This is a genomic window from Streptomyces sp. NPDC091272 (assembly GCF_044757485.1).
Classification (GTDB): domain Bacteria; phylum Actinomycetota; class Actinomycetes; order Streptomycetales; family Streptomycetaceae; genus Streptomyces.
The window spans coordinates 800,740-856,718 of record NZ_JBIVVC010000002.1; the positions used below are offsets into that span (position 1 = coordinate 800,740).

General features: G+C 71.2%; 54 protein-coding genes and 4 tRNA genes (2 of these 58 only partly in view). 17 read left to right on the forward strand and 41 right to left on the reverse strand.

The genetic code is table 11. The features are described from left to right. The 9 genes from rpoB to ACIQM4_RS08445 all read right to left on the reverse strand — a co-directional run. Positions 1 to 666: the beginning of a DNA-directed RNA polymerase subunit beta gene (gene rpoB / locus ACIQM4_RS08405; RefSeq protein ID WP_401587694.1), read on the reverse strand. 2,820 nt of this gene lie to the left of the window's left edge; only the first 666 of its 3,486 coding nucleotides appear in the window; it begins with the start codon at positions 664 to 666; its stop codon lies off the left edge, out of view. Positions 667 to 1,393: 727 nt separating this feature from the next. Continuing rightward, positions 1,394 to 1,777 carry a 50S ribosomal protein L7/L12 gene (gene rplL / locus ACIQM4_RS08410; RefSeq protein ID WP_401587696.1) on the reverse strand — a complete coding sequence of 128 codons (384 nt, stop codon included), beginning with the start codon at positions 1,775 to 1,777 and terminating at the stop codon, positions 1,394 to 1,396. Positions 1,778 to 1,888: 111 nt separating this feature from the next. Then, entirely contained in the window at positions 1,889 to 2,419 is a 531-nt protein-coding gene (gene rplJ, locus ACIQM4_RS08415; RefSeq protein WP_401587698.1) for a 50S ribosomal protein L10, read from the reverse strand. Between the two features lie 294 nt (positions 2,420 to 2,713). Beyond that, positions 2,714 to 3,640 carry a hypothetical protein gene (locus tag ACIQM4_RS08420; RefSeq protein ID WP_401587700.1) on the reverse strand — a complete coding sequence of 309 codons (927 nt, stop codon included), beginning with the start codon at positions 3,638 to 3,640 and terminating at the stop codon, positions 2,714 to 2,716. A 200-nt stretch (positions 3,641 to 3,840) separates the two neighbouring features. Next, on the reverse strand, positions 3,841 to 4,563 hold the full coding sequence (gene rplA / locus ACIQM4_RS08425) for a 50S ribosomal protein L1 (protein WP_401587703.1): 723 nt from the start codon (positions 4,561 to 4,563) through the stop codon (positions 3,841 to 3,843). 108 nt (positions 4,564 to 4,671) lie between these two features. After that, positions 4,672 to 5,106, reverse strand: a complete 435-nt coding sequence (gene rplK, locus ACIQM4_RS08430) for a 50S ribosomal protein L11 (RefSeq protein ID WP_214974378.1) — start codon at positions 5,104 to 5,106, stop codon at positions 4,672 to 4,674. Between the two features lie 175 nt (positions 5,107 to 5,281). Beyond that, positions 5,282 to 6,220: a transcription termination/antitermination protein NusG gene (gene nusG / locus ACIQM4_RS08435; protein WP_401587706.1), complete on the reverse strand. Its 939-nt coding sequence runs from the start codon at positions 6,218 to 6,220 to the stop codon at positions 5,282 to 5,284. Between the two features lie 83 nt (positions 6,221 to 6,303). Further along, entirely contained in the window at positions 6,304 to 6,582 is a 279-nt protein-coding gene (gene secE / locus ACIQM4_RS08440) for a preprotein translocase subunit SecE (RefSeq protein ID WP_401587708.1), read from the reverse strand. Between the two features lie 106 nt (positions 6,583 to 6,688). Then, positions 6,689 to 6,761, reverse strand: a tRNA-Trp gene (locus tag ACIQM4_RS08445). 195 nt (positions 6,762 to 6,956) lie between these two features. Between ACIQM4_RS08445 and ACIQM4_RS08450 the strand changes: the two genes are divergently transcribed. Together ACIQM4_RS08450 and ACIQM4_RS08455 are read left to right on the forward strand one after the other, a co-directional pair. After that, complete coding sequence (locus tag ACIQM4_RS08450; RefSeq protein WP_401587710.1) at positions 6,957 to 8,183, forward strand: pyridoxal phosphate-dependent aminotransferase; 1,227 nt, start codon at positions 6,957 to 6,959, stop codon at positions 8,181 to 8,183. A gap of 121 nt (positions 8,184 to 8,304) precedes the next feature. Then, positions 8,305 to 9,357, forward strand: a complete 1,053-nt coding sequence (locus ACIQM4_RS08455) for an adenosine deaminase (protein WP_401587712.1) — start codon at positions 8,305 to 8,307, stop codon at positions 9,355 to 9,357. A gap of 34 nt (positions 9,358 to 9,391) precedes the next feature. Here ACIQM4_RS08455 and ACIQM4_RS08460 read toward each other — a convergent pair whose 3' ends face one another. Beyond that, a complete protein-coding gene (locus ACIQM4_RS08460) occupies positions 9,392 to 9,991 on the reverse strand; it encodes a TetR/AcrR family transcriptional regulator (protein ID WP_401587715.1) in 600 nt (199 codons plus the stop codon). A 146-nt stretch (positions 9,992 to 10,137) separates the two neighbouring features. Between ACIQM4_RS08460 and ACIQM4_RS08465 the strand changes: the two genes are divergently transcribed. Further along, positions 10,138 to 10,770 carry an NAD(P)-dependent oxidoreductase gene (locus tag ACIQM4_RS08465; RefSeq protein WP_401587717.1) on the forward strand — a complete coding sequence of 211 codons (633 nt, stop codon included), beginning with the start codon at positions 10,138 to 10,140 and terminating at the stop codon, positions 10,768 to 10,770. 36 nt (positions 10,771 to 10,806) lie between these two features. Here ACIQM4_RS08465 and ACIQM4_RS08470 read toward each other — a convergent pair whose 3' ends face one another. From ACIQM4_RS08470 to ACIQM4_RS08510, 9 genes are all read right to left on the reverse strand, one after another. Continuing rightward, the gene (locus ACIQM4_RS08470) at positions 10,807 to 11,862 is read right to left on the reverse strand and encodes a UDP-N-acetylmuramate dehydrogenase (protein WP_401587719.1); all 1,056 of its coding nucleotides are present in this window, start codon (positions 11,860 to 11,862) and stop codon (positions 10,807 to 10,809) included. A gap of 100 nt (positions 11,863 to 11,962) precedes the next feature. Then, on the reverse strand, positions 11,963 to 12,367 hold the full coding sequence (locus ACIQM4_RS08475) for a DUF3291 domain-containing protein (RefSeq protein WP_401587722.1): 405 nt from the start codon (positions 12,365 to 12,367) through the stop codon (positions 11,963 to 11,965). 92 nt (positions 12,368 to 12,459) lie between these two features. Continuing rightward, on the reverse strand, positions 12,460 to 13,899 hold the full coding sequence (locus ACIQM4_RS08480; RefSeq protein WP_401587725.1) for an MFS transporter: 1,440 nt from the start codon (positions 13,897 to 13,899) through the stop codon (positions 12,460 to 12,462). A gap of 75 nt (positions 13,900 to 13,974) precedes the next feature. After that, positions 13,975 to 14,532, reverse strand: a complete 558-nt coding sequence (locus ACIQM4_RS08485; protein ID WP_401587728.1) for a TetR/AcrR family transcriptional regulator — start codon at positions 14,530 to 14,532, stop codon at positions 13,975 to 13,977. A 183-nt stretch (positions 14,533 to 14,715) separates the two neighbouring features. Next, a complete protein-coding gene (locus tag ACIQM4_RS08490) occupies positions 14,716 to 15,144 on the reverse strand; it encodes a MaoC family dehydratase (protein WP_401587730.1) in 429 nt (142 codons plus the stop codon). 1 nt (position 15,145) lies between these two features. After that, positions 15,146 to 15,601 carry a MaoC family dehydratase N-terminal domain-containing protein gene (locus tag ACIQM4_RS08495; protein WP_401587733.1) on the reverse strand — a complete coding sequence of 152 codons (456 nt, stop codon included), beginning with the start codon at positions 15,599 to 15,601 and terminating at the stop codon, positions 15,146 to 15,148. A gap of 135 nt (positions 15,602 to 15,736) precedes the next feature. Further along, positions 15,737 to 15,901 (reverse strand): 50S ribosomal protein L33, encoded by a 165-nt coding sequence (gene rpmG / locus ACIQM4_RS08500; RefSeq protein WP_007265873.1) that lies wholly within the window; start codon positions 15,899 to 15,901, stop codon positions 15,737 to 15,739. Positions 15,902 to 15,990: 89 nt separating this feature from the next. Beyond that, positions 15,991 to 16,063 (reverse strand) — tRNA-Met (locus ACIQM4_RS08505). 48 nt (positions 16,064 to 16,111) lie between these two features. Beyond that, positions 16,112 to 16,184: transfer RNA gene (locus ACIQM4_RS08510), tRNA-Thr, on the reverse strand. Positions 16,185 to 16,444: 260 nt separating this feature from the next. On the opposite strand from ACIQM4_RS08510, the gene ACIQM4_RS08515 reads away from it, so the two are divergent. Then, on the forward strand, positions 16,445 to 17,713 hold the full coding sequence (locus ACIQM4_RS08515; protein ID WP_401587735.1) for an amidohydrolase family protein: 1,269 nt from the start codon (positions 16,445 to 16,447) through the stop codon (positions 17,711 to 17,713). 237 nt (positions 17,714 to 17,950) lie between these two features. Beyond that, positions 17,951 to 18,607: an SDR family oxidoreductase gene (locus ACIQM4_RS08520; RefSeq protein WP_401587736.1), complete on the forward strand. Its 657-nt coding sequence runs from the start codon at positions 17,951 to 17,953 to the stop codon at positions 18,605 to 18,607. Between the two features lie 91 nt (positions 18,608 to 18,698). On the opposite strand, the gene ACIQM4_RS08525 is transcribed toward ACIQM4_RS08520, so the two are convergent. After that, a tRNA-Tyr gene (locus ACIQM4_RS08525) sits at positions 18,699 to 18,780 on the reverse strand. Between the two features lie 203 nt (positions 18,781 to 18,983). On the opposite strand from ACIQM4_RS08525, the gene ACIQM4_RS08530 reads away from it, so the two are divergent. From ACIQM4_RS08530 to ACIQM4_RS08540, 3 genes are all read left to right on the forward strand, one after another. Continuing rightward, positions 18,984 to 19,472 carry a YajQ family cyclic di-GMP-binding protein gene (locus tag ACIQM4_RS08530; protein WP_401587739.1) on the forward strand — a complete coding sequence of 163 codons (489 nt, stop codon included), beginning with the start codon at positions 18,984 to 18,986 and terminating at the stop codon, positions 19,470 to 19,472. Between the two features lie 224 nt (positions 19,473 to 19,696). Next, a complete protein-coding gene (locus tag ACIQM4_RS08535; RefSeq protein ID WP_401587741.1) occupies positions 19,697 to 20,203 on the forward strand; it encodes a methylated-DNA--[protein]-cysteine S-methyltransferase in 507 nt (168 codons plus the stop codon). A 13-nt stretch (positions 20,204 to 20,216) separates the two neighbouring features. Then, complete coding sequence (locus tag ACIQM4_RS08540) at positions 20,217 to 20,876, forward strand: alpha-ketoglutarate-dependent dioxygenase AlkB family protein (protein ID WP_401587744.1); 660 nt, start codon at positions 20,217 to 20,219, stop codon at positions 20,874 to 20,876. Positions 20,877 to 21,015: 139 nt separating this feature from the next. Here ACIQM4_RS08540 and ACIQM4_RS08545 read toward each other — a convergent pair whose 3' ends face one another. From ACIQM4_RS08545 to ACIQM4_RS08605, 13 genes are all read right to left on the reverse strand, one after another. Continuing rightward, on the reverse strand, positions 21,016 to 21,288 hold the full coding sequence (locus tag ACIQM4_RS08545) for a GlsB/YeaQ/YmgE family stress response membrane protein (RefSeq protein ID WP_401587746.1): 273 nt from the start codon (positions 21,286 to 21,288) through the stop codon (positions 21,016 to 21,018). A gap of 93 nt (positions 21,289 to 21,381) precedes the next feature. Continuing rightward, positions 21,382 to 21,774: a YccF domain-containing protein gene (locus tag ACIQM4_RS08550; protein WP_401587749.1), complete on the reverse strand. Its 393-nt coding sequence runs from the start codon at positions 21,772 to 21,774 to the stop codon at positions 21,382 to 21,384. Then, complete coding sequence (gene htpX / locus ACIQM4_RS08555) at positions 21,771 to 22,634, reverse strand: zinc metalloprotease HtpX (RefSeq protein WP_401587752.1); 864 nt, start codon at positions 22,632 to 22,634, stop codon at positions 21,771 to 21,773. The genes ACIQM4_RS08550 and htpX overlap by 4 nt, the downstream gene beginning before the upstream one ends. 152 nt (positions 22,635 to 22,786) lie before the next feature. Further along, entirely contained in the window at positions 22,787 to 24,487 is a 1,701-nt protein-coding gene (locus tag ACIQM4_RS08560; RefSeq protein WP_401588241.1) for an NADH-quinone oxidoreductase subunit N, read from the reverse strand. Between the two features lie 23 nt (positions 24,488 to 24,510). Then, the gene (locus tag ACIQM4_RS08565) at positions 24,511 to 26,097 is read right to left on the reverse strand and encodes a NuoM family protein (protein ID WP_401587755.1); all 1,587 of its coding nucleotides are present in this window, start codon (positions 26,095 to 26,097) and stop codon (positions 24,511 to 24,513) included. 3 nt (positions 26,098 to 26,100) lie between these two features. Next, the gene (locus ACIQM4_RS08570) at positions 26,101 to 28,095 is read right to left on the reverse strand and encodes an NADH-quinone oxidoreductase subunit L (RefSeq protein ID WP_401587757.1); all 1,995 of its coding nucleotides are present in this window, start codon (positions 28,093 to 28,095) and stop codon (positions 26,101 to 26,103) included. After that, on the reverse strand, positions 28,092 to 28,505 hold the full coding sequence (gene nuoK / locus ACIQM4_RS08575; RefSeq protein ID WP_401587760.1) for an NADH-quinone oxidoreductase subunit NuoK: 414 nt from the start codon (positions 28,503 to 28,505) through the stop codon (positions 28,092 to 28,094). The genes ACIQM4_RS08570 and nuoK overlap by 4 nt, the downstream gene beginning before the upstream one ends. Further along, positions 28,505 to 29,122 carry an NADH-quinone oxidoreductase subunit J gene (locus tag ACIQM4_RS08580; protein ID WP_401588243.1) on the reverse strand — a complete coding sequence of 206 codons (618 nt, stop codon included), beginning with the start codon at positions 29,120 to 29,122 and terminating at the stop codon, positions 28,505 to 28,507. Before ACIQM4_RS08580 ends, nuoK begins: the two co-directional genes overlap by 1 nt. After that, complete coding sequence (locus ACIQM4_RS08585; protein ID WP_401587762.1) at positions 29,122 to 29,787, reverse strand: NuoI/complex I 23 kDa subunit family protein; 666 nt, start codon at positions 29,785 to 29,787, stop codon at positions 29,122 to 29,124. Before ACIQM4_RS08585 ends, ACIQM4_RS08580 begins: the two co-directional genes overlap by 1 nt. 2 nt (positions 29,788 to 29,789) lie before the next feature. Next, complete coding sequence (locus tag ACIQM4_RS08590; RefSeq protein WP_401587765.1) at positions 29,790 to 30,758, reverse strand: NADH-quinone oxidoreductase subunit H; 969 nt, start codon at positions 30,756 to 30,758, stop codon at positions 29,790 to 29,792. After that, on the reverse strand, positions 30,755 to 32,185 hold the full coding sequence (locus ACIQM4_RS08595; protein WP_401587768.1) for an NADH-quinone oxidoreductase subunit C: 1,431 nt from the start codon (positions 32,183 to 32,185) through the stop codon (positions 30,755 to 30,757). The genes ACIQM4_RS08590 and ACIQM4_RS08595 overlap by 4 nt, the downstream gene beginning before the upstream one ends. Next, entirely contained in the window at positions 32,182 to 32,793 is a 612-nt protein-coding gene (locus ACIQM4_RS08600) for an NADH-quinone oxidoreductase subunit B (protein ID WP_401587771.1), read from the reverse strand. Before ACIQM4_RS08600 ends, ACIQM4_RS08595 begins: the two co-directional genes overlap by 4 nt. Continuing rightward, positions 32,784 to 33,215, reverse strand: coding sequence for an NADH-quinone oxidoreductase subunit A (locus ACIQM4_RS08605; RefSeq protein ID WP_401588246.1), 432 nt, complete (start codon positions 33,213 to 33,215; stop codon positions 32,784 to 32,786). The genes ACIQM4_RS08600 and ACIQM4_RS08605 overlap by 10 nt, the downstream gene beginning before the upstream one ends. A 355-nt stretch (positions 33,216 to 33,570) precedes the next feature. On the opposite strand from ACIQM4_RS08605, the gene ACIQM4_RS08610 reads away from it, so the two are divergent. From ACIQM4_RS08610 to ACIQM4_RS08640, 7 genes are all read left to right on the forward strand, one after another. After that, the gene (locus ACIQM4_RS08610; RefSeq protein ID WP_401587774.1) at positions 33,571 to 34,836 is read left to right on the forward strand and encodes a sensor histidine kinase; all 1,266 of its coding nucleotides are present in this window, start codon (positions 33,571 to 33,573) and stop codon (positions 34,834 to 34,836) included. 86 nt (positions 34,837 to 34,922) lie between these two features. Continuing rightward, positions 34,923 to 36,248: a sensor histidine kinase gene (locus ACIQM4_RS08615; protein WP_401587777.1), complete on the forward strand. Its 1,326-nt coding sequence runs from the start codon at positions 34,923 to 34,925 to the stop codon at positions 36,246 to 36,248. A gap of 111 nt (positions 36,249 to 36,359) precedes the next feature. Next, positions 36,360 to 37,019: a LuxR C-terminal-related transcriptional regulator gene (locus tag ACIQM4_RS08620; protein ID WP_401588249.1), complete on the forward strand. Its 660-nt coding sequence runs from the start codon at positions 36,360 to 36,362 to the stop codon at positions 37,017 to 37,019. Between the two features lie 351 nt (positions 37,020 to 37,370). Continuing rightward, the gene (locus ACIQM4_RS08625; protein WP_401587779.1) at positions 37,371 to 39,302 is read left to right on the forward strand and encodes a 2-oxoacid:acceptor oxidoreductase subunit alpha; all 1,932 of its coding nucleotides are present in this window, start codon (positions 37,371 to 37,373) and stop codon (positions 39,300 to 39,302) included. Beyond that, positions 39,295 to 40,389, forward strand: coding sequence for a 2-oxoacid:ferredoxin oxidoreductase subunit beta (locus ACIQM4_RS08630; protein WP_401587781.1), 1,095 nt, complete (start codon positions 39,295 to 39,297; stop codon positions 40,387 to 40,389). The genes ACIQM4_RS08625 and ACIQM4_RS08630 overlap by 8 nt, the downstream gene beginning before the upstream one ends. A gap of 250 nt (positions 40,390 to 40,639) precedes the next feature. Continuing rightward, entirely contained in the window at positions 40,640 to 41,692 is a 1,053-nt protein-coding gene (rarD, locus tag ACIQM4_RS08635) for an EamA family transporter RarD (protein WP_401587783.1), read from the forward strand. Positions 41,693 to 41,938: 246 nt separating this feature from the next. Then, entirely contained in the window at positions 41,939 to 43,297 is a 1,359-nt protein-coding gene (locus ACIQM4_RS08640) for a M28 family metallopeptidase (protein WP_401587785.1), read from the forward strand. Between the two features lie 89 nt (positions 43,298 to 43,386). Here ACIQM4_RS08640 and ACIQM4_RS08645 read toward each other — a convergent pair whose 3' ends face one another. The 5 genes from ACIQM4_RS08645 to ACIQM4_RS08665 form a co-directional block, all read right to left on the reverse strand. Further along, positions 43,387 to 43,974, reverse strand: coding sequence for a TetR/AcrR family transcriptional regulator (locus ACIQM4_RS08645; protein ID WP_401587788.1), 588 nt, complete (start codon positions 43,972 to 43,974; stop codon positions 43,387 to 43,389). A gap of 301 nt (positions 43,975 to 44,275) precedes the next feature. After that, positions 44,276 to 45,292 carry an ABC transporter permease gene (locus ACIQM4_RS08650; protein WP_401587790.1) on the reverse strand — a complete coding sequence of 339 codons (1,017 nt, stop codon included), beginning with the start codon at positions 45,290 to 45,292 and terminating at the stop codon, positions 44,276 to 44,278. Then, on the reverse strand, positions 45,279 to 46,253 hold the full coding sequence (locus ACIQM4_RS08655) for an ABC transporter ATP-binding protein (RefSeq protein WP_401587792.1): 975 nt from the start codon (positions 46,251 to 46,253) through the stop codon (positions 45,279 to 45,281). The genes ACIQM4_RS08650 and ACIQM4_RS08655 overlap by 14 nt, the downstream gene beginning before the upstream one ends. Before the next feature lie 56 nt (positions 46,254 to 46,309). Further along, on the reverse strand, positions 46,310 to 47,602 hold the full coding sequence (locus ACIQM4_RS08660) for an outer membrane lipoprotein carrier protein LolA (RefSeq protein ID WP_401587794.1): 1,293 nt from the start codon (positions 47,600 to 47,602) through the stop codon (positions 46,310 to 46,312). 289 nt (positions 47,603 to 47,891) lie between these two features. After that, positions 47,892 to 48,902, reverse strand: a complete 1,011-nt coding sequence (locus tag ACIQM4_RS08665; RefSeq protein ID WP_401587797.1) for a polyprenyl synthetase family protein — start codon at positions 48,900 to 48,902, stop codon at positions 47,892 to 47,894. Positions 48,903 to 49,266: 364 nt separating this feature from the next. On the opposite strand from ACIQM4_RS08665, the gene ACIQM4_RS08670 reads away from it, so the two are divergent. Both ACIQM4_RS08670 and ACIQM4_RS08675 read left to right on the forward strand, forming a co-directional pair. Beyond that, complete coding sequence (locus ACIQM4_RS08670) at positions 49,267 to 50,811, forward strand: peptide MFS transporter (RefSeq protein WP_401587800.1); 1,545 nt, start codon at positions 49,267 to 49,269, stop codon at positions 50,809 to 50,811. 23 nt (positions 50,812 to 50,834) lie between these two features. Then, complete coding sequence (locus ACIQM4_RS08675; RefSeq protein WP_401587802.1) at positions 50,835 to 52,826, forward strand: CocE/NonD family hydrolase; 1,992 nt, start codon at positions 50,835 to 50,837, stop codon at positions 52,824 to 52,826. Between the two features lie 280 nt (positions 52,827 to 53,106). Here the strand turns inward: ACIQM4_RS08675 and ACIQM4_RS08680 are convergent, their stop codons facing one another. The 3 genes from ACIQM4_RS08680 to recQ all read right to left on the reverse strand — a co-directional run. Then, positions 53,107 to 53,784, reverse strand: coding sequence for a GPP34 family phosphoprotein (locus ACIQM4_RS08680; protein WP_401587804.1), 678 nt, complete (start codon positions 53,782 to 53,784; stop codon positions 53,107 to 53,109). 75 nt (positions 53,785 to 53,859) lie between these two features. Next, positions 53,860 to 55,086, reverse strand: coding sequence for a fumarylacetoacetase (gene fahA / locus ACIQM4_RS08685; RefSeq protein ID WP_401587806.1), 1,227 nt, complete (start codon positions 55,084 to 55,086; stop codon positions 53,860 to 53,862). Positions 55,087 to 55,454: 368 nt separating this feature from the next. Further along, positions 55,455 to 55,979, reverse strand: the final stretch of a protein-coding gene (recQ, locus tag ACIQM4_RS08690; protein WP_401588251.1) for a DNA helicase RecQ. 1,602 nt of this gene lie beyond the right edge of the window; only the last 525 of its 2,127 coding nucleotides appear in the window; its start codon lies beyond the right edge, outside the window; its stop codon occupies positions 55,455 to 55,457.

A 55,979-nucleotide genomic window follows, 5' to 3' on the forward strand; every position in this document is an offset into this window, starting at 1 on the left:
GACGGACTGCTTGCGCTTGCGGTCGATGCGGACACCGACCATGTCGCGCTTGTCGATCTCCATCTCCAGCCAGGCACCCCGGGAAGGGATGATCTTGGCGGAGAAGATGTCCTTGTCGGACGTCTTGTCGATGGAGGAGTCGAAGTAGACACCCGGCGAGCGGACCAGCTGCGACACGACGACACGCTCGGTGCCGTTGATGACGAAGGTGCCCTTGTTGGTCATGAGCGGGAAATCGCCCATGAAGACCGTCTGGGACTTGATCTCGCCGGTCTCGTTGTTGGTGAACTCCGCGGTGACGAAGAGCGGGGCGGCGAACGTGAAGTCGCGCTCCTTGCACTCGTCGATGGAGTTCTTCGGCGGCTCGAAACGGTGGTCGCGGAACGTCAGCGACATCGACCCGGAAAAGTCTTCGATCGGGGAGATCTCTTCGAAGATCTCTTCCAGACCGGACTTGGTGGGGACGTCCTGTCCGCTCTCGAGAGCGGCCTCGACGCGACCCTTCCAAGCGGCGTTACCGAGCAGCCAGTCAAAGCTCTCGGTCTGCAGCGCGAGGAGGTTCGGAACCTCGAGGGGCTCCTTGATCTTTGCAAAGGAGATGCGCAGCGGGGCGGTGCTTGCGCCGTTGTTCGTATTGGAGGTCGAGGCGTTGCGCGAGGCGGCCAAGAGGGGGTCCTTCCGAGGGCTCGGACTCACTACGCGCGTACCGGTCCCACATGGACACAGGGACAGAAAAGCCCAGTTCAGGGCGAATCATTCCGCAGTGGCCAGACAGTGGGTATGCCCCTGGTGACGGGCAGGAGGCAGCTAACAGGCAGCGCAAAGGGTCAGTGTAGCCACTTGGCTCACTGATGTCCAGAGCGGGTTTTTGGGGACCCTCATCGGCCTCTTTGTTCTTCTCAACGCCACTGTCAACGTCACCGTCAACGCCACTGTCAATGCCCTGCATCCGGACCACGGTCCGGTCCACTTCCGCGACTGCTGTCACGGCCGTCGTACGACTGCTCCTGCGTCCTGCTTGTGCAACCACGCCACGGGCGAGCCCTCGCGCTGTGAGCGCACCTCATTACTGCCCTCTTCGCCGTCGATCCATGCCTCGGAGTCGGATCGTTGTGACGACGCGTCCTGAGAATTGCGCGCTGCGTGCCGTTCGTCAAGGCCCCCCGCCCCCCGGAGCTCCGGACACCTGCCCGGACCGCCTCAGCGGCGTACAACGGGCGCACGGCGGGTCTACGGGGCGTACGACGAAGATCACCATACTCGGCGCGGACCGCTGCGCACAGCCGCCGGGAGAACGCCGAAGGGCGACCACCCAATTGGATGATCGCCCTTGGCAGTGCCGGCGTTACACCTCGCGGCGCATTCCGGCGAAAAGAGTCAGAGACTCAGGAGGTCACTTGACCTCGACGGCCGCACCGGCGCCCTTGAGGGACTCGGCAGCCTTCTCGGCGGCCTCCTTGGTGACCTTCTCGAGGACGGGCTTCGGAGCGCCGTCGACGAGGTCCTTGGCCTCCTTCAGACCCAGCGAGGTGAGCTCACGCACGACCTTGATGACCTGGATCTTCTTGTCGCCGGCACCGGTGAGGATGACGTCGAACTCGTCCTGCTCCTCGGCGGCCTCGGGGGCAGCGCCACCGGCGGCGGGGCCGGCAACGGCGACGGCCGCGGCGGCGGTGACGTCGAACTTCTCCTCGAAGGCCTTCACGAACTCGGAGAGCTCGATGAGGGTGAGCTCCTCGAACTGAGCGAGCAGGTCTTCCTGGCTGAGCTTCGCCATGATGGCGTCCTTCCACTAATTCGGCAGGTGCCGGAGTTAAATGTCGGCGGGCGTACTGTCGGCCCGCTGCGGCCGTCTCCCTACCGGGTTACGACCAATGCGCGAGCCGAGTTACTCGGCACCGCCCTGCTCTTCGAGCTTGACGCGAAGCGCCTCCGCGGTGCGGACGAACTTCGAGGGGAGCGCCTGGAAGAGCTGCGCAGCCTGAGTCTGCTTGCCCTTCATGGCACCCGCCAGCTTGGCGAGCAGAACCTCGCGGGACTCGAGGTCCGCGAGCTTCTTGATCTCATCGGCGGACAGCGCCTTACCGTCAAGGACACCGCCCTTGATGATGAGGTTCGGGTTCTCCTTGGCGAAGTCACGAAGACCCTTCGCCGACTCCACCGGGTCACCGGTGATGAAGGCAACCGCCGTCGGACCAGTGAACTGGTCGTCCAGCGAAGAGATCCCGGCCTCGTTGGCCGCAATCTTGGTCAGCGTGTTCTTCACCACGGCGTACTGGGCGTTCTCACCGAGCGAACGACGCAGCGTCTTGAGCTGCGCCACGGTGAGACCCCGGTACTCGGTCAGCACGGCGGCGTTCGAGCTGCGGAACTGGTCCGCGAGCTCGGCTACCGCGGCAGCCTTGTCGGGCCTTGCCATAGAGCGTCGGCCTCCTTCCGGGTGATGAGGACCGCTCAGAAGGGGCTGCAAAAACGAAAACGCCCCGGCGCGGGCGCACGGGGCTGAGCTCAACCAGAATGAACCGGGAACTTTCCACGAACACCTGCGCAGGTCGTCCGCGTGTTTCCAGCGGATCCTTCGGCCACCACGCCCTCTTACGAGCACGCGGCAACGACCAGCGGTCTTTGGCTTCCTCGGAAGAGTACGCGACGGCGTGGATGTCAGGCAAATCGTCCGGACGGCCCTGGTCGGGGGCCGTCCGGACGCCCCTCGTCAGCCCTGCTGCTGCTTCTGCTGCTGCTTTTGCTGCTGCTTCACCAGGTCCTTGAAATCGAGCGTCTGCGCCGTCGGCGGGGCCTCGGCGGTGACGTCCACGCCGTAGTCCGTGTAGAGGACGGTGGAGTTGATCGGCCCGTTCTTGGACTCGGAGCGCTCGGTCTTCTTCACCAGCAGGTCCTGCTTGTCGACCCAGATGTCCACGACGCTGGTGGTGACGCCCGCCGCCTCCAGCTGCTTCTTGAGGCCCGCGAGGGTCTTCGCGTCGAGCTTGGAGTTGGCCTCGGCCATCTTCTGGACGTCGAGGGTGCCGGTGAAGTGGGTGGCCCGCACGCCGCGGACGTCCTCCTCGCCGACCTTCTTGACCTGGCCGGAGGCGAGCAGCTGCTGCACGCCCTGCTCGGGGGTGGAGTTCTGCATCTGGTCCTTCAGCAGGGCGCCGCTGGGGCCCATCAGCTTGACCATGTCGTCGTACCCGTACCGGATCCAGGACTTGCCGCCCGTCTGTCCGGCGAAGGCGGGGCCCATGTCGACGTAGTAGGCGTCGGGCAGGTAGCGGGCCTTCATGCTGCCGTCGCTGCCCATCTTCTTCAGGCTCTCGGCCATCTGACCCTGGGTGTGCTTCAGGTCCAGGACGCCGGTGACGCCGTTGTCCCAGCGGATGGCGCCCTTGCTCTGCGTGCCCATCGTGGAGCCCACCGACATGGTGCTCTCGATCTTGGCGGAGTGCGCGGCGCCGGACTTCTTCTGGGCCGCCTGGAGCACGCTCACCGCGCTACGGGCGTTGTCCGGGACCTCGCCGGCCTGCTTGCCGCCGCCACCGGCCGCACTGCCCCCACTGCCCCCGCCACAGGCGGCGACGCCGGTCAGCGCGCCCGCCGTCAGCACGGCGAGACCTGCACGGCGTACCAGTGCCCTGTTCATGTGTCCTCGATTCTGAGTGTTGTCCCCTGCCCGGCACGTCCATCCGTACGGAGCGGACCGTGCCCCCTGTCCGCGTACCCGGGGGACGTCCACCTACCGGTGGGGACGATAAAAGCGAAAAGCCGGGTCGCACCCCTGCGAGGAGGGATGCGACCCGGCTTCAGCACGCGTGATCCGCGGCGGCCTTACGAGTCGGCGACTCAGACGGCGGCCGGGTCCTCCTCGACGAGGAGGTTGCGGGTGCGGTTGGCGTCCAGCGGGATGCCGGGGCCCATCGTGGTGGCCAGCGTGGCCTTCTTGATGTAGCGGCCCTTGGCGGCGGACGGCTTCAGACGGAGGACTTCCTCCAGCGCGGCCGCGTAGTTCTCCACCAGCTTGGTCTCGTCGAAGGAGACCTTGCCGATGATGAAGTGCAGGTTCGAGTGCTTGTCGACGCGGAACTCGATCTTGCCGCCCTTGATGTCCGTGACAGCCTTCGCCACGTCGGGGGTGACCGTGCCGGTCTTCGGGTTCGGCATCAGACCACGCGGACCGAGCACGCGGCCGAGGCGGCCGACCTTGCCCATGAGGTCCGGGGTGGCGACGACGGCGTCGAAGTCCAGGCGGCCCTTGGCCACCTCGTCGATCAGTTCGTCGGAGCCGACGATGTCGGCGCCGGCGGCTTCCGCGGCCGCAGCACGGTCACCGGTCGCGAAGACCAGGACCCGGGCGGTCTTGCCGGTGCCGTGCGGAAGGTTGACGGTGCCGCGGACCATCTGGTCGGCCTTGCGCGGGTCGACACCCAGACGCATGGCGACCTCGACGGTGCCGTCGAACTTGACCGAGCTGGTGTCCTTGGCGATACGGACGGCCTCGAGCGGGGCGTACAGACGCTCCGAGTCGATCTTGGCGTCCGCAGCGCGGAGAGACTTGCTGCGCTTCACTGCTGCTCCTGTGTCAGGTATTGCCATGCGGCTGCCGCCGCGTGGCAGGTGTGGAGTCGTGGTGCGGGCCGGCGCGTGGCCCTACCACTGGTGGTGCGAAGGGGCTGATCAGCCCTCGACCGTGATGCCCATGGAACGGGCGGTGCCGGCGATGATCTTGTCGGCGGCGTCCAGGTCGTTGGCGTTCAGGTCGGGGAGCTTGACCGTCGAGATCTCGCGCACCTGAGCGGCGGTGAGCTTCGCGACCTTGGTCTTGTGGGGCTCGCCCGATCCCTTGTCCACACCCGCGGCCTTGAGGATCAGCTTGGCGGCCGGCGGGGTCTTCGTCACGAAGGTGAAGGAGCGGTCCTCGTAGACCGTGATCTCCACCGGCACGACCATGCCACGCTGCGACTCGGTCGCGGCGTTGTAGGCCTTGCAGAACTCCATGATGTTGACGCCGTGCTGACCGAGCGCCGGGCCGACCGGCGGGGCCGGGTTGGCGGCGCCCGCGTTGATCTGGAGCTTGATAAGCCCCGTGACCTTCTTCTTCTTGGGAGGCATTGCTCTCTCCGGGTCCAGTTGAGAGTTTCGGCCTCCGTCCGATCATCCGGATGGAGGCATACCGCACAACGATAACGGGTATAGAGGTGCGGCTAAAAACCGAGCAGGTCAGACCGGCTTTCGAAGCCCGATCTGACCTGTTCGGAAGCTCTTGTCAGAAGTGCCTGAGTTGGCGTCAGTTCTTCTGGATCTGGTCGAAGCTGAGCTCGACCGGGGTCTCGCGGCCGAAGATCTCGACGAGGCCCTTGACCTTCTTCGAGTCGGGGTTGATCTCGTTGATCGTGGCCTGCAGCGTCGCGAACGGGCCGTCGGTGACGGTGACCGAGTCGCCGACCTCGAAGTCCAGGACCTCGACGGCGAGCTTGCGGGCCGGCGCCGGCTTGCCCTCGGCCTCGGCAGCCTCGCGGGCCGCCTTCTCCTCGGCCTCGGGGGCGAGCATCTTGACGATCTCGTCCAGGGTCAGCGGGTACGGGTCGTAGGCGTTGCCCACGAAACCGGTGACGCCGGGGGTGTTGCGGACGACGCCCCAGGACTCGTTGGTCAGGTCCATGCGCACGAGCACATAGCCCGGGAGCTTGTTCTGACGGACGTTCTTGCGCTCGCCGTTCTTGATCTGAACGATTTCTTCTTCCGGCACTTCGGCCTGGTAGATGAACTCTTCGACGTTCAGCGAAACGGCGCGCTGCTCCAGGTTGGCCTTCACGCGCTTCTCGTACCCGGCGTAGGTGTGGATGACGTACCACTCGCCGGGCAGGGTGCGCAGCTCCTCGCGGAGGGCGGCGATCGGGTCCACCGGCTCGTCGGACGAGGGCTCCTCGGCCTCCGCGTCCTCGGCGATGTCCTCGGCCTCGGCGTCCACCCCGTCGGCGTCGGCCACGGCCTCGGCGGCAGCGGCGTCCTCGTCGGTCTCGGCGACCGCCACGGCGTCGGCGGACTCGTCGGACTCGACGTGCAGCGCGGCTTCCTCGGCGGGCTCGCCCGCGGCGGCGTCGGCAGCTTCGGCCTGGTCGGGCTCCACAGCGTCCGCCGCCTCAACGATGGCGGTCTCGTCCTCAACGGACTCGAAGGAGCCCGCCGCCGGCTCGCCGGCATCGTTCAGGTTCGGGTCAGACACGGTGGCTGCTTCTTCCTGGATACACAAATGGGTGGAACGCGCGAAAGGGGCGCCCAAGGGAGGCGCCCTACGCGAGTAGTGCTTTAGCCGAAGACGTACTTCACCGCGGCGGAGAAGCCCTGGTCGATCACGGTCACGATGCCGATCATGATGACCACGAAGACGATGACGACCGTGGTGTACGTCGTCAGCTGGCTGCGAGTGGGCCAGACGACCTTGCGCAGCTCCGCGACAATCTGGCGGTAGAACTGCGCGAGGCGGCCGAACGGGCCCTTCTTGCCCCGCTTGCCGCCCTTGCGCGCCTTCTTCGGCGCTTCGTCCTGGGCATCAGGCATGTCGATGGAGCCTACGGCGTCCGTCACGCTACTCACCTGATTCCGGGTCGTGGCCGTGCCGCGCCCGGTGGAGCCGCACGACAATGCAGAGAAGTACGTACATGCGCACACATCCTGGCGAAGGAGTGTGTAGCAGGGCCGGAGGGACTTGAACCCCCAACCGCTGGTTTTGGAGACCAGTGCTCTACCAATTGAGCTACGACCCTTTGTGGTTCCCCCAACCTACCGCATCCGACCGGGTGCACGGAGTGCGCTCGGTGGAGCGGGTTGCTGCGGGCCAACGACAGGTGAGTGTACGTGCTCCCGGGCCCGGCGTCGAACAGAAAGGGGCCCGGCGTGGCCCCGCCCGGTCCGTGAAACGCCTGTACGCGGGCCCCCGGAGGTCTGGGACGATGGGCCGTATGAGCGCTGCTACCCCTCCGACCGAGCGCCGGGTCTCCGCCCGCGTCGGTGCAATTTCCGAGTCCGCCACCCTCGCCGTGGACGCGAAGGCGAAGGCCCTCAAGGCGGCCGGCCGCCCGGTGATCGGCTTCGGCGCGGGCGAGCCCGACTTCCCGACGCCCGACTACATCGTCCAGGCCGCGATCGAGGCCTGCTCGAACCCGAAGTACCACCGGTACACCCCCGCGGGCGGGCTCCCCGAGCTGAAGAACGCCATCGCCGCGAAGACGCTGCGCGACTCCGGCTACGAGGTCGACGCCTCCCAGGTGCTGGTCACCAACGGCGGCAAGCAGGCCATCTACGAGGCGTTCGCCGCGATCCTCGACCCGGGTGACGAGGTCATCGTCCCGGCTCCCTACTGGACGACCTACCCCGAGTCGATCCGGCTCGCGGGCGGTGTGCCGGTGGAGGTCGTGGCCGACGAGACCACCGGCTACCGGGTCTCCGTCGAGCAGTTGGAGGCCGCGCGCACCGAGCGCACGAAGGTCGTCCTTTTCGTCTCCCCGTCCAACCCGACCGGCGCGGTGTACAGCGAGGCCGACGCGGAGGCCGTCGGCCGCTGGGCGCACGAGCGAGGGCTGTGGGTGCTGACCGACGAGATCTACGAACACCTGGTCTACGGCGACGCGGCGTTCACCTCGCTGCCCGCGATCGTCCCCGAGCTGCGCGACAAGTGCATCGTGGTCAACGGCGTGGCGAAGACGTACGCGATGACCGGCTGGCGGGTCGGCTGGATCATCGGCCCCAAGGACGTGGTGAAGGCCGCGACCAACCTCCAGTCGCACGCCACATCGAACGTCTCCAACGTGGCGCAGGTCGCGGCCCTCGCGGCGGTCTCCGGTCCGCTGGACGCGGTCGACGAGATGCGGACCGCCTTCGACCGGCGCCGGAAGACGATCGTGCGGATGCTCGGCGAGATCGAGGGCGTGGTCTGCCCGACGCCCGAGGGCGCGTTCTACGTGTACCCGTCGGTCAAGGCGCTGCTGGGCAAGGAGATCCGCGGCAAGCGCCCGCAGACCTCGGTCGAGCTGGCCGCGCTGATCCTGGAGGAGGTCGAGGTCGCGGTCGTCCCGGGCGAGGCCTTCGGCACGCCGGGCTACCTGCGGCTTTCGTACGCGCTCGGTGACGAGGACCTCGTCGAGGGCGTGTCGCGGATCCAGAAGCTGCTCGCGGAGGCGCGCGACTAGCCGTCCGCCGCTGTCCGTCACGGTCCCCCGGTCCTGCCGGGGGGCCGTTTCTGCGTTCGGGGGCGCACCCGTTGGGGAAAAGCCGCTTCCGGGTGCGTCGTGCGTACGGCAGGATCTTGGGATGTTGGACATTTCCGAGGGACACCCCCCGAACGCCCCGCGTGTACGTGATCTGACCCTGCTCCCCAAGGCACATCTGCATCTGCACTTCACGGGGTCGATGCGGCCCTCGACCCTGCTGGAGCTGGCCGACCGGCACGGTGTGCACCTCCCCGACGCGCTGACCAGCGGCGCGCCGCCGAAGCTGCGGGCCACCGACGAGCGGGGCTGGTTCCGCTTCCAGCGGCTGTACGACGCGGCGCGCTCCTGTCTGCGCACGCCCGACGACATCCGCAGGCTGGTGCGCGAGGCCGCCGAGGAGGATGTGCGGGACGGCTCGGGGTGGCTGGAGATCCAGGTCGACCCGACGTCGTACGCGCCGCTGCTCGGGGGGCTGATTCCGGCGCTGGAGATCATTCTGGACGCGGTCGACGGCGCGTCCAGGGAGACCGGGCTCGGGATGCGGGTGCTGGTCGCGGCGAACCGGATGAAGCACCCTCTCGACGCGCGGACGCTGGCGCGCCTCGCGGTACGTTACGCGGACCGCGGGATCGTCGGCTTCGGACTCTCCAACGACGAGCGCCGCGGCATGGCCAGGGACTTCGACCGGGCCTTCGCGATCGCCCGCGAGGGCGGCCTGCTGGCGGCGCCGCACGGCGGTGAGCTGACCGGCCCCTCTTCCGTACGGGACTGCCTGGACGACCTGCACGCGGCGCGGATCGGGCACGGGGTGCGGGCCGCCGAGGACCCGCGGCTGCTGAAGCGGCTCGCGGACCGGGGCGTCACCTGTGAGGTGTGCCCCGCGTCGAACGTCGCGCTCGGGGTGTACGAGAAGCCGGAGGACGTGCCGCTGCGCACCCTGTTCGACGCCGGGGTGCCGATGGCCCTGGGGGCGGACGACCCGCTGCTGTTCGGCTCGCGGCTCGCCGCGCAGTACGAGCTGGCGCGGGAGCACCACGGATTCACCGACGCCGAACTGGCCGAACTGGCGCGGCAGTCGGTACGGGGTTCGGCCGCGCCCGTGGACGTACGGGAGAAGCTGCTGGGCGGCATCGACGCGTGGCTGGCGTCCTGAGGCGGCAGGCCACGGCCCTGGCTGTGCTCCCGTCCTAGGCGATGCCCCTCAGGAGGGTGCGGGCGAGGGCGGCGGCGAAGTCGTCGGCGTCCTGCGGGGGTTGCTTGCCGGTCCTGCCCTGCGCGTCGTACGCGAAGGCGCGCTGCGCGCAGGCGCCCAGCAGCAGTGAGGCGGCGGCGAAGGTGTCGGCGCCTGCCGCGATCCGCCCGGCGGCGAGTTCGGTGCGCAGATAGGCGTCCAGGCCCTCGATGGGCATGTGCGGGCCGGTGCCCAGGTCCCGCATGGCCTCGTCGTGGCGTGCCTTGAGCTTGGTCTCGGCGTAGAGCGAGGCGGCGATCGGGAAGCTCTCCGCGTAGAAGTCCACCGCCTGGCGGGCGATCTCGGTGAGGTTGGCCTCGACCGAGCGGTCGCCGGGGTCGAGGACCAGGCGGTGCAGCAGCGGGGCGAGCCTGGGCAGCCGCTCGCCCAGCACGGCGACGAAGAGGTCCTCCTTGCTCGCGAAGTACTTGTAGAGGGCGGCCTCCGAGCAGCCGGCGGCGCGGGCGATCTCCTTGGTGGTGGCGCGGGACAGGCCGAGGGTGCGCATCAGCGCGTGGGCGGCGTCGAGGATGCGCTCGCGGGTGGGCTGGTGCATGGGGGCTCCGGGCGGTCTCGGTGGTGGGTCTTCGGCGGATTCGGGCGGTCGGGCTTCGGCGGGTTCGGTACTGGGCCTTGACGGGTGAGTGAACGCTCACCCACCCTGGGGTGAGTGAACACTTACCCACCCTAGGAGGGTGTGCGATGAAACTCACGGTATTCGGTGCCACCGGCGGCATCGGGCAGGAGATCGTCAAGCAGGCACTGTCCGCGGGGCACGTGGTCACGTCGGTGGTGCGCGACCCCTCGCGGTTCACGGTGAGCGGCGAGCGGCTCACCGTCGTGCGGGCCGCCCTGACCGATCCGCAGGAGCTGCGCGAGGCAGTGGCGGGACGGGACGCGGTCCTCTCCGGGCTCGGCGCGCGCAGTCGCAAGGACGCCGGGACCGCCACGAGGCTGACCCGTACGGTGCTGCGCGCGATGGAGGCGGGGACCACCCGGCGTCTCGTGGTGGTCAGCGCGGCCCCGGTCGGCCCGCACCCGGCGCGCCAGCCGGTCGTGGACCGGATCGTCGGGCGGCTGGTCAGTGCGGCGCTGAAGCCCGTGTACGTCGATCTGCGGGCGATGGAGGACGAGTTGGCCGGGTCGGCGACCGACTGGACCTCCGTACGGCCGCCGAAGCTGACGGACGCGCCGCTGACCGGGACGTACCGGAAGGTCGTCGGCGGCACTCCGCGCAGCGGCCGGACCATCGCGCGGGCCGACGTGGCCCACGCGATGCTGGCGGTGCTGGACGACCCGGCGACGGTGAAGCAGGGCGTCGGGGTGGCGTACTGAGGCGCCTGCGCGTCCGCCGGGGAGCTCGCGCCTCCCTCAGAGGGCGCAGTTCACCGTCACCGGTTCGTTGACCAGGGTCACGCCGAACGCGGCCCGGACTCCGGCGACGACCTCCCTGGCGAGGGTCAGGAGGTCTTCGGTGGTGGCGGCGCCCCGGTTGGTGAGGGCGAGGGTGTGCTTGGTGGAGATGCGGGCGGGCCCGTCGCCGTACCCCTTGGTGAAGCCCGCGCGGTCGATCAGCCAGGCCGCCGACGTCTTGGTCCGCCCCTCCCCCGCCGGGAAGGCGGGCGGGGCGGAGTCGGGGCCGAGCCGCTCGTGCACGCGCGCGAGGAAGTCGGCGAACCGGGCGTCGTCGAGGACCGGGTTGGTGAAGAAGGAGCCGGCGGACCAGGTGTCGTGGTCCGCCGGGTCCAGGACCATGCCCTTGCCCGCGCGCAGCGCGAGCACGGTCTCGCGGGCGGCGGCCGCGGGGACACGGTCGCCGGGCGAGACGCCCAGGGCGCGGGCCGTCTCCGCGTACTTGACCGGCGCGGACAGGCCGCCCGCGTCCTCCAGTTCGAAGCGCACCCGCAGCACCACGTAGCGGTGCGGATCCTCCTTGAAGCGGCTGTGGCGGTACGAGAAGGCGCAGTCGGCGTTGGTGAGGGTGACCCTCTCGCGGGTCAGGCGGTCGTACGCGTCGACCTCGGTGACGGTGCTGGAGACGTCCTGGCCGTACGCCCCGACGTTCTGGATCGGGGTCGCTCCGGCGGAGCCGGGGATTCCGGCGAGGCACTCGATACCCGCGAGGCCCGCTTCGACGGTGCGCGCGACGGCGTCGCTCCACACCTCTCCCGCGGCGAGCTCCAGCTTGGTGCCTTCGAGGTGGAAGCCCTTGGTGGCGACGCGCAGGGCGGTGCCTTCGAAGCCCTGGTCACCGATGACCAGGTTGCTGCCGCCGCCGACGATCAGCAGCGGGGTGCCTGCGGCGTCGGCCTCGTGGACGGCGGTGATCACCTCGTCGTCGGTGGTGGCGGTGACCAGGCGGGCCGCGGGGCCGCCGAGACGGAAGGTGGTCAGGGGGGCGAGGGGGGCGTCGTGGAGTACCTGCACGGGGTCCAGCGTACGAGAGCACGGGAGCGGCCCCCGCCGGTCGGGCGGGGGCCGCTTGCCGGGGCGCACTCGGGACCCGGGTGCACACGGCCCCGGAGGCTCAGTGCCGGGCGCCGGGACGCTTCTTATCCAGCCGCACGAGCGCGTCGTCCCACGTGAGCGGCAGCGTGTCGGCCGCCACCGACCAGTAGGTGAACGCCGAGTCCTTCATCAGCCCCTTCAGCGCGCGGGCGGTGGAGCGGTGCGGGTCACCGGCCGCGAAGCGGTGCAGGGCCTCCGCCGACTCCCAGGCGGACAGCGTCCAGAAGGTGCGCCGCAGCGGGCGGGCCCGCAGGGTGACGCCGTGGGCGCCGGGGGCGGTGCGGATCTGGGCCATGACGCGGGGCGTGCGCAGCAGGAAGCGGAACGCGCCCAGGAGGGTGCGGGTCTCGAAGCGGGAGGCCATGGCGTACGCCTCGGTGTGCGGGGCGGGCGGCTGCGGGGTGAGCCAGGGCAGGTCGGGCACGGCGGTTCTCCGTTCGGGTGGTCGGGGGCGAAGCCAGGGACGGGAGGGGACCGGGCGGGCCGGTGCGAGGGGTCCGGCCGGGACGGGCGGGCTCAGTTGGGAACGAGGTCGCGGGAGTCCTCGGCGGTCGGCCCGGCCGGCACCGCCGCTTTCGTACGGCGCGGGATCAGCAGGGCGACGAGGGCGGCAAGTGCGACGGCCGAGGCGCCGATCCACAGGGCGGGCACCGTGCCGTCGGTGAAGGCGGCGGGGGACCCGTAGCCGCCCTGTGCGGAGAAGACCGCGCCCAGGACCGCGACCCCCAGGGCGCCGCCGACCTCGCGCAGGGCGTTGTTGGCGCCGGAGGCGATGCCCTGTTCGGCGGGGCGCACGCTCGCCATGACGACGCTGGAGGCGGGGGCGAAGTACAGGGCCATGCCGACGCCGCCGACGACCAGGCCGGGCAGCTGGGCCGCGTACGAGACGTCGGGGCCGATGACCAGCGCGAAGAGGGCGAGCCCGACGGCCTGGAGGGCGAGGCCCGCCACGACGACCGGCCGGCCGCCGATCCGGTCCGAGAGGATGCCCGCGAACGGCGCCACCAGCAGCGGCATGCCGGTCCAGGGAAGCATCCGCAGTCCCGCCTCGGTGGGCGAGTAACCGAGGACGCTCTGGAGGAACTGGCTGAGCAGGAAGATCGCGCCGAACATGCCCAGGAACATCAGCAGGCCCGCGGCGTTGATGCCGAGGAAGCCGCGGTCGCGGAACAGCCGCATGGGGAGCATCGGGTTCGGGTGGCGGAACCCGTGGTGGACGAAGCCGCCCAGCAGCGCGGCGCCGACGAGGAGCCCGGCGAGGACCGGGGCGCTGGTCCAGCCGTCCTCCCGGCCGTTGACCAGGGCGTAGACGACGCCGAAGAGGCCGCCGCTGACCAGGAGGGTGCCGCGGGCGTCGAGACGGGCGTTCGGCGCGTAGGACTCCTTGAGGCGCAGGACCGCGAGGGGCAGCAGGAGCAGGCCGACGGGCACGTTCAGCCAGAAGATCCAGTGCCAGGAGAGGTGCTCGGTGAGCGTGCCGCCGATGAGCGGGCCGCTGGCGACGGCGAGGCCGGTGACGGCGCTGAAGATGCCGAGGGCCGCTCCCCGGCGGGCCGCGGGGACGGCCGCGGTGAGCAGGGTGAGGGTCAGCGGCATCATGACGGCGGCGCCGACCCCCTGTATCGCGCGGGCGGCGATCAGGGAGTCGATTCCGGGTGCGAGCGCGGCGGCGGCCGATGCGGCGGTGAAGATGCCGAGGCCGGTGACGAAGAGTCGGCGGCGGCCGAACCGGTCGCCGAGCGCGGCGCCGAACATCAGCAGGACGGCGAAGGTGAGCGTGTACGCGTTGACGGTCCACTGGAGGTCGGCGAGATCGCCGCCGAGGTCCCCGCGGATCGAGGGCAGTGCGGTGGTGACCACCAGGTTGTCGAGCGCCGCCATGAAGCCGGCGACGCTGGTGACGACCAGGGTCCAGGTGGTGCCGGTGCGCCGGGTGGTCCCGGTCGGCTCGTCCATTTTCTGCTCCCCCTACGGATTAGTTATTGATCACTAACTTCTCTGCGCATGAAAGAACGGGTGCCACCGCGCCCCTCACTGCTTGGGCTGGGTCGACTCGTGGAAGCCGGACCAGGCACGGTGCTCGGGCGGGAACCCCAGCGACACGAAGGTGTTGATGAGCATTCCGTACGCGAAGAACTGCGTGGTCTCCCCGACGTCGGCGCCGAGCGAGAGATGGACCGTGTCGAACATCTCCATCCAGCAGGCCCTGACCGCCTCGCCGAACTCGTGGTCCCCGGCCGCCTCGGCGGACGCCACGGCGACGTACACCTGCATCTGCATGAGCAGCGTGTCCGGGTCGTCGGCGATGAGCGCTTGGTACGCGGCCCCCATGGCGTCCAGCGCCGCCTGGCCTTCCAGCCCGTCGGCGGCCTTCCTGAACACCTCGGTGGTGTCCTCGACACAGCGGGTGGCCGCGGCGAGGAACATGGCCTCCTTGTTGGGGAAGAGACGGAAGAGGTACGGCTGCGACACACCGACCCGCTTCGCGATCGCCTCCGTGGAGGTGCCGCGGTAACCACTGCGGGCGAACTCGACCATCGCCGCGCGGATCACGCTCTCACGCCGTTCCGCCGCGCTCATCCTGACCATGCAACAAAGTTAGTGGCCAATCACTAACACAGTCAAGGGCGGGCGCCCCGCTCCACGCGGCGAGCGGGCCGTCGCCGCCACGAGGTAGGAAGCGGCGCTGACCGTCGCCGCCACGAGGTAAGGGGCGGTCTCCATGGAGACCGCCCCTTACCTGCCCGCACGTCACGCACGCACCCCGGCCGCTCAGCCGAGCCGGACCACCGCGCGGGACATGCCCAGCACCTTCTGTCCGGCGCTCGTCGCGAGGAGGTCCACCCGGACCCGGTTGTCGTCGAGCTTCGCGGCGACCTTGCCGCTCACCTCGATCAGTGCGCCCTCGGCGTCGTTCGGCACGACGACGGGCTTGGTGAAGCGCACGCCGTACTCGACGACGGCGGCCGGGTCGCCCGTCCAGTCGGTGACCACGCGGACCGCCTCGGCCATGGTGAACATGCCGTGCGCGATCACGTCCGGCAGCCCGACCTCGACCGCGAACTTCTCGTTCCAGTGGATCGGGTTGAAGTCACCGGACGCGCCCGCGTACTTCACCAGCGTGGCGCGGTCCACGGGGAACGACTGCGCCGGCAGCTCGGTGCCGACCTCGACGTCCGCGTACGCGATCTTGGCAGTCATCTCACGCCTCCTCGGCGGCGGCGCGCGCCACCAGTTTCGTCCAGGCGGTCACGACGTGCTCACCGCTCTCGTCGTGGACCTCGCCACGGATGTCCAGGATGTCGTTGCCCGCCAGCGACTTGACCGACTCGATGGTCGAGGTGACGGAGAGCCGGTCGCCCGCCCGCACCGGACGGGAGTACGCGAACTTCTGGTCCCCGTGCACCACCCGGCTGTAGTCGAGCCCCAGCTGCGGGTCCTCGATCACCGTCCCGGCCGCCTTGAAGGTGATGGAGAACACGAAGGTCGGCGGCGCGATCACGTCCGGGTGCCCGAGCGACTTGGCGGCCTCCTGATCGATGTACGCGGGGTTGCTGTCGCCGACGGCCTCGGCGAACTCGCGGATCTTCTCCCGGCCCACCTCGTACGACGAGGTGGGCGGATAGGTCCGCCCCACGAAGGACTGGTCGAGCGCCATGGACTCGTACCTCCTGAGTGAGTTCCGAAAGGGATCTTCGGGAAAGGGAACAGGCGTGACAAGGGAATCAGGGCACGACAAACGACACGAGGCCGCCCCCAACAATCGGGGACGGCCTCGTGTACGAGCCTGTACTTAGCGCGTTTCGCGGTGCGCCGTGTGCGAGTTGCAGCGCGGGCAGTGCTTCTTCATCTCCATGCGGTCCGGGTTGTTACGCCGGTTCTTCTTGGTGATGTAGTTCCGCTCCTTGCACTCCACGCAGGCCAGCGTGATCTTCGGGCGGACGTCGGTGGCAGCCACGTGAGTGCTCCTTGGACGGACGGATGTACGGATGAACGCAAAAAAGAGTAGCCGATCGGAGGACCGACCCTGCAATCGGCTACTGCGCGTAGCGGTGACCGGACTTGAACCGGTGACACAGCGATTATGAGCCGCTTGCTCTACCGACTGAGCTACACCGCTTTGATGTCTGGATCACCTCCCCCGAGGGGGAGGATCTCCGAACACCAGAGCCCCAATGCGGAATCGAACCGCAGACCTTCTCCTTACCATGGAGACGCTCTACCGACTGAGCTATTGGGGCGAGCGATGAAGACATTACACGGGTGTGCGCCGATCCCCCAAATCCATATCGGGGCCCCTCCGCGACCCCCTCCGCGGTCCCCTTCCGGGCCGCTCCCCCCACCCGTCACGTAGGCCACCGGAGGTCACTCCGGTACGACTATTCCGCTCCTCCGCGAAGCCGTGAACAGGGGACCCTAGGCTCGATCGGACGTTGCGTGATCTTGGCCGCCGGCCACTCCCCCGCCGCGTCCCTCTCCGCCCGAGTCCGCCAGGAGCGCGATGTCCGACAGTCAGCCGCAGCCGCCTCGCCGCCGGGGGAACTCCGGCGGTTCCGGTGGTTCCGCCGCCGACGGCGGCGCCACCACCGTGCTGTTGAGCGGCGCCCGTCTCACCGACGGCCGCACGGTCGACGTACGGCTCGGCGAGGGGCGCATCGAGGCGGTCGGTACGGCGGGGAGCCTCCCTTCGTACGCCGCCTCCCGCGTGGACCTCTCCGGGTTCCTGCTGCTGCCCGCCCCCGCGGAGCCCCATGTGCACAGCGACACCGCGCTGACGGCCGACGCGGGCGGGCCCGTGCCGTACGCGTCGCAGGACGTCCAGCAGCGGACCACGCAGGCGGCGCTGCTGCAGCTGGGCCACGGGGCGACGGCGCAGCGCTCGCACGTACGGATCGGGGACGTGCACGGACTCGGCCCGCTGGAGGCGGTCCTGCAGGCACGCCGGTCGTTGCGCGGGCTGGTGGACCTCTCCGCGGTGGCCGTGCCGCGGCTGCTCACCGGGACGGCCGGCGCCGACGGTCTCGCGATGCTGCGGGACGCGGTGAAGATGGGGGCCACGGTGGTGGGCGGCTGCCCGGACCTCGACCCGGACCCGGCGGGGTACGTGGAGCGGGTGCTCGAAGTGGCTGCGGAGCACGGCTGCCCCGTCGACCTGCACACGGAGGGTGACGATCCGGCGCGGCTGGCGCGGCTCGCGGCGATGGCGGGCGGACTGCGTCCCGGGGTCACCATCGGCCCGTGCGGCGGCCTCTCGCGGCTGCCCCTTGAGGTGGCGACGCGGACCGTCGAGGCGCTCGCGGCGGCCGGGGTGGGCGTGGTGTGCCAGCCGCAGGGCGGGTGCGGCGGGATCGACCAGCGGGGGGTGGCGCCGGTGCGGCTGCTGCGCGCGGCGGGGGTGCGGCTCGCGGCGGGCAGCGGTGCGCTGCGGGACGTGGCCAACCCGGTCGGCCGCGGGGACCCGCTGGAGGCGGCGTACCTGCTGGCCTCGCAGAGCGGGATGCGCCCGCAGGACGCGTACGACACGGTGTCGGCCGTGGCGCGCGAGACGATGGGGCTGCCCGAGGTACGGCTGGAGGCGGGGTTCCCCGCGGAGCTGGTGGCGGTCCGGGGCGAGCGGCTGTCCGCCGTGCTGTCCCTGGCGTACAGCCGGGTCGTGGTGCACCGGGGGCGGGTGGTGGCGCGGACCAGCGCGGTGCGCGAGTACTGCGACACGGTGGCGGCGGTGGAGCTCGAACTGCCGCGCCAGGGACGGACGGAGACGGGTCCTTGAGCGGGCCGGGGAGGGACGGAGACGGGTCCGTGCGCGGGCCGGGGACGTGCGCGGGACGTGGCAGTGAGCGCGTGCGGCCGGGGTCCCTGGCGGGGCCGTGCGGGCGGCCGGGGGGCTGGGCGTACGGTCTCGGGCGTACGCGGGCGGCCGGGCCGTCAGGTGTCCGTACAGCCGCTCGGAGGGTGGTGCGGGCGGGGCTCTGAGCGGGGGCGGCCGGGTGGGCGTACGGTCGAAGACATGCGCACTGTCATCGCAGGTGGACACGGTCAGATCGCGCTGCGGCTGGAGCGTTTGCTCGCCGCACGCGGAGGTGAGGTCGCGGGCATCGTCCGTGACCCGAAGCAGAGCGACGACCTGCGGGCGGCGGGCGCCGAACCGGTCGTACTGGACCTGGAGTCGGCGTCGGTCGAGGAGGTCGCCGCGATCCTCGAAGGCGCCACCGCCGCCGTCTTCGCGGCCGGGGCGGGCCCGGGGAGCGACGCGTCACGCAAGGACACGGTGGACCGCGACGCGGCCGTGCTGTTCGCGGACGCGGCGGAGCGGGCGGGCGTGCGCCGCTATGTGGTGGTGTCCTCGATGGGCGCCGACCCCGAGCACCGGGGCGACGAGGTCTTCGACACGTATCTGCGGGCCAAGGGGGCGGCGGACGCGGACGTACGGGCCAGGAAGGGCCTGGACTGGACGGTGCTGCGCCCCGGCCGGCTGACGAACGACGCCGGGACCGGACTGGTGACCCTGGGGGCCTCCACAGGACGCGGGCCCGTGCCGCGCGACGATGTGGCCGCGGTGCTGGCGGAGTTGGTGGAGACGCCGTCGACGGCGGGGCTGACCCTGGAGCTGATCGGCGGGAACGTGCCGGTGTCGGTGGCCGTGAAGGACGTGGCCGGAAACTGACCGTCAAGGTCGTGGCCGGAAACTGACCGGCGCCGACGGAAAACCCAAAGGCCCCCGATCCGCGTCTCCGCAGATCAGGGGCCTTCTTTTGTGGCGGCGCCAGGATTCGAACCTGGGTAGGCTAAGCCGACGGATTTACAGTCCGTTCCCATTGGCCACTCGGGCACACCGCCATGGGATGTCACCGTGGATCTTCGCCTCGCGGCGCTTTTCCCTGGGGACGACGTAAACGATACCCGATGCCCGGGGGTGCTCCGCCACCCGATTGATCAGTGCCCGGCGTCCGTACGGGTGGCTAGGCTTTGTGCCGTACGCCGGGCCGTACGCCCGAAGCTTTTGCGACGCATCCGACACCCACACCAAGGAGCCACAGGACATGGCCGACTCCAGTTTCGACATCGTCTCGAAGGTCGAGCGGCAGGAGGTCGACAACGCCCTCAACCAGACCGCGAAGGAGGTCTCGCAGCGCTACGACTTCAAGAACGTCGGCGCTTCGATCTCCTGGTCCGGCGAGAAGATCCTGATGGAGGCGAACTCCGAGGAGCGCGTCAAGGCCATCATGGACGTCTTCGAGACCAAGCTGATCAAGCGCGGGATCTCGCTGAAGGTGCTGGACGCGGGCGAGCCCCAGCTGTCCGGCAAGGACTACCGGATCTTCTCCTCCATCGAGGAGGGCATCTCGCAGGACAACGCGAAGAAGGTCGCCAAGATCATCCGCGACGAGGGCCCCAAGGGCGTCAAGGCGCAGGTGCAGGGCGACGAGCTGCGGGTCAGCTCCAAGAGCCGGGACGACCTCCAGGCCGTCCAGACCCTGCTCAAGGGCAGGGACTTCGACTTCGCCATCCAGTTCGTGAACTACCGCTGACGCGGTAGACGCTCCGCGGAACGGGGGCGGTGGGCGGCTTCGGGCCGGCTCCCGCCCCCTTCGCACGCCCCGGCGGCGCCTCCCGGTGCCCGCCGGCGCTCGGGCCGCGGTGCGACAGTGCGGGGCCGGAACGCCATGTCCGAATTCCGCCGGATTCCGCGCGGCGGACCGCGCAGAATCGGACACATGGAGCGTGGCGGGCGCCGCGCGGAGAGGATGGGGTCATGACTGTGTTCGCGACCCTCGACAGCCCGCTGGGCGAGCTGTTGCTGGTGGGCGAGGAGTCCGGGACCGCGTCCGGCGGGATCGCGCTGGTGTCGCTGTCGGTGCCGGAGCAGAAGGGCGCAGCCGTCGTCCGCGAGGGGTGGGGTCACGCCCCCGAGCTGTTCGGTCCGGTGGCCGAGCAGCTGAAGGCGTACTTCGCCGGGGAGCTGACCCGCTTCGACGTCACGTACGCGGACGGGGTGGGAACGGAGTTCCAGCGCCGGGTGTGGAGCGCGGTGGACGGCGTCGCGTACGGCGGTACGACGTCCTACGGGCAGCTCGCCGCGTCCGTCGGGCTCTCGCGGGCGGCGGTCCGGGCGGTCGGCACGGCGATCGGGCGCAACCCGCTGCTGGTCGTGCGGCCGTGCCACCGGATCGTGGGGGCGGACGGTTCACTGACCGGGTACGCGGGCGGGCTGGAGCGCAAGCGGCTGCTGCTGGAGCTGGAGAGCGGCCGGGCGGCGTGAGGAAGGTGGTGCCGTGAGCGGCCTGTTCGAACTGCCCCGGACGGAGGTGGCGCCGGGCGCGGTGCACGTGCCCGGCTGGCTGTCGGCGGCGGAGCAGCGGGAGTTGGTGGTGGCCTGCCGGGAGTGGGCGCGTGGCCCGGTGCCGCTGCGGCAGACGCGGCTGCCCGGCGGCGGGGTGATGTCGGTGCGGTCGGTGAGCCTGGGCTGGCACTGGCAGCCGTACCGCTACACGCGCACGGCGGACGACGTGAACGGGGCGCGGGTGGCCGCGTTCCCTGACCGGCTCGGTGAGCTGGGGCGCCGCGCGCTGGTCGACGCGTACGAGGACGAGAAGGCCGGCGAGGGGTACGCGCCCGACGCGGGGCTGATCAACTTCTATGACGGTGACGCCCGGATGGGCATGCACCAGGACCGTGAGGAGCGGTCGTCGGCGCCGGTGGTGTCGTTGAGCATCGGCGACAGCTGTGTGTTCCGTTTCGGGAACACGGAGGGGCGGGGGCGGCCCTACCGGGATGTCGAACTGGCTTCGGGCGACCTCTTCGTCTTCGGCGGCGAGTCGCGCTTCGCGTTCCACGGGGTGCCGAAGGTGCGGCCGGGCACCGGCGACCCGGCGACCGGGCTCGCCGCCGGGCGGCTGAACATCACGCTGCGGGTGACCGGTCTCGGCGGCTGAGCGTCACATTGCGGGTGACCGGTCCCGGCGGCTGAGCGCCACATTGCGGGTGACCGGTCTCGGCGGCTGAGCGTCACCTTGCGGGTGACCGGTCCCGGCGGCTGAGCCCCGGTGCGCCGGGCCGTCGCGAGCGGGCGCCCTAGTGGCGCGAGCGGGAGTGGCCGAAGAGGACGCGGTACACGACGAGCAGCACCAGTGAGCCACCGATGGCCGCCAGCCAGGTCGGGCCGTCGAAGAACTGGTTGGCGATCTCCCGGTCGAGGAAGCGCGTCGAGATCCAGCCGCCGATGAAGGCGCCCGCGATGCCGATCAGGGTGGTGCCGATCAGGCCGCCGGGGTCGCGTCCCGGCAGCAGGACCTTGGCGATGACTCCGGCGATCAGGCCGAGGACTATCCAGCCGAGGATGCTCATTGGGTCCCCCCGTGGGTGGTGGCGTGTGCGTGGAGCTCGCGCTCTGTCTCTTCGTACGGGAAGACGCACCGGAGGCCGACGGGGTTGCGCAGGTCAGCGGGCGGCGAAGGGCTGGTCCGTGGGGACGATCTCCTTGCCGAGCGGGAGCAGCGACACCGGGATGAGCTTGAAGTTCGCGATGCCGAAGGGGATTCCGATGATGGTGATGCACAGGGCGATGCCGGTGACGACGTGGCCGAGGGCGAGCCACCAGCCGGCGAGCACCAGCCACAGGACGTTGCCGACGCAGGACGGCGCGCCCGCGTCCCGGCGGTCGACGACGGTCTTCCCGAAGGGCCACAGCGCGTAGAGGCCGATGCGGAACGCGGCCAGGCCGAACGGGACGCCGATGATCGTGATGCACAGGAGGAGGCCCGCGACCAGATAGCCCAGGAAGAGCCAGAAGCCGCTCAGGACCAGCCAGATGAGGTTGAGAAGTGTCTTCACGGGTGGTGGCCTGCCATTTGTTCGAGTCGGGCGATACGTTCCGCCATCGGCGGGTGGGTTGAGAACAGCTTCGCGGTGCCCGCGCCGGGGCGGAACGGGTTCGCGATCATCATGTGGCTCGCGGTCTCGATCCGGGGCTCGGGGGGCAGCGGCAGTTGTCTCGTACCCGCGTCGAGCTTGCGCAACGCGCTGGCCAGGGCGAGCGGATCGCCGGTGAGCTGGGCGCCGGACGCATCCGCCTCGTACTCGCGGGAGCGGCTCACGGCGAGCTGGATGACGGAGGCGGCGAGCGGCCCCAGGATCATGATCAGCAGCATCCCGAAGAGGCCGGGGCCGTCGTCGTCGTTCGACCTGCCGACGGGGATCAGCCAGGCGAAGTTGACCAGGAACATCACGACGGAGGCGAGGGCCCCGGCGACCGAGGAGATCAGGATGTCGCGGTTGTAGACATGGCTGAGCTCGTGCCCGATGACGCCGCGCAGCTCGCGTTCGTCGAGGATCTGCAGGATGCCCTCGGTGCAGCAGACGGCCGCGTTGCGCGGGTTGCGGCCGGTGGCGAAGGCGTTGGGCGCCTGGGTCGGTGAGATGTAGAGGCGGGGCATGGGCTGGCGGGCGGCCGTGGAGAGCTCGCGGACCGTCCGGTAGAGCCCGGGGGCCTCGAACTCGCTGACCGGCCTCGCCCGCATGGCACGCAGGGCCAGCTTGTCGCTGTTCCAGTACGCGTACGCGTTGGTGCCGAGCGCGACGAGGAGCGCGACGATCAGCCCCGAACGGCCGAAGAAGCTGCCGATGACGAGGATCAGCGCGGACAGTCCCCCAAGGAGTACGGCGGTCTTCAACCCGTTGTGCCGGCGGTGCACGGTGCGCCCTCCAAGTGGTGCGGCAGGGGAACTCCTGACTCGGTGGTGCTTCCACGTTCAGTGGACCCTCCTTACCTGGTCAACGCCAGGCGAGGGTGACAGGTTCCCTTGCGCGCCGGGGAGCGGACTGAGCCGTCCGGGGGAGGGCGCCGCTACTCGAAGAGGTTGCCGGTGGCGAAGCGCAGGACGAGCTGCGGGACGCCGGAGAGGACGATCCCGGCGGCGAAGGTCAGGGCGATCGCCGTGCCGAGAGGGGCGGGCACGGGCAGGCGCGTGGGCCGCGGTGCCGGTGCTGTCTGCGGGGTCTGCGGGGTCTGCGGGGTCTGCGGGGTCTGCGGGGCCCTCGGCGCGGGTGCGCTCTCCGGCTCCGCGTCCGTGCCGGGCGCCTGTGCGAGCGCCGCTGCGTCCGTGCCGGGCACCTGTGCGAGCGCCGCTGCGTCCTGCGGGGTGCGGAAGAGCAGGGCTGTCCACCGGAGGTAGTAGTACAGCGCGATGACGACGTTCACGGCCATGACGACGGCGAGCCAGCCCAGGCCCGCGTCGACCGCCGACGAGAAGACGGTGACCTTCGCGAACAGGCCGATGATGCCCGGGGGCAGCCCGGCCAGGCAGAGCAGGAAGAAGCCGAGGGCGAGCGCGGCCAGGGGGCTGGTGGCGTACAGGCCCCGGTGGTCGTCGATGCGGTGCAGGGGCTTCGTACGGGCGACGAGGGCGGCGACGGCGAAGGCGCCGAGGTTCACGACGGCGTACATCAGCGCGTACGCGACGGTGGAGCCGATCTGGGTGTCGCTGGAGTACGCGGCGGCTGCGACCGGCACCAGCAGGTACCCGGCCTGGCCGACCGAGGACCAGGCGAGCAGGCGGACCGCGCTGTGGGCGCGTGTGGTGGACTGGCGCAGGGCGGCCACGTTGCCGACGGTCATGGTGAGGGCGGCGAGCACGGCGAGCGCCGGCCCCCAGACGTCCGCGTACGACGGGAAGGCAACGACGGTGACCAGGATGAGGCCGGAGAAGCCGACCGCCTTCCCGACGACCGACAGGTAGGCGGCGATCGGCAGGGGCGCGCCCGCGTAGGTGTCGGGGACCCAGAAGTGGAAGGGCGCGGCGGCCGTCTTGAAGGCGAAGCCGACGAGGGTGAGCGCGACGCCCGCCTTGGCGAGGGTGTCCAGCTGGGCGGGGACGTTGTCGAGGCGGGTGGCGATCTCGGTGAGGTGCATGGTGCCGGTGGTCGCGTACACGAAGCTGACGCCCAGGAGCATCACGGCGGTCGCGGTGACCGAGGACAGGAAGAACTTGAGCGCCGCCTCGGACGACCGCTTGTCGCCGCGGCGCAGACCGACGAGGGCGAAGGCGGGCAGCGAGGCGACCTCCAGGGCGACGACGAGGGTCGCGAGGTCGCGGGAGGCCGGCAGGAGGGCCGCTCCGGCCGCGGAGGACAGCAGCAGGAACCAGTACTCGCCCGCGGGGAGCCTCTTGTCGTCCTTGGCGGCAGTCATGGACAGGAGCGCGGTGAGCAGGGCTCCGCCGAGCACGAGGGCCTGGATGACCAGCGCGAAGTGGTCGGCGGTGTAGCTGCACACGGCCGGGTCGTCGACCAGGCAGAACGTCTCGCGGTCGCCGTCGCGCAGGGGCAGCAGCGCCACCAGGGCGACGGCGAGACCCGCGACGGCGGCGATGCCCAGGAGGTGCTTGCGGCTCTCCCGTACGAAGAGGTCGGCGACCAGGACCGCCAGGGCGACGGCCGCGACGACGACGGGCGGGGCGATCGCGAGCCAGTCGACGGACTGGACGAGGTCGGCGGACGCGGCGGCCCGGGGGCTCTCCGCCAGGGCTGCCGCGGCCTGCCCGGCCACGGTCACGGCTGTTGCGGCCACGGTCACGACGTGCCTCCTGCGAGGAGCTTCTGGACGGCCGGGTCGGTGAGGCCGAGGAGGACTGCGGGCCAGAGGCCGGCGAGGACGGTCAGGGCGACGAGCGGGGTCCAGGCGGCGAACTCGTGGCCCTGTACGTCAGCGAGTTCGGGCTCGGTGTGTCCGCCCTTCTCGCGCCGCTCCCCCATGCAGACGCGGCGTACGACGAGCAGCAGGTACGCGGCGGTGAGCAGGGTGCCGAGGCCGGCGATCGCCATGAAGGTGAGGAAGGCGGGGCGGCTGAGGCCGGGGGCGGGGTCGAAGGCGCCGAACATCGTCAGCATCTCGCCCCAGAAGCCCGCCAGACCCGGCAGGCCCAGCGAGGCGACGGCGGCGAAGGCGAGGAGTGCGCCGAGGCGCGGGGCGCGGCCGTACAGGGCGGCCCCGGTGGCGCCCGCGAGGGTGTCGAGGTCGGCGGTGCCGTAGCGCTCCTTGAGCGCGCCGACCAGGAAGAACAGCAGGCCGGTGATGAGGCCGTGGGCGATGTTGGCGAAGAGCGCGCCGTTGACGCCGGTGGGGGTCATGGAGGCGATGCCCAGGAGCACGAAGCCCATGTGGCCGACGGAGGAGTACGCGATGAGGCGTTTGAGGTCGCCCTTGTTGCCCTTGCGGACCAGCGAGAGGCAGGCCAGCGAACCGTAGACGATGCCGACGACCGCGAAGGCGGCGAGGTACGGGGCGAAGGTCCGCATGCCGTCGGGGGCGATGGGCAGGGCGATGCGGACGAAGCCGTAGGTGCCCATCTTCAGCAGGACACCGGCGAGGAGGACCGAGCCGACGGTGGGGGCCGCGGTGTGGGCGTCCGGGAGCCAGCTGTGCAGGGGCCACATCGGGGTCTTCACCGCGAGGCCGACCGCGATCGCCAGAACCGCCGTGACCTGCACGGTCGTTGTCAGTCCCCGGCCGTTGTCAGTGGCGAGTGCCACCATGTCGAACGTGCCGGAACTCAGGCCGACGAGGAGGAGGCCGAGCAGCATGACGACGGAGCCGAGCAGGGTGTAGAGGATGAACTTCCAGGCGGCGCGGGTCTTTTGGGCGCCGCCCCAGCGGGCGATCAGGAAGTACATCGGGATGAGGACCGTCTCGAAGGCGAGGAAGAACAGCACCAGGTCGAGGACGGCGAAGGAGGCGAGGGTGCCGGCCTCCAGGACGAGCACGAGGGCGACGAACGCCTTGGGCGAGGGGCCCTTGGGCATGTTGAAGCAGCTGTGGAACGCGCAGAGGAAGGTCAGCAGCGCGGTCAGTACGAGGAGGGGGAGCGAGATGCCGTCGACACCGAGATGGATCCGGATGTCGAGCGCCGGGATCCAGCTGATGTCGGTCGTGGCCTGCATCTTCGCGGGACTGCTGTGGTCGAAGCCGAGCGCGAGGACCAGGGTGGCGACGAGTACGGCGCCGGTGACGACGACTCCGTGGCGCAGGACGGCCTGGTCCGGGCTCTTGCCCTTGAGCCCCGGCGGGGCCGGCAGGAGGGCGGCGACGGCGCCGACGAGCGGGCCGACGACGATCAGTGCGAGAAGGAACTGCATCAGGGATCCGCTGATATCGATCATGGCTCACGCTCCGGCGGCGACGAGGACGGCGGCGATTGCCAGGACGACGGAGCCTGCGAGCAGCGCGCCGAGGTAGGTCTGCACGTTGCCGGTCTGGGAGCGGCGGACGGCGAGGCCGAGCAGCCGCGGGAGGGCGCCCGCGCCGCGGACGTAGGTGTCGACGACCTCGCGGTCCAGGAAGCGGACCAGTTCGGCGGCTGCCAGGACGGGGCGGACGAACAGCGTGCGGTAGAGGGCGTCCAGGTGGAAGCCGGTGACCGCGTGGCGGTGCAGCGGGCCGAGCAGCAGGCGGCCGGGGTCGCCGGGGTCGTACGCCGAGGCGACGCTGCCGTAGACCGCTTCGTGGCTGGCGATCGCCTCCTCCTCGGAGGTGGCGGGGTCCGCGTCCGGGTGGGCGGCGACCGCGCCCAGGGGGATGTCGCCGCCTGCCCTGTGGCGCAGCGCCCGCCAGGCTCCGTACGTCATGACCGCGCCGACGACGGCGACACCGGTGCCGAGGACGGCGGTGGTGACGGTCGGGGTCAGGGCGTGGACGTCGAACCAGCCCGCGAGCTCGCCGACGGTCAGGCCGAGGGCGAGCGAGGGGACGGCGAGGAGCCACAGGACCCCGCTCATGGCGAGCGGCTGCTTCCCGTGGTCGGGGGCGGCGGGGCCGCGGCCGTGGAAGGCGAGGAGCCACAGCCGGACGGCGTACGCGGCGGTGAGGAGGGCGGTGAGCAGACCGGCGATCAGTACGGTCCAGCCGGCTCCGGCGGAGCTGGTGGCGGAGTCGCCGAGGGCGGTGTGCTCGGCGGCGACCAGGACGGCTTCCTTGGAGAAGAAGCCGGCGAACGGGGGGATCGCGGCGAGCGCGAGGAGCGCGATCGTCATCGTCCAGTAGGCGTCCGGGATGCGCTTGGCGAGCCCGCCGGTGCGGGACATGGCCGCCAGTGAGTTGGTGCCGGCGGCGTGGATGACCACACCGGCGCCGAGGAAGAGGAGCGCCTTGAAGGCGCCGTGCGAAAGGAGGTGGAAGACGGCGGCGCCGCGGTCGCCGACGGCCAGGGCGCCGGTCATGTAGCCGAGCTGGCCGACGGTCGAGTAGGCGAGGACCCGTTTGATGTCGTCCTGGGCGAGCGCGGCCAGGGCGGAGCCGACCATCGTGACCGCGGCCAGTACGGCGAGGACGGTCATGGCGGCGGCCGAGGTCGCGAAGACGGGCAGCAGGCGGGCCACGAAGTAGACACCTGCGGCGACCATCGTCGCGGCGTGGATGAGCGCGGAGACCGGCGTGGGGCCCGCCATCGCGTCCGGGAGCCAGGTGTGCAGCGGGAACTGCGCCGACTTGCCCGCCACACCGGCGATGAGCAGGAGCGCGACGAGCGTCGGGTGGTCGAGGCCGCCGGTGGCGACGGCGTCGAGGATGCCGGTGATCCGGAACGTACCGGCGTCGGCGGCGAGGGCGAACAGGCCGAACAGGAAGGGGACGTCGCCGAGTTTGGTGACCAGGAAGGCCTTGAGGGAGGCGGCGCGGGCTTCGGGCGTCTCCCAGTAGTGGCCGACGAGGAAGTACGAGCAGATACCCATGACCTCCCAGCCGACCAGCAGCACCATCAGGTCGCCCGAGTAGACGACGAGCAGCATCGCGGCGGTGAAGAGGGAGACGAGAGCGGCGTACGAGGCGTAACGCGGGTCGTCGCGCAGGTAGGCCGTCGAGTAGATCTGCACGCAGGTCGCGACGAGGGTCACCAGGACGGCGACCAGGGCGGCGAAGCCGTCGATGTGCAGGGCGAGGTCGACGGGGACCGAGCCGGTCGGGGTGAGCCGGGTGGCGGCATCGATCGCCCTGCCGCCGCCCTGGTGCACGGCGACGGTGATCGCGAGCGCGAGCGCCGCGAGGGTCGGCAGCAGGGCCAGCGGGCGTACGAAGCCGGGGGCGGCGCGGCCGAGGAACAGTCCGGCGGCGGCGCCCAGGAACGGGAGCAGGGGGACGAGGACCGCGAGGGTCGTGGTGGTCACGCGGTGGCCTCCGCCTTCTGTGCCGGGGCGCCGGTGGCGTGGTCCGCGTCGTCCTCGGCGTGCTCGCCCGCGCCCGCGTCGGCGTCCTCGTCCGTGGGGTCGGCCGGTTCGGCGGTGTCGCGGAGCTTGTCGATGTCCGAGGTGCCGCGGTTGCGGTAAACCATCAGGACGATCGCCATGCCGATGCCGATCTCCGCGGCGGCGATGGCGATGGTGAAGAGGGTGAGGGCCTGTCCCGAGTGCAGGGTGTCGCGGAACCAGACGTCGAAGGCGACCAGGTTGAGGTTGACGGCGTTGAGCATCAGCTCGACGGACATCAGGACGAGGATCGCGTTGCGGCGGGCGAGGACTCCGTAGACGCCGACGCAGAAGAGGAGGGCGGCGAGGACGGCCGGGTAGGCGAGGTGCATCAGCCTTGCTCCTTCTGCGGCTTCGTCGTCTTCTCCCTGAGCGGCTCGCCGCCGGTGGGCTTGCTCTCGTCGGTCGCCGCGGTGTTCCTGCGGGACAGGACGATCGCGCCGACCAGGGCGGCCAGGAGCAGTACCGAGAGTGCTTCGAAGGGGAGCACCCAGTGCTGGAAGAGGAACTCGCCGGTCACCTTGGTGGAGCCCTGGACCGGCCCGTCCAGGTCGATATAGGTGTTGCGGAACGCGTCCACGACCACCCAGACCAGGGCCGCAGCCGCGGCGACGGCCACCGTGAGGGCGGCCGGCCGGTTGCCGGAATCGGCGTCCGGGGAGCGGCCGATGGGGGCCCTGGTGAGCATGAGCCCGAAGAGCAGCAGCACGACGACGGAACCGACGTAGATCAGCACCTGGACCCAGGCGATGAACTCGGCGGTGAGCAGCAGGTACTCGACGGCGAGGCCGCCGAGGGCGACGACCAGCCAGAGGGCCGCGTGCACGAGTTGCTTGGTGGTGACGGTGACGACGGCCGCGCCGAGGGTGACGACGCCGACCAGGAGAAAGGCGATCTCGACGCCGGTCGGCGAGAGGAAGCCGTGGCCGGCAGCGGCGAGGGTGGTCATCATGCCGGCCCGTCCTGTTCCTTGGCCGCGGCCTGCTGGTCAGCCGCCGTGGCCTGCTGGTCAGCTGCTGATTCCTGCGCCGCTGCCTGCTCGGCCGCTGCCTGCTCCTGCGCTGCTGCCTGCTCGGCCGCTGCCTGCTCGGCCGCTTCGAGTTTGTCGGCGGTCTTGCGGGCCGCCGCGATCTCCTTGGGTTCCTCCGCCGCAGGGTCGAGGGCCGGCGGTTCCGGCACGGTCCACATCCACTCGCGGAGCTTGTCCCGCTCGTGGGTCAGTTCGTGGATGTCGGTCTCCGCGTACTCGAACTCCGGCGACCAGAAGAGCGCGTCGAAGGGGCACACCTCGATACAGATCCCGCAGTACATGCAGAGCGAGAAGTCGATGGCGAACCGGTCCAGGACGTTGCGGCTGCGCTCGCGTCCGCCGGGTGCGGCGGCCGGCACCGTCTCCTTGTGGGAGTCGATGTAGATGCACCAGTCGGGGCACTCGCGGGCGCACAGCATGCAGACCGTGCAGTTCTCCTCGAACAGGCCGATCACACCGCGCGTACGGGGCGGGAGCTCGGGCTGTTTCTCGGGGTACTGCGCGGTGACGGTCTTCTTCGTCATCGTGCGGAGGGTGACGGCGAGGCCCTTGGCGAGGCCGCTCCCTGGGATGGGGGGTGCCATGACTACTGGATCGCCACCTTCACGATGCCGGTGAGCGCGATCTGCGCGAGTGCGAGCGGGATGAGAACGGTCCAGGACAGCTTCTGGAGCTGGTCCTCGCGCAGCCGCGGGTAACTGACCCGCAGCCAGATCACGACGAAGGACAGGACCGCGGTCTTGAGGAGCGTCCAGACCCAGCCGAGGCCGTCGGCGCCCCAGGGGCCGTGCCAGCCGCCGAGGAACAGGACGGTGGTGAGGCCGCAGACGATGACGATGCCCGCGTACTCGGCGAGCAGGAACAGCGCGAAGCGCAGTCCCGTGTACTCGGTGTACGCGCCGAAGATGATCTCCGAGTCGGCGATCGGGGCGTCGAACGGCGGTCGTTGCAGCTCCGCGAGTCCGGCCGTGAAGAAGATGAACGCCCCGACGATCTGCCAGGGCAGCCACCACCACTGCCAGGCGTTCAGGATGCCGGGCAGCGAGACCGTACCCGCGGCCATGGCCACCGAGGCGGCGGCGAGCAGCATGGGCAGTTCGTACGCGAGCAGCTGGGCGGCGGTGCGCAGGCCGCCCAGCAGGGAGAACTTGTTCGCCGAAGCCCAGCCCGCCATGAGCGAGCCGAGCACGCCGACACCCATGACAGCGAGCACGTAGAAGATGCCCGCGTCGATCTGCTGGCCGACGGCGGACTCGCCCGGGCCGATCGGGATGACGAGGAGGACCAGGAGGTACGGGAGGAGGGCGACGGCGGGGGCGAGCTGGAAGATCCGGCGGTCGGCGCCCGCCGGGACCACGTCCTCCTTCTGCGCGAACTTCACACCGTCGGCGACGAGCTGGGCCCAGCCGTGGAAACCGCCCGCGTACATGGGGCCGAGCCGGCCCTGCATGTGCGCCATCACCTTGTGCTCGGCCTGACCGACCACGAGCGGCAGGACCAGGAAGAGAACGAAGACGACGACCAGCCGGAGGGCGACGTCGAGTACGTCGTTCACGCGGTATCGCCTCCGGCGGGGTGGGTGGGGGTGTCGTCGTCGGGGTCGGGCTCCGTGGAGGGCGCGGGATCGGGGGTGAGCTCCGTTGCCGGTACGGGCTCGGAGGCGGGCTCCGTGGCGGGTACGGGATCGGGGGCCGGCTCGTCGAAGGCCGGGCGGGCCTGGTGCCAGGGGGCGTCGCCGGGTGGGGCCGGGGCCTCCGCGGGACCGTCGGGGCCCTTGGGGGCCGCGTCGGCCGCCGGGGCAGGCGGTTCCGGGCGGGCGCCCGCAGCCGCCTGGCTCGCCGAGCCCTCTGAGGCGCTGCGGGAACGACGGGGCGGCGACCCGGCTGCGGACCGCGCGGGCGGTGCTGCTTCGGCGGCCCGCGCTGCTTCGGCGGCCTCCGCTGCCTCCGCCGCCGCCGCGGCCTTGGCTGCCTCCGCTGCCGCTTCCTCTGCGGCACCGGCCGCACCTGCGGCTCCAGCCGTACCCGCCGCACCCGCCGCACCGGCTCCCGCCGCACCCGCTGTCTGCGACGCAGAGCCCTCGCTCGCGCTGCGGCTGCGGCGGGGTGGGGTGGCCGCCTCCGGCGACGACGTCGGCGCGGGCTGTGCGGCTTGGGACGCGGACCCTTCGCTCACACTGCGGCTGCGGCGGGGTGGGGTGGCCGCCTCCGGCGACGACGTCGGCGCGGACTGTGCGGCTTGGGACGCGGACCCTTCGCTCACGCTGCGGCTGCGGCGCGGCGGGCGTTCAGCGGCTCCCGGGGCGGCGGCTCGGTCGGCGGTCGATCCGGCGGCGGTCGATCCGGCGGCGGTCGTGCCCGCCGTCCTCGCGCCGCGGGCCGGGCGGGACGGGGCCGCCGGGAGCCGGCCCTTGAGGGGGCCCCACTCGTTCGGGTCGGGGACACCGGGCGGGAGCATCTGCCGGCGCTTGGGACCGCCGTGCGCCGCGGCGGACTCGCCCGGTTCCTTGGCGCCCGGCCAGGCCTTGGCGACCCGCGCGGCCAGGACGAAGTCCTTGCGCAGGGGGTGCCCCTCGAAGGTGTCCGGGAGCAGGAGGGGCGCGAGGTGCGGATGGTCGGTGAAGTCGATGCCGAACATCTCGTGCGTCTCACGCTCGTGCCAGGCGGCGCCCGCGTAGACGCCCATCGCGGTGGGCAGGGCGGGGGCGGAGTGCGGCACGGTCGTGCGGACCAGCAGGCGCCGGACCGTACGGCCTTCGAGGGAGACGACGTGGGCGGACACGCGAAAGCCCGTGCCCGGTTCGTCGACCGCGCTGAGCCAGTCGAAATAGGTGCACCCGAGCGTGTCACGGGCGGTTTCGAGGGCGGAGATCCAGCCGGTCGCGGGCACGTCGACCGTCAGCAGGTCGTACGACCGCTCGGCACCGGCGTCCGCGCCGAAGATCTCCGTGACCGCTTCGGGCAGGCTGTCGTACACGCTCACCGGTCACCAACTCCCGGCGAGGGGGCGGGAGGAGGAGTCACCAGGTCGCTCCGCAGTTCGGCAACGGACGGCCGGCCCGCCGAGTTCCCGTACCGCTCGGCCAGTGACTCGCGAGCGATCTTCTCCTGAAGCTTGAGGATGCCCTGGAGGAGCGCCTCGGGCCGCGGCGGGCAGCCCGGCACGTACACGTCGACCGGGATGATCTGGTCGACGCCCTTGGTGACGGAGTACGAGTCCCAGTACGGGCCACCGCAGTTGGAGCAGGCACCGAACGAGATCACGTACTTGGGCTCGGGCATCTGCTCGTACAGCCGCTTGACGGCCGGGGCCATCTTGTCCGTGACCGTGCCGGAGACGACCATCAGGTCGGCCTGGCGCGGGCCGGGCGCGAAGGGGATCACGCCGAGCCGGATGAAGTCGTGCCGGGCCATGGAGGCCGCGATGAACTCGATGGCGCAGCAGGCGAGGCCGAAGTTGAAGACCCAGAGGCTGTACCTGCGGCCCCAGTTGAGGACCACCTTCATCGGCTCGGGCGCGAGGCGGGAGAGGACACCGAGGCGCTGCGGCGCGGGCAGGTCCACCGTGGTGTCCGTGGGGGTCACGTCCATTCGAGGACGCCCTTCTTGTATGCGTACAGCAGACCCACGGCCAGGAAGCCGAGGAAGATGAACATCTCGACCAGTGTCGTGGCGCCGTAACCGGGTGCGGCGAACACGGTCGCCCACGGGAACAGGAAGATCGAGTCGACGGCGAAGATCACGTACAGGAACGCGTAGACGTAGTAGCGGACCTGGGTGTGGGCCCAGCCCTCGCCGACCGGGTCGACCCCGCACTCGTAGGTGAGGAGCTTCTCCGGTGTCGGCACGACCGGGCGCAGCAGCCGGCCGCCGCCGAAGGCCACGGCGACGAAGAGCACGCCGACGACGGCGAGCAGGCCGACCACGGAGTAGCCCTGGAAGTAGCTCGCGGCCGACACGGTGGCTGTGAGGGGCTGCGTCACCGGGTCGGAGACGGTGAGGGGTTGCGTCACCGGGTCGGAGACGGCGAGGTGTTGCGTCACCGACACGGTGGCGGTGGAGTGTTCCGTCGCCCATTCGATCGGCACGGTCGGTTCCGGCACGTCCCGTCCCTCGCTCCCCGGCCTTTCGGCACCCTGTCGTACGGCTGTCGGCCGTCGGCCGTCGTTCGGTCCTTACGCGATCTGTACGCACGGGAGTCTAGGGCCTGCCTGGTGCCTCCCTGGTTCGAGCGGCGGCACGGACTCGCGGAAGCCGCGGCCGGCGCCCGGGGGCGGCCCGCCGCCGGACGTCGGTGGGGTTGTCCCCACCCCCGGCACCCCGCCCACCCCATGGCGTCCGGATGCCGCTACCGGCAGTCTTGGCGCCATGACCGCAAGCTCCGGTGCGCAACCGCCCGGCTCCGACCCGCCCCCTCCCGCCGCCGCCCTCGCCTACGGCCGGCACACGTGGAAGGAGGTCGCGCACCTGCTGCTCGACCTTCCCGCGGCCCTGCTCGGGTTCCTCTACGCGGTGATCTCCGTCGTGCTGGGTGCCGGTCTCGCCGTGACCGTGATCGGGCTGCCGCTGCTGGCGGCGGGGCTGATGGGCGCGCGGCGGCTCGGCCGCTGGGAGCGGGCACGCGCGCGCGTGCTGCTCGGGGTGCGGGTGGAGGAGCCGAGTCCGGTGCGTGCGGCGCGGGAGGGGGACGGCTTCTTCCCCTGGCTGTGGACGACGCTCAAGGACCCGGTGGGCTGGCGGTCGGTGCTGTACTCGGTGATCCGACTGCCGTGGAGCGTGCTGACGTTCGCGGTGACGCTGGTCAGTCTGCTCGTGCTGTGGCCGGTGCTGGGGCTCGTCGTACGGGGGCTCTCCAACGTGGACCGGTCGATGGTGCGCGGGCTGCTCTCGCCCTCCGGCGAGCTGGAGCGCCGGATCGCCGAGCTGGAATCGGACCGGGGTGTGGTCGTGGACACCGCGGCGGCCGACCTGCGGCGCATCGAGCGCGATCTGCACGACGGGGCGCAGGCCAGGCTGGTCGCGCTGGCGATGGGGCTCGGGCTGGCCAAGGAGAAGCTGCTCGACGATCCCGAGGCCGCCGCGCTGATGGTCGGTGAGGCGCACGGCGAGGTGAAACTGGCGTTGCAGGAACTGCGCGACCTGGCCCGCGGCATCCACCCGGCGGTGCTGACCGACCGGGGCCTGGACGCCGCGCTGTCGGCGATCGCCTCGCGGTGCACGGTGCCGGTGACGGTCAACGCCGACCTGGACCGGCGCCCTGCCGAGGCGATCGAGGGCATCGCGTACTTCACGGTGTCCGAGCTGCTGCAGAACGTCAGCAAGCACAGCGGGGCCCGCTCGGCGACGGTCGAGGTGTGGCGGTCCGGGCCTCGGCTGCTGATCCAGGTACGGGACGACGGGTGCGGTGGCGCACGGCTGGACGGCGGCACCGGCATGTCGGGGCTCGCGGACCGGCTCGGGGCGGTCGACGGGCTGTTCACGGTGGACTCGCCGCCGGGCGCCGGGACGACCGTGACGGCGGAACTGCCCTGGCGGGAACGGGTGCCGACGGGCGCCGGCGCACCGGCCGGGCGTGGCCGGTCCGCGGGGAGGCGCGGCGCGGGGGGTGGGGAAAACCCCAGCAGAAGACGGTGAATTACCGCATGGTCCCGGACACCGCGTCACCGCAGTCTTGAACCGACGCACTCGTGATGAGCGCATGGAAGAAACGGACGGGGATCATGGCCACGGATTACGCACCTCGCACCCGGGAACACCGGCCCCGGGAGCACCGCGTCCCGCCGGTGCTGCGCGCGCCGTTCGAAGGGCGCGCCTGGCGCGAACTCACCTATGTGGTGTTCGGCCTGCCGATCAGCATCGCGGCCTTCGTGCTCGCGGTACTGACCCTCTCGCTGGGGGCCGGTCTGCTGGTCACCTTCCTCGGCATCCCGGTGCTCGCCGCCGGTCTCGCGCTGTTCCGCGGCTTCGGCGTGCTGGAGCGGGGGCGGGCCCGGCTCCTGCTGGGCCTGGACGTGCCCGAACCGCGTGCGCTGCGCCCCGCGAGGTCCGGGCCGCTGGGCCGGGTGGGGGCGGTCCTCAAGAGCGGGGTGTCCTGGCGCCACCTGCTGTACGGCATCCTGCACATGCCGTGGGCGATCTTCGCGTTCAGCGTCTCGGTGGTCTTCTGGTCGTTCGGGCTGCTGTCCTTCGCCTACCCCCTGTACGGCTGGGCGATCCCTCAGGACGACGGCGCGCACGGCATCCAGCTCTACGGCGGCATGCACCACGAGGTGTACCTCGACGCTCCGCTGGAGACCGCCCTGACCTGTGCGACCGGGCTGGTCCTGCTGCTGGTCTGCCCGTGGGTCACCCGGGCCCTGGTGTCCGTGGACCGGCTGCTGGTGGCCACCCTGCTCAGCCCCTCCGCCCTCGACGAGCGGGTCACCGAGCTGGAGTCGGACCGGGGTGTGGTGGTGGACACCGCGGCGGCCGACCTGCGGCGCATCGAGCGTGACCTGCACGACGGGGCGCAGGCCAGGCTGGTCGCGCTGGCGATGGACCTGGGCCTGGCGAAGGAGAAGCTGACGGCCGACCCCGAGGCCGCGGCCCGGATGGTGGACGAGGCGCACGGCGAGGTGAAGGTGGCCCTCCAGGAGCTGCGCGACCTGGCCCGCGGCATCCACCCGGCGGTGCTGACCGACCGGGGCCTGGACGCGGCGCTGTCCGCGGTGGCCTCCCGGTGCACGGTTCCGGTACGGGTGGAGGTGGAGCTGCCTGCCAGGCCGGCCGCCGCCATCGAGGGCATCGCGTACTTCACCGTCTCCGAGCTGCTGCAGAACGTCAGCAAGCACGCGCAGGCGTCCCGGGCCTCGGTCGACGTGTGGGAGACCGGCGGGCGGCTGTTGCTCCAGGTGACCGACGACGGCCGGGGCGGCGCGGACACCTCGCGGGGCTCGGGCCTCGCGGGGCTGGCCGAGCGGCTGGGCGCGGTGGACGGGGTCCTGGTGGTGGACTCCCCCGCCGGCGGTCCGACGACGGTGACGGCTGAACTGCCCTGGCGCGGCTAGCACCCGGCGTCCCGTACCCCTCCCCGGATGCTGAGATGCTGGGGGCAGTTGAGTGCGGTGACACAGCCGCACCTACCGGAGCTGGGGGCGGGAAGAACCGTGGGAGACAGGGTGCGCGTGGTCATCGCCGAGGATTCGGTCCTGCTCCGGGAGGGCCTGACCCGGTTGCTGACCGACCTCGGGCACGACGTGGTCGCAGGCGTCGGGGACGGGGAGGCGCTGGTGCGGACCGTGGGCGAGCTGGCCGCGCGGGGGGAGCTGCCGGACGTGGTGGTGGCGGACGTACGGATGCCGCCGACCCACACCGACGAGGGGGTACGGGCCGCGGTGCGGCTGCGCCGGGACCACCCCGGGATCGGGGTGCTGGTGCTCTCGCAGTACGTGGAGGAGCAGTACGCCACCGAGCTGCTGGCCGGTTCCAGTACGGGTGTGGGGTACCTGCTCAAGGACCGGGTGGCGGAGGTCCGGGAGTTCGTGGACGCGGTGGTGCGGGTGGCCAAGGGCGGTACCGCCCTGGACCCCGAGGTGGTAGCACAGCTGCTCGGCCGCAGCCGCAAGCAGGACGTGCTCGCCGGCCTCACCCCGCGCGAGCGGGAGGTCCTGGGCCTGATGGCGGAGGGCAGGACCAACTCGGCGATCGCCAAGCAGCTGGTGGTGAGCGACGGTGCGGTCGAGAAGCACGTCAGCAACATCTTCCTGAAGCTGGGCCTCTCGCCGAGCGTCGGGGACCACCGACGGGTGCTGGCAGTGCTCACCTACCTGAACTCCTGACCGCCGCCCCGGCCGGTGCACTGGATTTCTGACGGTGCGTCAGCTACCAAGGTTCGGCGCGCGGGTCCGGCGCGCCCCGGCAGGAGCACCCACCCACCCGGCGGGGGCAGAACCGGAGGACGTACGGGAAGCGTCTGCGGTACCGGGGCCGGAGGGCGGGTGCGGGGCGTCTGCGGTACCGGGGTCGGCGAGCGGGTGAATCGTGACGAATCGCGTCGGCGAGGTGTCTCAAAAGCGGTTCCGCCATACGGGAAGGCCGCGGCGAGCGATCCTTGCGGACGTAGGGTTGCCACGGGACGACCGGTCGTCCGGCCGTTCTCGAACCGCCGCCTCTGAGGGAGGTCCAGTTCAGTGACCAGCCAGGTCAGTAGCCCGGCCGAGCAGGCCGACGGAGCAGACGGAGCGGAGCGCGCCCCGGATCGCGCCCGGGAGAAAGAGGTCCGCCGCCTGGACCGGGTGATCATCCGTTTCGCGGGTGACTCCGGCGACGGCATGCAGCTCACCGGTGACCGGTTCACGTCGGAGACCGCGTCGTTCGGCAACGACCTGTCGACCCTGCCGAACTTCCCCGCGGAGATCCGCGCCCCCGCCGGGACGCTGCCGGGCGTCTCCAGCTTCCAGCTGCACTTCGCGGACCACGACATCCTGACCCCGGGCGACGCCCCGAATGTGCTGGTGGCGATGAACCCCGCGGCGCTGCGGGCGAACATCGCCGACGTGCCGCGCGGTGCCGAGATCATCATCAACACCGACGAGTTCACCAAGCGGCCGATGGCCAAGGTGGGGTACGAGACGTCCCCGCTGGAGGACGGTTCGCTGGACGCCTACAGCGTGCACCCGGTGCCGCTGACCACGCTGACCGTGGAGGCGCTGAAGGACTACGGGCTGTCCCGCAAGGACGCCGGCCGGTCCAAGAACATGTTCGCGCTGGGCCTGCTCAGCTGGATGTACCACCGGCCCACCGAGGGCACGGAGGCCTTCCTGCGGCAGAAGTTCGCGAAGAAGCCCGACATCGCCGAGGCCAACGTGGCCGCCTTCCGCGCGGGCTGGAACTTCGGCGAGACGACCGAGGACTTCGCGGTGAGCTACGAGGTGGCCCCGGCCACCACCGCGTTCCCCCCGGGCACCTACCGCAACATCTCCGGGAACCTGGCGCTCTCGTACGGACTGGTCGCGGCCGGCCAGCAGGCGGACCTGCCGCTCTACCTCGGCTCGTACCCGATCACCCCGGCCTCGGACATCCTGCACGAGCTGAGCAAGCACAAGAACTTCGGCGTGCGGACCTTCCAGGCCGAGGACGAGATCGCGGCGATCGGCGCCGCCCTCGGCGCGGCCTTCGGCGGGCAGCTGGCCGTGACCACCACCTCCGGCCCCGGTGTCGCGCTGAAGTCGGAGACGATCGGGCTCGCGGTCTCGCTGGAGCTGCCGCTGCTGATCGTGGCGATCCAGCGCGGCGGCCCGTCCACCGGGCTGCCCACCAAGACCGAGCAGGCGGACCTGCTGCAGGCGATGTACGGGCGCAACGGCGAGGCGCCGGTGCCCGTGGTCGCGCCCCGGACCCCCGCCGACTGCTTCGACGCGGCGCTCGACGCGGCGAGGATCGCGCTGACCTACCGCACCCCGGTCTTCCTGCTGAGCGACGGTTACCTGGCCAACGGCTCGGAGCCGTGGCGGGTTCCCGAGGTGGACGAACTCCCCGACCTGCGGGTGCGGTTCGCCACCGGCCCCAACCACGAGCTGGCGGACGGCACCGAGGTCTTCTGGCCGTACAAGCGCGACCCGCAGACCCTGGCCCGGCCCTGGGCGGTGCCCGGCACCCCGGGCCTCGAACACCGCATCGGCGGCATCGAGAAGCAGGACGGCACGGGCAACATCTCCTACGACCCCGCCAACCACGACTTCATGGTCCGCACCCGCCAGGCCAAGATCGACGGCATCGCGGTGCCCGACCTGAAGGTCGACGACCCGGACGGCGCCCGCACCCTGGTGCTGGGCTGGGGCTCCACGTACGGGCCGATCACCGCCGCCGTACGCCGGCTGCGCACGGACGGCGAGCGCATCGCGCAGGCACATCTGCGCCATCTCAACCCCTTCCCGAGGAACCTCGCAGAGGTGCTGAGGCGTTACGACAAGGTGGTCGTACCGGAGATGAACCTCGGTCAGCTCGCCACGCTGATCCGGGCGAAGTACCTCGTGGACGCGGTTTCGTACAACCAGGTCAACGGAATGCCGTTCAAGGCCGAGCAGCTGGCAACGGCCCTCAAGGAGGCCATCAATGACTGAGACGGTCACTTCTTCGTCCGACACCTCGGGCCCGCCCGCGCACTCGCTGCTCTCCCTCGTGCCCAAGGCCGACGAGAAGCAGTCGATGAAGGACTTCAAGTCCGACCAGGAAGTGCGCTGGTGCCCCGGCTGCGGCGACTACGCGGTGCTCGCCGCCGTGCAGGGCTTCATGCCGGAGCTGGGGCTGGCGAAGGAGAACATCGTCTTCGTCTCCGGCATCGGCTGCTCCTCCCGCTTCCCGTACTACATGAACACCTACGGGATGCACTCCATCCACGGCCGCGCCCCCGCCATCGCGACCGGGCTCGCCTCCTCGCGGCGGGACCTGAGTGTGTGGGTGGTCACCGGTGACGGCGACGCGCTGTCCATCGGCGGCAACCACCTCATCCACGCCCTGCGGCGCAACGTGAACCTGAAGATCCTGCTCTTCAACAACCGGATCTACGGGCTCACCAAGGGCCAGTACAGCCCCACCTCCGAGGTCGGCAAGATCACCAAGTCGACCCCGATGGGCTCCCTCGACGCGCCCTTCAACCCGGTCTCCCTGGCCATCGGCGCCGAGGCGTCCTTCGTGGCGCGCACCGTCGACTCCGACCGCAAGCACCTCACCGAGGTGCTGCGGCAGGCCGCCGACCACCCCGGCACGGCGCTCGTGGAGATCTACCAGAACTGCAACATCTTCAACGACGGCGCCTTCGAGGCCCTGAAGGACAAGCAGCAGGCCGAGGAGGCGGTGATCCGGCTCACCCACGGCGAGCAGATCCGCTTCGGCGCCGACGGCGCCAAGGGCGTGGTCCGGGACCCGCAGACAGGTGATCTCAAGGTGGTGGCCGTCACCGAGGAGAACCAGGCGCAGATCCTCGTGCACGACGCGCACAGCTCCTCGCCGACCACCGCGTTCGCCCTGTCCCGCCTCGCGGACCCGGACACGCTGCACCACACCCCGATCGGGGTCCTCCGCTCGGTGGAACGGCCGGTCTACGACACGTTGATGGCCGACCAGCTCGACACCGCGGTCGAACGGGACGGCAAGGGCGACCTGGGTGCGCTGCTCGCCGGCAAGGACACCTGGACGGTCGTCGGCTGAGCCGGTACCGGCAGGTTCTTCCGTACGTGCGCGAGGGGCGCCCGGCCCACCAAGGCCTGGCGCCCCTCGCGCGTCCCGGCGCCGGAGCGGTCTCCTCGGCCGTCACGGCCGTCACGGCCGTCACGGCCGTCATGACCGTCATGACCGTCATGCGGAACGGACATGACACACGGGGCCGGGCGGGCTTACCGTCGGGCGCGACGGGTGTGTGCAGGGTGCATGTTCCGGACGGGAGGCCAGGCCGGTGTCAATGTCGTCGGACACGTGGGACACGAAGAAGGAGCAGCGCGCGGGACTGCTGTACGGCATCGGGGCGTACGGGATGTGGGGCGTGGTCCCGCTCTTCTGGCCGCTGCTGAAGCCCGCCGGGGCGATCGAGATCCTGGCCCACCGGATGGTGTGGTCGCTGGCCGTTGTGGCCGTCGCGATGCTGGTCGTACGGCGCTGGGGCTGGATCGGTGAGCTCCTGCGACAGCCCGCGAAGCTCGGCCTGATAGCCGTGGCCGCGACCGTCATCACCGTCAACTGGGGCCTGTACATCTGGTCGGTCAACTCCGGTCACGTGGTGGAGGCGTCGCTCGGCTACTTCATCAACCCGCTGGTCACCATCGCCATGGGCGTCCTGCTGCTCGGCGAGCGGATGCGGCCCGCGCAGTGGGCCGCGGTAGGGGTCGGCGCGGCGGCGGTCGTGGTGCTGGCCGTGGGGTACGGGCAGCCGCCGTGGATCTCGCTCGTCCTGGCCTTCTCGTTCGCCACCTACGGGCTGGTGAAGAAGAAGGTGAACCTGGGCGGCCTCGAATCCCTGGCCGCCGAGACGGCCATCCAGTTCCTGCCCGCCCTGGGATACCTGATCTGGCTCGGCACCTCCGGCGGCCTGGCCTTCGGCGCGCACGGCGCCGGGCACGCGTCGTTGCTCGCCGCGACGGGCCTGGTCACCGCCGTCCCGCTGGTGTGCTTCGGCGCGGCGGCGATCAGGGTGCCGCTGTCGACGCTGGGGCTGTTGCAGTACCTGGCCCCGGTCTTCCAGTTCGCCCTGGGCGTCGTGTACTTCCACGAGGCGATGCCGGCCGAGCGGTGGGCGGGGTTCGCCCTGGTGTGGGTGGCACTGACCCTGCTGACCTGGGACGCGGTACGAACGGCCAGAACGGCCGCCGCGACGCGCGCCCGCACCGCCACCGCCACCACCGCGACGGCGCCCGGCGCGGCGGAAACACTGCCGGTGGCGGAACCGGGGACGGTACAGATGGCCGACCCGGGGGCGGTACGGGCGACCGACCCGGGGGCGGTGCCGGAGAGGCGGTAGCCGGTCCTGTCCGGGCACATAGGCCCGGACCGCCCGCGCGTACCGCGTCCGACCGGCCGTGATCGGCCAAGTCCGTTATTCGAACGGTCGTGACCGGATTACGCCCTTGACGGTGGAGCGAACTCTCACTGAACATCAGGCACGCACAGCGCACGCGTCACCGCTCAACTGCCTTACAGGTCCCACCCGTTCGGCCAGTTCCCGCACGTTCCGTCCCGTCCCCGTTCGGAAATCCGGAGCCCCCACATGACGCTTCCCTCCGCCCGTAGCAGATCCCGCAGGACCGGCAGAGCCGCGGCCGTCGCCGCCCTCGCCGTCGGCGGGCTGCTCGCGACCACCGCCGGTACCACCGCCGCCGCGCCGGCCCCCGTACGTGCGACAACGGCCGCCACCGCCGCGGCCGCGCCGGACATACCGCTGGCGAACGTGAAGGCCCACCTCAGCCAGCTCTCCTCCATAGCCGCCGCGAACGGCGGCAACCGGGCGCACGGCCGCCCCGGCTACAAGGCCTCCATCGACTACGTGAAGGCCAAGCTGGACGCCGCCGGGTACACCACCTCGCTCAAGACCTTCACCGCGAGCGGCGCCACCGGTTACAACCTGATTGCCGACTGGCCCGGCGGCGACGCCAACAAGGTCCTGATGGCCGGCGCGCACCTCGACTCGGTGACCTCCGGCGCGGGGATCAACGACAACGGGTCGGGCTCCGCCGCCGTCCTGGAGGCCGCGCTCGCCGTCTCCCGTGCGCAGCTCAAGCCGGACAAACACCTGCGGTTCGGCTGGTGGGGTGCGGAGGAGCTGGGGCTGCTCGGCTCCAAGGCGTACGTGAACAGCCTGCCGGCCACCGAGCGGGCAAAGTTCGCCGGCTACCTCAACTTCGACATGATCGGCTCGCCGAACCCCGGCTACTTCGTCTACGACGACGACCCGGCCATCGAGAAGACCTTCAAGGACTACTACGCGGGCCTCGGCGTCCCCACCGAGATCGAGACCGAGGGCGACGGCCGCTCCGACCACGCCCCGTTCAAGAGCGTCGGCATACCGGTCGGCGGGCTGTTCTCCGGCGCGGACTACCGCAAGACGGCCGCGCAGGCGCAGAAGTGGGGCGGCACCTCGGGCCAGGCCTTCGACCGCTGCTACCACTCGTCGTGCGACAGCCTGACGAACATCAACGACACCGCCCTCGACCGCAACAGCGACGCCGTCGCGTACGCCCTGTGGACGCTGTCCGCCGGCGGCACCACACCGCCGCCGACCGGCACGGACTACGAGAGCACCACCGCGGTCGCGATCCCGGACGCCGGCGCCGCCGTGACCTCGCCGATCACCGTGTCGGGCCGTACGGGCAACGCGCCCGCCGCCCTCAAGGTGGCGGTGAACATCAAGCACACCTGGCGCGGAGACGTGGTGGTCGACCTCCTCGCCCCGGACGGGACCGCTTACCGGCTGAAGAACTCCAGCAGCAACGACTCGGCGGACGACGTCGTCGAGACGTACACGGTGAACGCTTCGAGCGAGCCCGCCAACGGGAGCTGGAAGCTGCGTGTCCAGGACGTGGCCGCCCAGGACACCGGCACGCTGAACAGCTGGAAGCTCACCTTCTGAAGCAGGCGCGGCACCCAGTGAACCCTGCCGCCCCCGACGCGCGTCAACTCCGCGTCAGGGGCGGCAGTCCACTGCCTGCGGCCGGGCCGTCAGACCCGGCCGCCCAGCGTCCGCAGCACATGGGTGACCAGCTCCGCCGTACGTGCCGGGCTGTGCGGCGGTTTGCGCAGCGCGTACCGGTAGTAGAGCGGGCCGTAGAGCAGCTCGACGGCCAGTTCCAGGTCGGCCCCCTCGGGCAGCACGCCCTGCCGCTGGGCGCTCTTGAGCCGGTTCACGGCGGCGGTGAAGCGCGGGGTGATGATCTGCGTGTGGACCGCCCTGGTCAGGTCCTCGTCGTCGTGCAGCTCGGAGAGGATGCCGATGTACACGGGCCCGTACGGCGGGGACGTGAGCACCCGCACCACCCCGGTCATCTGCGCGTACAGATCGGCGGCGAGGTCGCCGGTGTCGGGGAACGGCGCGTTCGAGTCGCTGTGCTGGCCGAGCGCCTCCAGCATGACGGCGCCCTTCGACGCCCACCAGCGGTAGATCGTCTTCTTGCTGACCCCGGCGCGGGCCGCGATGGCTTCCACGGTGACGCCCCCGTACCCCTTTTCGGTACACAGGTCGATGGCTGCGGCGAGGATCGCCTGACGCGACTTCTCGCTGCGTCGCTGCGGGTTGGGCGTCGCGCTCACGCGGGGAGTGTAGCGGGGCGGCGACCTGTGGCGTATTGACAGCGGAAGCGAGGACTCCAAGAATGACCCTCCGAGGGGGAACGGTCCGTGTCGTGTCGAGCCGCATCGGGGGACGGCTCGATACGGCACAGGCTCAGGGCCGGTCCCGCGCGCCGGAGGGGGATGTACGGGGCAGGCCTCGTACGTCCCCCTCCTGGCGCCCCTCGGCCTCACCCGGCAGGCGACCGACCCGGTGGCGTCCCCGGCCGGCACCTCGCCAGGCCCCCCCCGTAACGCCCCGTATCGCCTCGTACCGCCCCGCTCAGACCGTGATGTCGCGGGTGGTGAACCTCGCCCAGGCCGCCGCGCCGAACACCGCCGCGTACACCCCCTGAAGACCGAGGTTCTTCCACAGCTCGTCCCAGTAGACGGGCTCGCGCAGCAGGTCCGCGAAGGACAGCCAGTAGTGCGGGAAGAGATACGGGTGGATCGCGTCGAGCTGCGGGATCGTGTCCAGGATCTGCACGGTGATCAGCAGGCCGACGCCCGCCGCCATCGCCGCGATGCCGCTGTTGGTGAGCGTCGAGAGAAAGAGCCCGAGCGCGGCGAACCCGGCCAGCGAGGCCGCGACCACCACCGCGATCGCCACCACCCTCAGCAGTCCCTGACCGAAGCCGATCGGCACGCCAGAGATCGTCATCACCTCCCCGACCGGGAACAGCAGCGCCCCCGCCGCGAGCGCGGACGCCGCCACCACGAGGGTCGCGACCAGGCAGAATGCCAGTGTCGTCGCGTACTTGACGAGCAGCAGCCGGGTGCGGCCCGCGGGCGCGACCAGCAGATAGCGCAGCGTTCCAGCGCCGGCCTCGCCCGCGATCGCATCGCCCGAGACGACGGCCACGGCCATGGGCAGGAACACCGGGAGGGTGGCGGCGAGGGCCGCGAAGACCAGGAAGAGACCGTTGTGGGTGATCTGGGAGAGGAAGGCGGGGCCACGTCCGCCGTCGAGCTCCGAGGACCCGTCGCCGGTCTCGATACGCACCGCGACGGCGATGAGGACGGGCACCGCGGCGAGTACCACCAGCAACGCGAGGGTGCGCCACCGCCGGAAGGTGACCTTCAGCTCGGACCTGAGCAGCCCCGACCCACCGTGCCTGCGCACGGGCGGCACCACGCCGGGCCCGGCCACACGCGGGACCTCAGCACCACCTAGACCGGCCCCACGCGGGCCCTCCACACTGGGCCCGGCCACACGCGGGCCTTGAGCACCGCCTGGACCGGCCACACGGCGACCCTCACCGCCACGCGTGCCTCCGTGCCCGACCTCATCCCGTGACATCGAAGCCCTCCCCGGTCAGTGCCACGAACGCGTCCTCCAGCGAGGCCCGTTCGACCCCGAAGCCGGTGACCCGGACGCCGGCGTGCACGAGAGCCGCGTTGAGGTCCGCGAGACCTGGGCCGGGGGGCGGCGCGGCCCCGGTGACCCGGCCCTCGCCGGTCTCAAGGTCGGTGACGCCCTGCTCCTTGAGGACCCGGGCCGCGTCACCCGGGTCGGGGGTGCTCACCACCAGGCGGCCCCGGGCGCCTGTCGCGAGCTCGGCGACCGGGCCCTGGACGAGCAGGCGGCCCTGGGCCATCACGGCCGCGTGCGTGCAGAGCTGCTCGATCTCGTCCAGCAGGTGGGAGGAGAGGAAGACCGTCGTGCCGTCGGCCGCAAGTTCGCGGACCAGGGCACGGATCTCGCGCATGCCCTGCGGGTCGAGGCCGTTCGTCGGCTCGTCCAGGACGAGCAGTTCGCGGGGCCGCAGCAGGGCCGCGGCGAGGCCGAGCCGCTGTTTCATGCCCAGGGAGTACGCCCGCGCCTTCTTGGCCCCGGCAGCCGCCAGCCCGACCCGGTCGAGCGCCGCCGATACCCGGGCCCGCCGGGTGCGCGGGTCGGCGCTCGGGTCGGCGGCGTCGTACCGGGCGAGGTTGTCGCGGCCGGAGAGGAACCCGTACGGCGCCGGTCCCTCGATGAGGGCGCCCACCCGCGGCAGGACGCTGCGGGCGGCACGCGGCATCGGTTCGCCGAGCACCCGCGCCGCGCCCGAGGTTGGCTCGATCAGACCCAGCAGCATCCGGATGGTGGTCGTCTTCCCCGAGCCGTTCGGCCCGAGGAAGCCGAACACACTGCCGGCCGGGACCCGGAGGTCGAGGCCGTCGACGGCGAGCTGTCCGCCGCGGAACCGCTTGGTGAGCCCGCGGGTGTCGATCACGGGCGGCACCGGTGGTCTCTCTGCCGCAGACAGCTCGTCCCCCATCCGGCCGGCTCCCTCGTTCTTGCCCCTCGGCGTCCCCTCGGCGTCCCCTCGGCGTCCTACTCGGCGGCGTTGGCGGCCTTCAGCAGCGCGTCCTTGGTGACGGCGCCGACGTACACCTTGCCGTCGTCCGTCATCAGGGCGTTGACCAGGCGGGTCGAGAAGATCCGGCCCTCGCCGAACTTGCCGCTCACCTTGTCGCCCAGCGAGTCGAGCAGGCCCTGCGCCTCGGCAGGCAGCTGCTCCTTGCGCTGTCCCGCGTCCGTGCCGGGTGCGGCGGTCCGGTCCCCGGAGCCGAGCTGCGCGACGGAGGTCCAGCCCTCGCCGATGACCTTGACGCCACCGCCCTTGCCGAGGCCCTTCTCACCGTTCTCGAAGGACTTGCCGAAGTTCTTCCCGAACTCCTTCTGCAGCTCCTTGTCGTTCTTCCCCGCGGGGCCTTCCTTGAGCCGGTCGGCCTCGGTCACCTTCGCGCCCTTGGGCGGGCTGAAGTCGAAGGTGCTCGCGGCCGGTGCGGCGAAGTCGACCTTGGTGAAGCCCGCGTCGACCACGGCCTTGCCGCCCGCGCTCGGCAGCAGCGTGAACTTCAGCGGGGTGCCCGTCTCCGCGTCGACCGCCACCCGGATCTCGCCGACCGTGGAACCGGTCTGCTTGGGCTTGATCAGCAGCTGGTAGGCGTCCCGGCCGGCCACCTGCGCGGAGCCGTCGACGGTCACCGAGGTGTCCTTGCCCGCCATCTTCAGCGCCTGCTCGGCGAACTGCTTGGGCGTGGTCGGCATCCCCTCGGGCAGCTTCTCCTGCTTGCCGGGCTGCTCGGCGCGGTGCCCGGCGTCCTTGGGGGCCTTGGCGTGGAACGCCTCGTTCGAGGCGCTGTCGTAGGCCCAGACCTCGTCGCCGTTGTGGATCAGGCTGTACTCGGCGGCGTCGTCCAGGAGCGAGATCTTCTGCCGGTCGGGGCCGTCGGCCGCGACGCGCAGCGTGTGTGTGCCCGAGGCGAGCTGCATCAGCTTGGCCTGCGGGTCGGCGCCCGAGCCGTCCTCGCCCTTGCCGCCCGTGGCGCCGCCGAAGCTGCCCGCCAGGCCGTCGAGGGAAGGCAGCCCGAGGTCCGTGCTGACCTTCACCGTGCCGGACAGCTGCTGGGTGTCCGATGCGGCCATCTTCTCTATGAGCTGCTGCGCGGTGATCTGCGGCAGGTCCGGGTCCCCCGCGTTCGCCAGCGCCGGGACGAGACCGATGGTCGCCGCGGCCACCCCCGCCACCGCGACCGGGACGACGTAACGCGCTGCCTTGCGGCGGCGCACTGGCCCGGTCCCGTCGGTGCTGGTGCTCTGTGCCGTGCCGTTCGGTGCCATGTGTGCCCTACCTCCGTGGTTGGCGGCCGTCTGCACTCATCTCCACCCCGCGCCGCCATTCTCGCCCGAATTGGTAAGGAGTGGTGAGGTCAATCTGACCAAAATCCCGCGCACAATGCGTCAGCCCCCGGCATCAACCTCATCTACACCCAGGGGATGACAGAAGCCACCCGTCCCTCCCCCGTGGGTGGCGAGAGGGAACAGATGGCTCCTACAACGACTCGTGACGGTGACGTCCCGACGGCTGCGACGACCCGACGGCCGCAATGCCACAACGGCCCGCCGGGACTCAGCCCGCCCGGTGCACCACCGCGTCGCACAGCTCCGCGAGCGCCGACTTCGCGTAGCACTCCGGCAGCGGCGCGAGGGTGGCCCGCGCTTCCTCGGCGTACCGCACGGTGTCCCGCCTGGCCTGTTCCAGGGCGGGGTGGGCGCGCAGTCGGCGCAGCACCTCGGCCAGCTCCTCGTCACCCGACAGGTCGCCGTCGAGCAGCGCGCACAGCTCGACGTCCTCCGGCCGGCCGTGCGCCCGCGTCATCGCGCGCAGGTGCAGCACAGGCAGCGTGGGGATGCCCTCGCGCAGGTCGGTGCCCGGCGTCTTGCCCGACTCGTGACTGTCGCTGGCGATGTCCAGGACGTCGTCGGCGAGCTGGAAGGCGGTGCCCAGGCGTTCGCCGTACTGCGTGAGGATGTCGGTGACGCTCTCGTCCGCGCCGGAGATCATCGCGCCGAACCGGCAGGCGACGGCGATCAGCGACCCGGTCTTGCCGGACATCACGTCGAGGTAGTGGCCGATCGGGTCGCGCCCGTCGCGCGGTCCCGCCGTTTCCAGGATCTGGCCGGTGACCAGGCGTTCGAACGCCTCCGCCTGGATCCGCACGGCCTCGGGGCCCAGGTCCGCGAGGATGTGCGAGGCGCGGGCGAACAAGAAGTCCCCGGTGAGGACCGCGACCGAGTTGCCCCAGCGCGCGTTCGCACTGGGAACCCCGCGGCGCACGTCCGCCTCGTCCATCACGTCGTCGTGGTACAGCGTCGCCAGGTGGGTCAGCTCCACGACCACCGCCGACGGCACGACACCCGGCGCGTGCGGATCGCCGAACTGCGAGGACAGCATCACCAGGAGCGGCCGGAATCGCTTGCCACCCGCGCGTACGAGGTGTTGCGCGGCCTCCGTGATGAAGGGGACCTCGCTCTTGGTCGCGTCGAGCAGTCCCTCCTCGACGGCTGCCAGTCCGGTCTGGACATCGGTCTCAAGAGCCTGGTCCCGCACGCTCAGTCCGAACGGCCCGACGACGGTCACGAGGGTTACTCCTGTCTGCTGACGATCAAACGGATTGTCGATCTGTCGCTGGCATCACTCAACAAGTCAGCCTATCCCGTCGACTTTCGATCACCGAGACCCCCGCCCCGCCCGAAGCCCCTCCCCGTTCCCCGCCCGGCCACCTTCCCGCCACCGCCCGGCCCCGCTCCCCGCCCGAGGTCCGGACCCCAGCAGGCCCGCCCCCTGTGCGAGGAACCCCGCCGGCCCGCTCCCCTCGTGCGAGGAACCCCCGCCCGGCCCGCTCCCCCCGCGCGAGGAAGCCCACCCGGCCCGCTCCCCCTGCGCGAGGTCCGAACCTCACCGGTATGTTCGTGGTGACCTGATAAGACCGGGAGTAAGCCCTTTGTCCCACACAGAGCCTCACCCTCAGCCCGAGGAGCCCCAGGAGTCCGGCGCAGCGGCCGGTTCCGGGGACTCCTCGCAGCCGCCGCCGGGCGACGACACCGCCTTCTTCGGCCAGCCCAAGGGCCTGATGACCCTGTCGGGCCTCGAAGTGTGGGAGCGGTTCTCGTTCCTGGGCATGCAGGCGATCCTCGTGCTGTACTTCGCGGCCACGGTCGCGGACGGCGGCATGGGCATGGACGCCGGCAACGCGGCCTCCCTCGGCGCCGCGTACGGCACCCTCGTCTATCTGGTCTCGGTGGCGGGCGGCTGGCTCGCCGACCGCATCCTCGGCTCGTACCGCGCCGTGCTCTACGGCGGCATCCTGATCGCCTGCGGCCACTACGCGATGGCCGTGCCCGCCGACGTCTTCACCTGGGTCGGCCTCGGACTGATCAGCGCGGGAACCGGCCTGCTCAAGCCCAATGTCGCGAACATGGTCGGCAAGCTCTACAGCACCGCCGACGAGCGCAGGGACGCCGGATTCGCCCTGTACTACATGGGCATCAACATCGGCGCCTTCCTCGGCCCGCTGGTCACCGGCTGGCTCGCGGACCACAAGGGCTGGCACTGGGGCTTCTCGGCCGCCGCGATCGGCATGACGTTCGGCCTGATCCAGTACGTCGCGGGCCGCCGCCACCTCGCCGGGCGCAAGAACCGTGCGGAGTTCGCACTGCCGCCGCACAAGATGCGCCGCACCGTCCGGGCGATCGTCGTGGGACTGATCGTGGTGGCCGCCGTGTGCACGCTGCTCGCACTGGCCGGCTGGCTCACGATGTCCCGCTTCGTGGACGTCCTGACGCTGATCTCGGTGATCGCGCCCGTCGTCTACTTCGCGGTGATGTTCGCGAGCCCGAGGGTGACGCGCGAGGAGAAGGGCAGGCTGCGCCCGTACATCGTGCTCTTCCTGGCCTCCGTCGCGTTCAACTTCATCCTCTTCCAGGCGTACTCGACGATGATGCTGCTGGCCTCGACCAACACCGAGACGCACATCCTCGGCTTCGACTTCCCGGTCAGCTGGTACGCGTCCGCGCTCGGCGCCTTCGAGGTGCTGCTGGCCCCCGTCGTCGCCGCCCTGTGGGTACGGATGGGCACGCGCCAGCCGCACGCGTCCAACAAGATCGCTATCGGTGTGATCCTGGGCGGTCTGTCGTTCCTGCTGATGGTGCTGCCCACCTCCGGGCACACCGGCGACACGTACAAGATGGCCGCCTGGTGGATCGTCGGCTCGTACCTGCTGCTCGGGCTCGGCGACATCCTGCTACAGACGTCGGGCATGTCCGCCACCACCAAGCTGGCACCCAAGGCCTTCGCCAGCCAGACCATGGCCCTCTGGTTCCTCTCCCTCGCGCTCGCCAACGGCATCCAGGCACAGACCGTGAAGTTGTACGGACAGGTGTCCAACCCCGCCTACTTCGGCGTCAACGGCGCCGTCGCGGTCGCTGCGGGCCTGGCCGTCATCGCCGCCGCCCCCTGGCTCAAGCGCACCATGCACCCCGTTCACTGAGCTCCACCGAGGTGACTTCTCCCATGCAGATACGCACTGAATTCCCGTACGCAACGACCTGCGAGGACGTCAGGATCCCGCTCCCGGACGGTACCCGCCTGTACGCCCGGATCTGGCGGCCCGAGACCGAGCACCCGGTCCCCGCGATCCTGGAGTACCTCCCGTACCGGCTGAGCGACTGGACCGCACCCCGCGACCAGCAGCGCCACCCCTGGTACGCGGGCCACGGCTACGCCTCGGTACGGGTGGACGTGCGCGGACACGGCAACAGCGAGGGCATGCCGGGCGACGAGTACGACGCGCAGGAGCTGGCCGACGGCGTCGCGGTCGTGAACTGGCTCGCCGAGCAGCCCTGGTGCACCGGCAGGGTCGGCATGTTCGGCATCTCCTGGGGCGGTTTCAACTCCCTCCAGATCGCCGCCCTCGCGCCCGAGCCGCTCAAGGCGATCGTCACGGTCTGCTCGGCCGACGACCGCTACGACAACGACGTGCACTACATGGGCGGCTCCATGCTCGCCGTGGACATGCACGCCTGGGCGTCCACGATGCTCGCCTTCGTGTCCAGGCCGCCGGACCCCGCGCAGGTCGGCGACGTCTGGAAGGAGATGTGGCTGGAGCGGCTCGACGCGGTCGACCCGTTCATCCACACCTGGCTGGCCCACCAGACCCGCGACGACTACTGGAAGCACGGCAGCGTCTGCGAGGACTACTCGGCGATCGACGCGGCGGTCCTCGCGGTCGGCGGCTGGCACGACCCGTACCGGGACACCGTGCTGCGGCTGGTCGAACATCTGGACCCGGCGCGGGTACGGGGACTGATCGGCCCGTGGTCGCACCAGTACCCGGACCGCGGGCTGCCGCCGGGGCCCGCGATCGGCTTCCTCCAGGAGACGCTGCGCTGGTGGGACCAGCACCTCAAGGAGGAGCCGACAGGTGTCATGGAGGAGCCCCTGCTGCGCTCCTGGATCAGCGAGTCGCACCCGCCCGCGACCACCTACCCCCAGCTGCCCGGCCGCTGGGTCGCCGACACCGCCTGGCCCTCCCCGCTGGTCTCCCCGGTGTCGTACGGACTCCAGGGCGCGCCGGTCGTCGTCGACTCGCCGATGCACACGGGGCTGGACGCCGGCCGGTTCTTCCCGTTCGGGAACGACTCCGACCTGCCGCCCGACCAGCGGGACGAGGACGCGAAGTCGGCGAGCTTCGACTTCCCGGTCACCGAGGCGCCGATCGAGATCCTGGGCCGTGCGAAGGTCCGGCTGCGGCTGACCATGGACGTGCCCCGCGGCCAGGCGATCGCGCGGGTCTGCGACGTGGCGCCCGACGGTTCGTCGACCCTGGTCACCCGGGGCGTCCTCAACCTGTCCGCCCGCCACGGCCGGGACCGGTCGGACGCCTGGCCGGTGGGCGCCACCGAGGACGTCGAGTTCGAGCTCAACGGGGTCGGGCACACCTTCCCCCCCGGCCACCGCGTCCGGCTCGCCGTCTCGTCCGCGTACTGGCCGTGGATCTGGCCGCAGGCGGACTCGGCGGGCTTCGTCCTCGACCCGGCGGGCTCCTCCCTCGAACTGCCGGTGCGCACGCACACCGAGCACCCCGAGATCGTCTTCGAGGCGCCGGAACAGTCACCTCCGCTGGACGTGAGGTACCCCGCCGACCCCGACCAGTGGCCGGAGCGCGTGGTGGTGCGGGACGTCGCCGAGGGCGAGTGGAAGCTGGAGGTCGATCCGCGCTACGGCGGCACCCGGATCTACCCGGACGGCCTCGAATTCACCGAGGACGCGCTGGAGACGTACACGATCAACGAGCGGGACCCGCTGTCCGCGCGCACCCGCTCGGACTGGACGATCCGGCTGCGCCGCCCGGAAACGGGCTGGGACGCGCAGATCACCACCCACTCCGAGATCACCTGCGACGCGGACGACTTCCTCACCCACAACGAGGTGACCTGCAAGGACGGCGACGAAACCATCTTCCACCGAGTCTGGAACCGCCGAATCCCCCGCACGGCAAGCTGACCCGCGCACCCGCTGGCGCAGCTGGGGCCGCCTCTCCCACCCCACCCCCGCTCCCCCGTTGGGCAGCTGGAGGCCGCCTCTCCCCACCCCCACCCCCACCCTTGGGCAGCTGGGGCCGCCTCCCCCTCCCCACCCCCCCTTGGGCAGCTGGGCCGCCCAGGGGGCGGAACGGGTGGGCAAGGGCGGCCCCGGCGGAGCCGCACCCTTGCCCCGCCCCGCCCCGCCCCGCTACAGCTCGCCCCGCTACCGCAGAGGCGGCCCCCGGCGGCGGAGCCGCACCTCACCCCCCGCCGCCCTGCGCAGCAGCCTTCTCCCCCGCCACCACCTTGTGCACCGCGTGCGCCGTCCACTCCCGGCGCCCGAAGTCCCGCATCACCGCCCGGGTCTGCCGCTCCCCGCTCCCCCTGAAGTGCTTGCCCGCCAGGTCGGTCGCCCAGAGGAACGCCGCCAGCAGCTGGTCACGGTGGTCAGGGAAGCCCGACTTCGCCGCGGTACGCAGCCGCTGCTGGAGCGGGGCGGACCAGTCCGTTCCGGCCGCCGGGTGGCGCACCGCGGGGAACAGCCCCAGTACCCGCTTCGACTCCCGGCGCAGCGCACCCCGTTGCACCAGCAGGTCCAGGTACTGGCCGGTGACCTCGCGCCGGGTGCGCCGTACGAAGGACGCCGTACGGATCCCCCCGTGCCGGCCCTTGCCCGGCCCCGGCAACCCCGCCAGCACCTGTACGGCGACGAGGTTCGCCGTCGGCCCGGTGGTCAGGGCGGGCGGCGGGACCGGGGTGCGGACCTGCACCCTGCCCCGGTCCTGCTCGACACAGCCCGCCAGTTCGAGTTCCGCGAGTACGGCGCCGGCGACGCCGTACTCGACATAGCTGCGGCTGACGCGCATGCCGCCGCGTTCGGGATGCAGGCCCAGGAGCAGGACTTCCTCGGGCAACGACAGTTGTGGCAGGGATGTCATGAGAGCACCGGCCTCCGGCAGTCGACTGCGGTCAGGATTCCCCGCAACGGACCTTTCAGACCCGGCCCCGGGCCCTCAGCCCGCCGCCACGATCCGTCCCGAGACCTCGCCGAGGCCGACCTTCGTCCCGTCGGGGCCCGGCGCCCACGCCGTCAGCGTGACCTCGTCGCCGTCCTCCAGGAATGTCCGCCTGCCGGAGGGGAGTTCCAGCGGCTCGCTGCCGTTCCAGGTGAGTTCGAGCAGGGAGCCCCGCTGGCCGCTCTGCGCGCCGCTGACCGTGCCCGACCCGTACAGGTCACCCGTGCGCAGCGACGCCCCGTTGACCGTCATGTGCGCCAGCATCTGCGCCGCGGACCAGTACATCGTCGAGAACGGCGGCTCGGAGACCACGACCCCGTTGATCGTCACGGAGATGCGGAGGTCGAATCCGCCCGGCTCCTCCTCCTCCGCGTCGTCCAGGTACGGCAGCACCGGGACGTCACGCGCCGGCAGGGCGACCCTGGCCGATTCCAGTGCCTCCAGCGGGGTCACCCACGCGGAGACCGACGTGGCGAAGGACTTGCCGAGGAAGGGGCCGAGCGGTACGTACTCCCAGGCCTGGACGTCGCGCGCCGACCAGTCGTTGAGCAGCGAGAGCCCGAAGACGTGGTCGCGGAAGCCGGCCAGCGCCACGGGCCTGCCCTGTTCGGACGGCGTGCCGACGACGAAGCCGACCTCCGCCTCGATGTCCAGCTTGACCGAAGGGCCGAAGACCGGCGCCGCGTCCGCCGGGGCCTTGCGCTGCCCGGACGGCCGTACCACCTCCGTCCCGGAGACCACCACGGTGCCGGAGCGCCCGTGGTAACCGATGGGAAGGTGCTTCCAGTTGGGCGTGAGCGCGTCGCCGTCCGGGCGGAAGATCCGGCCGACGTTCGTCGCGTGGTGCTCGCTCGCGTAGAAGTCGACGTAGTCGGCGACCTCGTACGGAAGGTGCAGCGTCACGACGCCGAGCGGGTGCAGCAGCGGCTCTATGTCCTCGCGGTGCGCGGGGCTGGTGACCCATGCGGTGAGCGCGCGGCGCACATCCCGCCAGGCGGTGCGCCCGGCCGCGAGCAGCGGGTTCAGCGAGGGCTGCGCGAGGAGTTGTGCGTACGGGGAGCCGAGCGCGAGTGCTGCGGCGCCCGCGTCCAGCACGTGGCCGCCGATCCGGACTCCGACGCGGCGCCGCTCGGGCGCGTCCGCGGTGGAGAACACGCCGTAGGGGAGGTTGTGCGGGCCGAAGGGATCGCCTTCGGCGACGTCGAGCGGGGACTGCTCGGGCATGGGTGCTGCCTCGCTTTCCAGGTCGTTGGCACCCACGTTACGTGGGGGAGCCCTGGGACGGCAGTGGCCAAGGAGTTCGTAATGTCCGGAAAGGCCTTGCTGGAGACGGCAATTCCGGCGCAGCACCCTTGCACCAGGACCGGCGCAGATCCCCCCGCCCCCTCCCCGAAACCGAGGGCAAGCCCCTCACAAGCCCCTCAAGGGGCGCGGGGAACTGCGCGATCAGCCCCCACACACCCGCAGACGCACCCCGGCCCCGCGGCCGGCGGTTTCGGGAAGGGGCGGGGAGGGGCCGAACCCGCGAAGCGGCCCACCGCCCCCGCAGCGGCCCGCCGCCCCCGCCGGCCCCACAGCGGCCCGCACCTGCCCTAGTCCTCCGGCGGCGGCTCCATCGCCCAGTCCGCCTCCGGCTCCGCATCCCAGTCCCACTCGGGCTCCGAACCCCCTCGCGCGGAAGCCGAAGCGGAAGCGGAAGCCGCAGCTGGGCCGCCCGAAGCCGAAGCAACCGGGGCCGGGCCCGAAGCAGCCGCAGCCGGCGCAGAAGCCGCAGCCGCAACCGCAGAAGGAGCCGCAGAAGGAGCCGGCACCGAAGCCTCCTCCCCCCGCCCCCCGTCCAACCCCGCCAGGACCTCCAGCACACCCTCCCCGTACGTGGCCAGCTTCTTCTCCCCCAGTCCCCCGATCGCCCCGAGCTCCGCCATCGAACCAGGCCGCACCACCGCGATCTCCTGGAGCGTCGCGTTGTGGAAGATCACGTACGGCGGCACCCCCTGCTCCTTCGCCAGCGCGGTGCGCCACTCCCGCAGCGCCTCGAAGACCGGTGCGGCCTCCGCCGGCAGGTCCGCGACCGCCGCGGCGGCCTTCGCCTTGCGTTCGCCGCGCTCGCCCCGTGC

Coding starts and splice junctions, on each gene's coding strand:
- ACIQM4_RS08480 (WP_401587725.1), bottom strand. CDS start 13,899: ATGGACGAGCCGACCGGGACCACCCGGCGCACCGGCACCACCTGGACC.
- ACIQM4_RS08455 (WP_401587712.1), top strand. CDS start 8,305: ATGTTGGACATTTCCGAGGGACACCCCCCGAACGCCCCGCGTGTACGT.
- ACIQM4_RS08520 (WP_401587736.1), top strand. CDS start 17,951: ATGCGCACTGTCATCGCAGGTGGACACGGTCAGATCGCGCTGCGGCTG.
- fahA (WP_401587806.1), bottom strand. CDS start 55,086: ATGCCCGAGCAGTCCCCGCTCGACGTCGCCGAAGGCGATCCCTTCGGC.
- rplL (WP_401587696.1), bottom strand. CDS start 1,777: ATGGCGAAGCTCAGCCAGGAAGACCTGCTCGCTCAGTTCGAGGAGCTC.
- ACIQM4_RS08600 (WP_401587771.1), bottom strand. CDS start 32,793: ATGGACGTGACCCCCACGGACACCACGGTGGACCTGCCCGCGCCGCAG.
- ACIQM4_RS08450 (WP_401587710.1), top strand. CDS start 6,957: ATGAGCGCTGCTACCCCTCCGACCGAGCGCCGGGTCTCCGCCCGCGTC.
- ACIQM4_RS08530 (WP_401587739.1), top strand. CDS start 18,984: ATGGCCGACTCCAGTTTCGACATCGTCTCGAAGGTCGAGCGGCAGGAG.
- ACIQM4_RS08515 (WP_401587735.1), top strand. CDS start 16,445: ATGTCCGACAGTCAGCCGCAGCCGCCTCGCCGCCGGGGGAACTCCGGC.
- ACIQM4_RS08630 (WP_401587781.1), top strand. CDS start 39,295: ATGACTGAGACGGTCACTTCTTCGTCCGACACCTCGGGCCCGCCCGCG.
- ACIQM4_RS08660 (WP_401587794.1), bottom strand. CDS start 47,602: ATGGCACCGAACGGCACGGCACAGAGCACCAGCACCGACGGGACCGGG.
- ACIQM4_RS08675 (WP_401587802.1), top strand. CDS start 50,835: ATGCAGATACGCACTGAATTCCCGTACGCAACGACCTGCGAGGACGTC.
- rplK (WP_214974378.1), bottom strand. CDS start 5,106: ATGCCTCCCAAGAAGAAGAAGGTCACGGGGCTTATCAAGCTCCAGATC.
- rplJ (WP_401587698.1), bottom strand. CDS start 2,419: ATGGCAAGGCCCGACAAGGCTGCCGCGGTAGCCGAGCTCGCGGACCAG.
- ACIQM4_RS08460 (WP_401587715.1), bottom strand. CDS start 9,991: ATGCACCAGCCCACCCGCGAGCGCATCCTCGACGCCGCCCACGCGCTG.
- ACIQM4_RS08420 (WP_401587700.1), bottom strand. CDS start 3,640: ATGAACAGGGCACTGGTACGCCGTGCAGGTCTCGCCGTGCTGACGGCG.
- ACIQM4_RS08490 (WP_401587730.1), bottom strand. CDS start 15,144: ATGACTGCCAAGATCGCGTACGCGGACGTCGAGGTCGGCACCGAGCTG.
- ACIQM4_RS08640 (WP_401587785.1), top strand. CDS start 41,939: ATGACGCTTCCCTCCGCCCGTAGCAGATCCCGCAGGACCGGCAGAGCC.
- ACIQM4_RS08585 (WP_401587762.1), bottom strand. CDS start 29,787: ATGGCACCCCCCATCCCAGGGAGCGGCCTCGCCAAGGGCCTCGCCGTC.
- ACIQM4_RS08580 (WP_401588243.1), bottom strand. CDS start 29,122: ATGACCACCCTCGCCGCTGCCGGCCACGGCTTCCTCTCGCCGACCGGC.
- ACIQM4_RS08615 (WP_401587777.1), top strand. CDS start 34,923: ATGGCCACGGATTACGCACCTCGCACCCGGGAACACCGGCCCCGGGAG.
- ACIQM4_RS08650 (WP_401587790.1), bottom strand. CDS start 45,292: ATGTCACGGGATGAGGTCGGGCACGGAGGCACGCGTGGCGGTGAGGGT.
- ACIQM4_RS08495 (WP_401587733.1), bottom strand. CDS start 15,601: ATGGCGCTCGACCAGTCCTTCGTGGGGCGGACCTATCCGCCCACCTCG.
- ACIQM4_RS08610 (WP_401587774.1), top strand. CDS start 33,571: ATGACCGCAAGCTCCGGTGCGCAACCGCCCGGCTCCGACCCGCCCCCT.
- ACIQM4_RS08680 (WP_401587804.1), bottom strand. CDS start 53,784: ATGACATCCCTGCCACAACTGTCGTTGCCCGAGGAAGTCCTGCTCCTG.
- ACIQM4_RS08485 (WP_401587728.1), bottom strand. CDS start 14,532: ATGGTCAGGATGAGCGCGGCGGAACGGCGTGAGAGCGTGATCCGCGCG.
- nuoK (WP_401587760.1), bottom strand. CDS start 28,505: ATGCACCTCGCCTACCCGGCCGTCCTCGCCGCCCTCCTCTTCTGCGTC.
- rarD (WP_401587783.1), top strand. CDS start 40,640: ATGTCGTCGGACACGTGGGACACGAAGAAGGAGCAGCGCGCGGGACTG.
- ACIQM4_RS08465 (WP_401587717.1), top strand. CDS start 10,138: ATGAAACTCACGGTATTCGGTGCCACCGGCGGCATCGGGCAGGAGATC.
- ACIQM4_RS08565 (WP_401587755.1), bottom strand. CDS start 26,097: ATGATCGATATCAGCGGATCCCTGATGCAGTTCCTTCTCGCACTGATC.
- ACIQM4_RS08655 (WP_401587792.1), bottom strand. CDS start 46,253: ATGGGGGACGAGCTGTCTGCGGCAGAGAGACCACCGGTGCCGCCCGTG.
- ACIQM4_RS08545 (WP_401587746.1), bottom strand. CDS start 21,288: ATGAGCATCCTCGGCTGGATAGTCCTCGGCCTGATCGCCGGAGTCATC.
- ACIQM4_RS08535 (WP_401587741.1), top strand. CDS start 19,697: ATGACTGTGTTCGCGACCCTCGACAGCCCGCTGGGCGAGCTGTTGCTG.